Below are 54155 nucleotides of genomic sequence, written 5' to 3'. Positions count from 1 at the left end.
GCGCGGCTGATCGCGGCCGCCTCGGCCGGACCGCCGGACCGGCATCCGGCGGTCCATCTCGTCCGCCCGGAGGGTGGCGGGGCCGTGGACCATCTGGCGGCGACGGCGCCGATCCGTCTCGTCGACGCCATCGTCGGGAATGGGGAACCGGGCCTCCACGCCCTGGTCGTCCGGGGGTTCGGGGCGTCGGCGGCCTGCCTGCTGGTGGAGAAGGCGGTATGAGGGCGCGGTCCATGGACGAACAAAGTCATGGGGAGGCGACGCTGCAACGCGATGGAGCGTCGAGTTCGCTTCGTCTTCCTTATCTGGAACCACCGGAACGTGAGTTCGCCATGTTCCGGGAAGTCGGCGTCTTTCGCGAAGACACGATCGTCGCCGACGACGGCGTGCCTCTCACGGTCCTGGAGGCGGGGGACCCGGGGCGGCCGACCGTGTTGCTGGTGAACGCGCTCGGCGTTTCATGCCTGTTCCTCGCCAGGCTCGCCCGGGTGCTGGCGCGCGAGCATCACGTACTGGCCTGGGAAACGCGCGGCCTGCCGGATTTCGCGGCGTCCGCCGGCGGAGACCTGTCGGTCGAGCGGCACTGCGCGGACGCCGCCTCCATCCTCGCCCGCAAAGCCGGGGATCTCCGTGCCGTCGTCGCCTACTGCTCGGGCGCCAACATCGCCGTGCACGCGCTCGTCGGCCGGGTCTTGGCCGCCGAGCGCCTGTGCATCATCAGCCCGTCGATGGAAATCCCGACCGTCGCGGCGCGCACCGACTACCAGCGCACCATGCTGCCGATCTGGGAGAAGATCGACCAGTCGGGACCGCGTTTCGCCGCGCTGGTCCGCGCGATGATCCGGCAGAACTGGAGACCGCACGACGGCACGCTCGAGTCGGAACTGCACCACCTGAACAACCTGCCGTTCCGCAACAACGAGTCGACCCATCGGTACGCGCTCATGCAGGCGGCTTGCCTGCGTTTCGAGTGGCCGAGCCTACTCGCCCGCGTGACGGTGCCGACGCTCGTCCTGCATGGGGCGGACGACGACATGATCCACGAGGACACGTCCTCGGCGGTCGCCGCCGGCGTAGCGGACGGGACATTCGAAATCGTCCCCGGCTGCGGACATTTCGCAGTCTACACCTCTCGTGAGCTTCACGAACGCGTTCGCTCGTTCGTGGGGACCGGCGAGCACGGTGGCACCCGAACAATCGAGGAGGAGTGACCGATGGAGCTGCAGCCGATGCTCGTCGATACGAAGCAGCGACTCATCGACAGGGTGCGCCAGCATCCTTTCCTGGGGCGCTGCCGCCAGCAGACGGTGACCCTGGACGAGTTGAAGGTCTTCCTCGTCCAGCAGGGAATGTACAGCAGCTACTTCACGCGCTACCTGTGCGCGATGATGGGCAATTTGCCCCGCAATGATTACGTGCTGAAGGTCGCCAGCAACCTGGTCGAGGAACTGGGACTGGCAGAGGACAGCCCGACGCAGCACAGCACGATGTACCGGGAGATGCTGGCCCATTTCGGCTTGTCGCGCGAGGGAGCCAAGCCGCTGCTGGGCACGCGCCGGCTGATCGACACCATGTTCGACCACTGCCGGGATCCCAAGCCGGCTCGCGGCCTCGGCGCGCTGTGCCTGGGCGCGGAGATGCTGGTGCCGGCGGTCTACACCGACGTCATCGCCGGGTTCCAGGGGTGCGGCGTGTCCTCCGGCGCCGTCGCCTTCTTCCAGCAGCACGTCGAATGCGACGACGGGCACGCCGACATCATGTGGGAGATCATGATGGAGCTGGTGAAGGACGATCCGGGGCAGGTCGCGCTGATGGTGAACGCCGGCGAGGCGCTGGTCGATGCCCGTCTCGCCTTCTTCACGTCGATCGAGGCGAGCGTGGGCTTCGCGGCGCTCCGGCATGCGGACGCGCCGGCGACGCTGCTCAGCGCCTGAACGGGATGGGATCGTGAGGACGGCGCATGACTGACACCCTCTCCATGGGCAAGGAAGAACTGGTCGCGCGGGCACGCGAGCAGATGCACAGACATCTCGACGTGCCGCAGTGGACGACGAGGCAGAAGGTGGCCCTGACGTGCCGTATCCTGTTCGCGCAGGGGCACGATTCCGGTCTTGCCGGGCAGATCACCGCCCGGGCTGAAGCGCCCGGCACGTTCTACACGCAGCGTCTCGGCCTCGGCTTCGACGAGGTCACGGAGGCGAACCTGCTGGTCGTCGACGAGGATCTGAACGTGATCGAGGGCGACGGGATGGCGAACCCGGCCAACCGCTTCCACGGCTGGATCTACCGCGCCAGGCCCGATACGCGGTGCATCGTCCACACCCATCCGCCGCATGTCTGCGCTCTGTCGATGACCGGTCGCCCGCTGCGGGTCGCACAGATGGATGCCTGCATGCTGTACGACGACGTCGCGTTCCTGCCGGAATGGCCGGGCGTCCCGGTCGGGAACTCCGAAGGCGAGATCATCTCCCGGGTGCTGGGAGGCAAGCGGGCCGCGCTGCTGGCCCACCACGGCATCGTGGTGGCGGGCAACTCGGTGGAGGAGGCCTGCGTCGTCGCCGCGCAATGTGAACGGGCGGCCCGCCTGCAGCTGCTCGCCGAGTCCGTCGGCGAGGTGGCGGAGCTCGACCCGGAGCTCGCGCGCGAAGCGCATGACTGGATCCTCCAGGAGCGGCGCTCGCAGGCGACCTTTGCCTATTTCGCGCGCCGCGTGCTGGCCCCGGAGCGCAGCCCGGTCCTTTCCGCCTGAAGGAGACCCGTGATGTACACCACCGCCAGGAACGATACGGAGCTCACGCGCGGCGTCATCGAGAGGATCGGGAAGAGCTGGGATACCCGCGTCGCCGTGCGCAAGGAGCGCCTCGACCTCACCCAGTACACGGATCCGACGCTTCCCGACTTTCCGATCTCGATGGTGCCGTTCTGGGGGCACGAGGAGTTCGCACCGCTCGACGACGCCACGAAGATGCGGCTCCTGGCCACCGCCTGGGTCGGCTACAACGAGAAGGCGATCTATCTCGAGGACGAGATCGTCCAGCCCCTGTGCAGCCTGCTGCTGAAGGACCGTCTGCCGGGAGCGGGCGACCCGCGGGTCAAGCAGGTGCTGGCCCAGGTCCAGGTGGACGAGCAGTTCCACATACTGATGTGCCTGGACATCTGCAACAACGCGCGCCAGCGCTACCGGCTCGACGACTACGTCGCGGCGGAACCGCTGCTCGGCACCCGGCTCAAGCGGACCCTGGCGCGTCTGGACGACGAGCGGGAGCGCGCGATCGCGCGGCTGGCCTATGCGGCCGTCGCCGAGATGTCGATCAACGCCTATCTCAACCAGGTCGCGAACGACATGACGATCCAGCCGCTCAACCGGATCAACACGGACATGCATCGCAAGGACGAGTCCGTCCACGGCATCGCGTTCCGGGAGATCACGGCCTCCGTCTACCGGGCGCTGGGCGAGGAGGGGCAGCGCAGCTTCCGCGCCCATGTCCGCGATGCCCTCGAGGACTTCACGGCTCCGGATCTCACGTCGTGGGAATCGATCCTGGACTATATCGGCGTTCCCGGCCGCAAGCGGATCCTGGCGACTTTGCGTGAGCAGGCGAAGGGAAAGCGCCTCGCGCGCGATTACACGGTGCTGGCGAGCCTGTTCGAAGAGCTGGGCGTCACGCAGGAGCTGGGATTTCGCTTCGACCACTGAGGAGGCAGCATGGACGGCGCAGTGGAGAGGCGCGTTCCCGTCCGCGACGTGCAGGCGCTCCTGCGTCATCGGGCTCCGTTCCTGTTCGTCGACAGCGCGGAGGTCGGCGAGGACGGGCGGACGGCGTGGGGCATGCACGCCTTCGCCGCCGACGAGGCTTATTTCATGGGGCATTTCCCGGACGACCCGATCGTGCCGGGGGTCATCCTGCTGGAGTTCGTCGCGCAGACGGCGAACGTCCTGCTGAGCCATCGCGCGGGGCGGCGAGTGAGCGGGTATCTGGTCGGCGTCGATGAAGCACGCTTCAACCGCTCCGTGAGGCCGGGGCAGACGGTCGTCGCCGAGGTCAGGCTCGACGACGTGCGGGCCGAACGCATCGTCGGCTTCAAGGCGTCGATTCTCTTGGGCGGGCGGCGCTGCATGCGGGCTTCGGTCAATATCCATCCTGGTGATTGGAATTTTCAAGGAGATTGAAATGAGCAGTGAGTGGACGCGAGACTCGATCATCCTCTTCATCAAGAAGGATCTGCTTCTCGAGAACCTGGACCTGGCAAGCGATGGGCTGACGCTGGACGGCATCCAGGACGACACGCCCTTGCTGGGTGAAGGACTGTCCATCGATTCGGTCGACGCGATGGATCTGCTTGTCGGGATCGAGAAGAAGTTCGGGTTGGACCTGCCGGATCTCGACGGGCGCTTCATCGAGGCCACCTGCCGCAACGTCGGCACGCTGGCCGACTTCGTCGTCGCCCGCCTCGATACGGCGCAGAGAGCCTGAGACGCGTGCCCCCCATGGGGACGGTGCTGGTCACCGACGCGGATTGCGTGCTGGGCCGGGCGCTCTGCGCGGAACTGGCGGCCTGCGGGTTCGGGGTGCTCGCCCATGCGAGGACTCCCGCCCGCGAACCCTATCCCGCGCCCATCGTCCCGGTGACGGCCGGCCGGATTTCCGAGGCGCTGGCCGGCTGGAACGAGACGGTGGCGCCGATCGGCCACGTGCTGTTCGGCCAGCCATGGGATGCGGCGGATTTCACCGACGAGGACGGGCTGGAGGCCATGGCCGCGTTCCTGGAGGACGACCTGGTGGGGTTCCTGGACGACTTGCAGGCGGCAGCCAGGCTGCTGGCCCGCAGGAACGGCGCGCAGCTCTGGGTCCTCACCCGTGAAGACAGCACCTGCTACTACACCGGGCAGCCGTCCCTGCCGATCCGGGCGCGCGCCCGCCATGCCGCGGTGAAGAGCCTCGCCAAGGAAGTCTTCAGGTTCGGTGTCCGCGCCAACTGCGCCAACATTCAGACACTCGCCGAGCAGGCGAGCCCGGAGGAATGGCAGCATGCGCGCAATGGCCTCAAGGCCTTCGCCATGAAGTTCAAGCCTGTGGAGGCGGTGGCCGTGGCGAGGACCTTGACGGCGTTCCTGCGGCAAGTCGATCTGCCGATATCGGGGATGGTCGTTCCGATCGGTGTCGGATTTGCGGAAGTCAACATCTAGGACGTCGAGCGTCGAAGCCGGAACCTACAGATAATGGTAGTTGCGGTAGTCTCATATATATAGTGAATTGCTTTCTAATGAATCCGAGTTCTGTGGGTCCGTGAATGAAGTTCACGGAATAGGAAGATTTTAGCTTGTGTTGGATGGCGCTTGAATTTTGTTTCCAGAACAGGTGAGGACGCAGCATGAGACATACCCTGATCCAGAGGGCACTGCCCTTTTCCTTGGCATTCGCTTTCGCCTTTCCGCTCCTCCCGGGCACGAGTGAAGCGAACGCCCAAGAGAAGGTGGTGAAGATCGCGGGCGTCGGCGCGAAGTCGGGTGTGCTGCGCCCCTTCGGCGTGAACAGCGAAGCCGCGATGCGGGCCGCTGCCGAGGAGATCAACGAGTCAGGGGGCGTTACGCTTGGCGACGGCACGAAGGCGCGGATCGTCGTGGAGTATTTCGACGACCGCTGCGACCCGCAGGAAGGGATCGCGGTCACCCGCCGCATCGCTGCAGGGGAATGGCTGGCTTCCATCGGGTCCACCTGCTCTTCGGTGGTCGAGCCGGTGTTCGGCGTTCTGCAGAAGAAGGCCGGCGATACCGCCGATTCGGGGCTGCAGGTGCCGATCTTTACCGACGTCGCGATGAAGATCGGGCTCGCCGGGATCTCGGACTGGAGTTTCCGGAACATCCCCGAAGAGATCAAGATGTACGACGCCTTGTTCGCTTGGCTGAAAACCGCGCATCCCGAGGCGAAAACGGTCTATGGCGGCGTCGAGGACAACTTCGTCCATTCCCGCCAGACTTGGTACGACATAATGAAGGAGCGTGCGAAGCTCGCCGGCTTCGACGTGAAGGGCGAGGCCAAGTGGCTGCTCGACGACACCAACTTCACGACCCAGGTCCAGGAGATCAAGGATGCCGGCGCCGACATCGTCATGATCTCGGCGCATCCCTTCACGACCTGCGGCGTGTTGAAGGAGATGAGCCGCCAGGGGGTGAAGCCCGACGTACTCGTGGGCCTGACCAGCGCCTCCAGCCCCGAGACGGTGGATACATGCGGGGCCGAGGCGGAAGGCCTGCTGATCCCGACCAGCTTTGCTCCGATCAACGACCAGGCGAAGGCCGCCGCCGAGGCGACCGCCCGCTACAAGGGCTATGCCGACCTGCACAGCATGGCCGCCTGGGAGAACATGTTCATGATCAAGGAGGCGATGGAAGCGCAGGGCGTCCTCGCCAGGCCGGATACCGTCGCGGCCGACCGGGCCAAGATCCGGGCCGGCTTGGCCGGGATGAAGGAAGCCAAGGGTTTGCTCGGCACCGTGGGACGCCGGCCCGATGGCGAGTCGATCAAGCCCTATGTCTTCGTCGAAGCCAGGGGCGGCGCCTGGGAAGTCGTCCACACCCCGCAGCAGAACTGAACGCGAGCCGCTCTAGCGGAAGGGGCGGGTATGGCCCGTCCCTTCCTCCGGTGGTCGAGCGCGACGAACGGGATGATCGAACTGATCGGCGTTTCAAAACATTTCGGCGGCGTCCGGGCGGTCGAGGAGCTGGATCTGAAGGTCGAGCACGGCCAGGTACTCGGGCTGATCGGACCCAATGGGTCCGGCAAGAGCACGACCCTGGACCTGATTGCCGGGCAGCGGAGGTCGAGCGCCGGCAGGATCGTCCTCGGCGGCCGCGACGTCAGCGGGGCCCCTGTGCACGAACGGGCCCGCGACGGCGTGGCGCGGACGTTCCAGCACAGTCGGCTGTTCAGCCAGTTGACCGTCCGGGACAACTTGCGGGCGGCGCTGGCAGGATGTCCCGGGGCGCCGGGCGATGTCGCCCGGGCGCTGAGGGCGTTCGACCTCCATCATCGCGAGGACGACTTGGCGGCCGAACTGTCCGGCCCCGAGCGGCGCCGGCTCGAGCTGGCCCGCGCGACGGTGAGCCGGCCGCGCCTGATTCTGCTCGACGAACCCGCCGCCGGCATGGACGCTCTCGAGATCCGGCGGCTGCGCGACTGGATCACCGGCTTGCGCCGGGCGGGCACGGCCATCCTGCTGGTCGAGCACGTCCTGGAACTGGTCATGGCCGTGGCCGATCGGATCGCCGTGCTCGATTTCGGCAGGAAGATCGCCGAAGGCGTGCCGTCGGAGATCCGGAACGACGCCGCGGTCCGCAGGGCCTATCTCGGCGGCGGGGCGCGATGAGCGGACCCATCCTGGAAATCACGGGGCTGGCCGGCGGATATGGCGGGGCGGACGTGCTGCGGGGGGTCTCGCTCTCGGTCGAGAGAGGGAGCATCGCCTGCCTGCTCGGACCGAACGGCGCCGGGAAGACGACGTTGATGATGACGCTGGCAGGCCTGATCCGGCCCCGGAGGGGTGCCATGAGGTTCGACGGCAGAGAGGTCGCCGGGCAACCGCCCCATGTCGCCGTCGCTCGGGGCATCGTGCTGGTTCCACAGGACAGGATGGTGTTCCGGACATTGTCGGTCGGCGACAACCTGCGGGTCGGTGCGCTCCGGCAGGCCGGTGGAAGGCGGATCGAGGCGGATCTGGAACGCATCTATGGCCGGTTTCCCCGCCTGCGGGAGCGTCGGGGCCAGATGGCGGGAACGCTGTCCGGCGGCGAGCAGCAGATGCTCGCGATCGCGCGTGCGCTGATGTCGCGCCCGAAGCTGCTGCTGCTCGACGAGCCGTCGCTGGGTTTGGCTCCCCTGGTCGTCGAGGACATCTTCCGCCTCGTCACGGAGATCAACGCCGAGGGCACGAGCATCCTGCTGGTCGACCAGAACGTCCCGATGGCGACCGGGATCGCCCGCCGGGTCCACTTGATGGAACAGGGGAAGATAACGTTCAGCGGCGAACCCGGCCGCCTGCCCGAGGAGGAGCTGGTCGAGCGCGCATGGTTCGGCCGCCTGGCCGGGAACGCGGCGACGGCATCGCGCGAGGAGGTCGGCTGACATGCTCATGACCCTTCCGGCGGGCTTGGCCCTCGGCTCTTCCTACGCCCTGCTGGCGGTCGGCTTCACGCTGGTCTTCGGGGTGTTGCGTCGGGTCAATCTCGCCTATGGGGCGACGGTGATGCTCGGCATCTACGGTGCGCTCTGGGTGCAGGAGAGGACGGGGGGCGGTCCGGTCCTGATGCTGCTGATCGTGCTGATAGTTACGGTCGTGATTGGCATATACGTGGAAAAGTTGTGCTTCGCGCCCCATTCCCGGCGCGCCGCCGTCACGTCCATGGCCGCCAGCTTCGCGGTGTGGATGCAGCTCGAGGAGGTGGCGACGCTGTTGCTGCCCGGGCATGCCCTTCCGTTCCCATCCCCGTTCGGCCAGGCATCGGGACTGGACGTGGCGGGATTCCGTCTCGCGCATCTCCTGGCCCTCGGCTGCGCGCTGTCGGTTTGCGCCGGGTTCTGGGCATTGCTCTACCGGACCGGGTTCGGCCTCGCGGTGCGCGCGCTGATCGAGAGCCGGCAGGCGGCCGCTTGCGCGGGGATCGACGTCCCGCGCATCTCGGCGCTGATCTTTGTGCTGGCCTCGGCGCTCGGCGCCGTCGCCGGGTGGATCATCGTGGGCATCGACGGGCAGGTGACGCCGATGTTCGCGATGTGGGCCACGCTGAAGGGCATCATCGCGGCGATCCTCGGAGGACTGGGTTCCCTGCCGGGAGCGGTCGCGGGCGGGCTGCTGCTGGGCGTCGTTGAGACCGTCGCGCAGCGTTCGTTCGGGCCGCAGGTTCGCGACCTGTGCAGCTATCTCCTGCTCTTCGCGGTCCTGGCGCTGTGCCCGTCGGGCCTGTCGGCGCTCTGGTCCGCCGCGGGCGCGTCGCGGGCGGCGGAGGAGACGTGAATGGACGACTACTGGCTCGGCATCCTCGCCAACATGGGCCTGCTGTCATTTCTCGCCCTGTCGTCCTACGTGCTGCTGATCGGCGGCGCGATGTCGTTCGGCCAGCAGGCCTTCTTCGGGATCGGCGCCTACGCCGCCGGGATGGCGACCGTGCTGGGTGCGGTACCGCTGGGCGTCGCGCTGGCCCTGGCGGCGGTCGTCGGCGGCCTCGCCGCCGGGGCCTTGGGAGCGGCGACGCTTCGGCTGCGCGGTTTCCATTTCTCGGTCGCGAGCCTCGCCGCGGCGGAAGCCGTCCGCATTTCGCTGGAGTTGTTCAGTCTCAGGGTCGTCTCTTCCGAGGGGCGGATGACCGGGCCGAACGGCATCGAAGGCTTTCGCGGTATCCGGTACCTGTACGAGCGCGGCTACGGTCCGGTGGATTTCGTGCTGTTGATCTACGGCGTGCTGGGACTCGTGCTGCTTGCGCTCTGGCTGTCCGAGCGGCGGCGCTTCGGCCTCACCCTCCGGATGGCCGGAGAGGACCCGGTCCTCGCCCGCACGCTCGGTGTCGACGTGCGCAAGGCCAGGATCGCGGCGGCGGCGGCGGCCGGCGCCATCGCGGCTCTCGGCGGTGGGTTGTTCGCCCACTACAACACCTATGTCGAGCCGAGCAACTTCGGAATGATGCTTGGCGTCCATGGTCTCGCCTATGCGCTGATCGGCGGGCTCGGCGCGCCGGTCGGCCCGCTTCTCGGCGTCGGCATCGACATCCTTCTGGTGGAAGCCAGCCGGATATTCCATGGCTACCGGATGGTGGCCTTCGGCGGCATCGTCGCCGTTTTCCTGATTTTCCGGCCGCGCGGCATCCTCGACGAGCGGCTGGTGAACCGTCTGCGCGCATGGGCCGGGCGCGCCGGCAGGCATACGCCGGACCAGCCGGCCGGGGAGGCAAAGGGCGCATCATGAAGATATTCGATCCGTCGATCCTGGACCTGCCGCTCTTCGACGAGGGCCATCGTGCACTCGCGGCCACGCTGGAAGCGTGGGTGGCCGATCACGCGCACCTCGTGCGCGACCTCGCCGGAACCAGCGCGCCGGAGCGCAGCCGCCACTACACCGAACTGCTGGGCAGGGAGGGTTGGCTCGCCCATGCCGTCACCCCGCCGGACGGCCGGGAACGTCCGGACATCCGCTCGCTGTGCCTGATCCGTGAGGCGCTCGCCTATATGGACGACCTCGCCGATTTCGCTTTTGCGATCCAGGGGCTGGCGGCGGCTCCGATCGCCTGGTTCGGGTCGCGGCACCAGAAGGCGGCGTTTCTGCCCGGCTTCGCCGAGGGGCGGATCATCGGTTCGCTCGCCCTGTCGGAGCCGCAGGGCGGGTCCGACCTCGCGGCGATGGCGCTGGAGGCGAAACGGGGGCCGGACGGTTTCGCGATCGACGGCGTCAAGACCTGGGTTTCCAACGGCAACATCGCCGACCTGCACGCGGCCCTGGTCCGGACGGGCGAGGGGCCCGGAGGCCTGGGGCTGAGTTTCCTGCTCGTGCCGAAGGAGACCCCGGGCCTCACGGCGACCGGCATCGAGCTGCTCGCGCCTCGCGCCTTCGCCAGCCTGTCCTTCGAGAACTGCGCCCTGCCGGCCGACGCGGTGATCGGCGAGCCGGGCATGGGATTCAAGTACGCGATGGAAATCCTCAACCTCTACCGCGTCACCGTCGGCTCGGCCGCGATCGGTTTCGCCCGGAAGGCCTTCCATGCGGCGACGGAATGGGCGCGCAACCGTACCGTCGCCGGCTCTAAGCTGATCCAGGCGCAGATGACGAAGGACAAGCTCGCCGACATGGCGGTGTTCCTGGACGCCTCATCCCTGCTCGTCGCACGCGCCGCCTGGGAGTTCGACACCGGCCGCCGGAACGTCGCCGCGCATGCCAGCATGGCCAAGCTGCATGCGACCGACGGCGCCGCGAAGGTCATCGACGACACGGTCCAGCTTTTCGGCGCCGCCGGGCTGGTCGCGGGCTCGGTCCCGGAGACGTTGTACCGGCAGATCCGCTCGTTGCGGATCTATGAGGGGACCTCCGAAATCCAGAAGATCATCATCGCCGGCTCGATCGGCCGGAGCGTGGGCTGACGCATGGGACGGATGCTGATCACCGCGCTCCTCGCCGCGGCTGCCGCCACGGCTGCCGCCGGGGCCGCCGCGGCGGAGCCCCTGGATGCGCGGATCGACTGTACGCCGGCCGGCGGCGGCCCGGTCTACGACTGCGTGATCGCGCTGGTGGAGCCGGGCACGGGCGCGCCCGTGCCCGATGCCCGGTTCACGGTGCGGGCCGACATGCCGTTGATGCCGATGGCCCACAACATCCGGCCGGTGGACGCCGTCCCCGCCGGACCGCCGGGCTCCTATCGTGCCCGCCTCGAGCTCGACATGCATGGCACCTGGGCGGTGATGCTGCGCATCGTCGAGCCCGTCCAGGCGGAGATCGGCCGCAGGATCGATTTCTTCGAGTAGGCCGCGGGCGTCACGGTGCCGTCCCGGCGCGCCTCGCCTCGCCGGTGATCCATTCGATGACGGCGCCGACGTCGGGGCGCGGGATCGGGTCGGCCCGGACCAGCCAGTAGGCGTAGCCGTCGGGCTCGTCCTGCCGCTCGCCGGGCAACACGACGAGCCGGCCGTCAGCCAGCATCGGCTCCACCAGCGGAAGGCGGCCGAGTGCTATGCCCTGTCCGGCGAGGGCTGCGTGGATCACCTGGTCGTACTGGTTGAAGCTCAGGATGGCCTTGGGCTTGACCGGCCCCGCCGCCTTCAGCCAGTCGGCCCATTGCAGCCACGGACGGCCCGGATCGTCGAACTCGAGCAGGACCTGGCCTTCGATGGCCGCCGGCGAGCCGAGGTCCAGCGCCCCCAGCGACGGATGGGCCACCGGCACGACCGCTTCGCCGAACAGGCGCTCCGATCCGGGTGGGGCGTTGCGCGCGGTGCAGTAGCGGATCGCCAGGTCGGCTCCTTCCGCCTGAAGGTCGAGCAGCTTGTTGTTTGCGGCCAGCCGGATGCCGATGGTCGGATGGCGTCGCTGGAAGTCGCCCAGCCGGGGCAGCAGCCAAAGCGCCGTCACCCCGATGCTTGCCGTGACGGTCACCGGCAGCCGCTCCGGCCGGTTGGCCAGAGCCGCGAAGGCATCCTGGATCTGCTGCACGGCGGCATCGGCGACGCGAAACAGCCTCTCCCCTTCCGGAGTGAAGGAGATGGACCGGTAGCCTCGGTTCAGCAGCCGGACGCCCAGCGCCTCTTCCAGCGCGTGGACCTGTCGGCTGACCGCCGACTGGGTCAGGCACAGGTCCCGGGCGGCCAGCGTGATGCTCATGCGCCGGCCGACCGCGACGAAGCAGCGGGCAAGGTCGAGCGAGGCCAAGCGGGTGATCGGTCCACGCATTCATGATCCTCATGCGTTCGATCCAGGAAAACGTGGCTCCTGTGCCGGCCGGTGTCAACCGCGAGGACCGGAGGCGGCGGATGACATTCCGTCTCGACATGCGACCGGGGCGCAATTGTCGATTGAAGCTGCCCCGGACGCGGGCTGTAATCGGTCCGGAAAGCGGGAGTGTCGGGACATGTCCGAGGCGCGAAAGGAAACTGCGACAGAGCGCGGCGCCGTCGAGCCCGAGGCCTTCACCGCGCGGGCAGCGGACGGCTACGCGATCAGGGGCTTCTTCTGGCGCTGTCCCGGCCCTGCCGGGGAGCGGCCTGTCGTAATCGTCAGCGCCGCCACCTCCGTGCGGTGCCGGTACTATATGCGGTTTGCGGCGTTCCTGTTCGCGAACGGCTTCGACGCCATCGTGTACGATTACCGTGGCATCGGCGAGTCGCGCCCCGCGTCGCTGCGCGGCTTCCAGGGCTCCTGGCTCGACTGGGGATACCTGGACTTCGATGCGGTCCTGCGTTTCGCGGACCGGTCGTTTCCCGGCCAGCCGATCTATGTCGTCGCCCACAGCGTCGGGGGCTTCGTGATCGGTCTCGCCCCGTCCAACCACCTCATCCGCCGCATCTTCACCATGGGTGCCCAGTTCGCCCATTGGCGGGACTACCGCAGACGCCTGAGGATGCTGGCCAAGTGGCATGTCGCGATGCCGGCGCTGACGGCGGTGCTCGGCTACTTCCCTGGCAAGCGGCTCGGCTGGCTCGAGGACACGCCGAAGGGAGTGGTGCGCGACTGGGGCTTCAGTTGGGCACGCATCGAGGACATCTGCCGTCGCGGCGCCCTTGCGCTCGGGCCGGCGGACCGGCAGGACCTCGTCAGGCAATTCGCCGCCGTCACCGCCCCGACGCTTGCGGTCGGCGTAAGCGACGACGACTTCGGCACCGTGGCCGCGGTCGAGCGGCTGCTGGCATATTTCCGCAACAGCCCGACGACGCATCTGCGGATTTCGCCCGAGTCGATCGGCGAGCCGGAGATCGGCCATTTCGCCTTCTTCCATAGCCGCTTCGAGAAGGCCTTGTGGCCGATCCCGCTGGCGTGGCTGAGGACCGGGAAAGTTCCCGACGGGGCGCCCGGGACCATTGTCGCGGCCGGCCCGTCTTCGAGCTTCCGGCACCCGCTCGACCGGTCCCTTGCTCTGCAGGGCCGGTGAAGTAACGACGAGGAAACGATATATGACGAGAACGGAACGCATCTGGGCGCGGCGCTGGCTGATCGTACTGGCAGCCGGCGTCATCATGGGCTCCAGCCTGGGGGTGCGGCACGTGCAGGGTCTCTTCCTGCCCCCCATCACGTTCGACCAGGGCTGGTCGCGCGAGTCCTTCGCGTTCACGCTCGCGATGCAGAACCTGATCTGGGGTTTGGCGCAACCCTTCACGGGCATGATCGCCGACCGGTTCGGCTCGCTGAAGGTACTGATTTCCGGGATGCTGCTCTACGCGCTCGGGCTGTTCGTCATGGCCAACTCCGAGACGACGGGTCTGTTCCTGATGGGCAACGGCGTCCTGATCGGCATCGCCCTGTCGGGGACCGCGTTCGGCGCCGTATACGGGACGCTGAGCCGGATCTTCCCGCCTGAGCACCGGAGCTGGGCGTTGGGCGTGGCCGGCGCGATCGGCGGGCTCGGCCAGTTCGCCATGGTGCCCCTGGCCCAGGGCCTGCTCGATGGCATGGGCTGGGTGTCGACGCTGGTGGTGCTGGCCGTGGTGATGGTCGTCCTGACGCCGCTGGTGGTCTGGATGCGTGACGATCCGGAAGGGGAACGTCAGGAAGGCACCCGGAACCAGTCCATGATGCAGGCCATTCGCGAAGCCGGCGGCCACAGGGGGTTCCTGCTGCTCAACCTCGGTTTCGTCGCCTGCGGCTTCCAGCTCGCCTTCATCGCCAGCCACATGCCCGCCTACCTGATCGATGGCGGCCTGGGACCGAGAGAGGCGAGCATCGCGCTGGCGCTCATCACGCTCTCCAACATCGTCGGGACCTATCTCGGCGGCTATCTCGGCGGGTTCCTGCGCCGTAAATACGTCCTTTCGGCGGTCTATGCCACGCGCGCGGTGGCGATGGCCCTCTTCATCGCGTTTCCGCTGACGGCGGCCAGCACCTATATCTTCTCCTTCGTCATGGGGCTGCTCTGGCTGGGTGTCGTGCCCCTGACGACCGGCCTCATCTCGCAGATCTTCGGTGTACGCTACATTACGACCCTGTTCGGTTTCGTCTTCTTCGGTCACCAGGTGGGCTCGTTCTTCGGCGTCTGGCTGGGCGGGTATGTCTTCGATGCGACCCAGTCCTATGACCTTGTCTGGTTCGGCGCGATCGCGCTCGGCGTGTTCGCGGCGGTCATGCACCTGCCGATCAACGATGCAAATGTGACCAGCACCAGGCCGGTGGCGCAGCCGGCGTAAGGGGGAACGATGCTGTTGCGATATGCGCTCCGAGGGTTTGCTGCCGGGACGGCCATCGCCTTCACGGCGCTGATCTTCTCGGCCTATCTCGACCCCGCGGTCTACCTGCCGGCTATGAACCTGCTGGCGATGTGCCGGTAAGAACCGGCGGCGGCCGGTCATCCGGCCGCCGCCTTCGCCGTCCCGCTCCCGTCGACCTGTCCTGGCCGCAGCCCGCTCCACCCGTCGGAGACGATGCTCGCGCGAGCGGTGCCGGGCCGGAAGTCGCGTTATCAAAGGGAAATTTGCCGCATGGCGGCGGCAAGCAATGAAATTTCGTAGGCGGACGCAGGAGGTTGCAGTCAATGGAAGTCATTTGAGTGCCCAAAACTGCAGATCCGGGTGTGGTGTCGGTGAATACTTATGTGTTAATCATTTTTTCAGAAAATTGATTTTCCTGTAACGAAGTCATTTTTTGTGGCTAACAAGGTATCAATGGCTTATTATTCGGGCATGGTTTGAAAAGGAGGGATCTTCCGAGCTGCGTGGTCGGAATTCGTCCGTGGCACGGCAGGAATCGTGAGCAGGCACGGCAATGCGGACTGCCGCGGCACGTCGTTGCAAAATCGTCCGATCACGGCGGGAAGTGACGCGAACGACAGGACAACTGTCCACCTGGAAGGGGAGGTTGCCGCCATGGAAAAAAAATTGACAAACAGGGAAATCGAAGTTCTGAAGTGGTCTTCTTATGGGAAAACTGCTCAAGAGGTTTCGGAAATCATGATAATTTCGGTGAACACCGTTAACTTCCATGTCAAGAATGCCATGATGAAGCTCGATACCCCCAACAAGACGGCGACGGTCGCGCGCGCTTCCATACTCGGCCTCTTGGGGTAGGCGTGCGTCTGGGCTGCGTCTGGAGGGGAGCATGTCGGAATATCGCGCGGAGATCAGCTGGCAGCGCGCGGGCGAACCCTTCGTCGACGGCAAGTTCGGCCGGAAGCACGCGTGGACGTTCGACGGCGGCGTGACGGTACCGGCCTCGTCCTCGCCGGACGTCGTGCCGGAACCGATGTCGGACGGCCGTGCCGTGGATCCCGAGGAGGCCCTCGTCGCCGCACTGTCAAGCTGTCACATGCTCTGGTTCCTCGCCATCGCGGCCTCCAGGGGGCATGTCGTCGACTCCTACCGCGACGAGCCGTTCGGGATCATGGAGGCCATCGGTGGCGGCAAGCGGGCGATCACCCGGATTACCTTGCGCCCGGAGGTCCGTTTCGGCGGTGCGGCCAGTCCCGCGACGGACGAAATAAAGGCGATGCATCGCAAGGCCCACGAGAACTGCTTCATCGCGAATTCGATCAAGTCGGAGGTCGTCCTGTCGCCGGTCGTACCGGAGGCGTGACGAGCGGGCCAGCCTGGAGAGGGCGATGGCGAAGACGATACTGGTGACCGGTGGAGCGCGGGGGATCGGGCTGGCTGTCACCCGAAGGCTGGCTGCGGCGGGCCATCGCGTCGCCGTCAGCTACCGGGCCGATGGTGAGGCGGCGCGGAGCGTCCGGGCCGAGTTGCGTGCGCGAGGCGCCGAGATAGAGATATTCCAGTCGGATCTCGCCGACCCGAAGGACGCCCGCGCCCTGCCGGGCCGGGTCGGTGAACGCTTCGGTGGACTGGACGTCCTGGTGAACAATGCCGGGATGACGGACGACGCCTCGTTCCTCATGATGGAGCGGGCGCGTTATCGCGAGGTCCTGGGGACCAATCTGTTCGGGACGATGCTGCTGACCGGCGCGGCGCTTCCTCTTCTGCTGAAGGCGGACGCCCCTGCCATCGTGATCGTCGCCTCGCTCGGCGGCGTGGTCGGCAAGGAGGGGCAGGTGGCCTATGCGACGAGCAAGGGAGCGCTGATCGGTTTCACGCAGTGGCTTGCCCGCAAGTACAGCAGTGCCGGGATCGCGGTGAATGCGGTGGCTCCGGGCTTCATCCGGACGGGGATGACCGCGGACCTGGAGCCGAAGATGGTCGATCACGTCGTCGGCGGCACGGCGCTTCGGCGGGTCGGCCGGGCCGAGGAGGTGGCCGAGGCCGTCCATTTCCTGCTCGCCCCGGGCTACATGCAGGCCACCACCTTGCGCATCGACGGCGGTTTCAACCGTTGAGGGGCCCCGGGGCGACGCGGGACGGCGTGTCGATCGGCCGGTATGGCCGCACTGCACGCCGCCGCGCGCGAACTGTCCCGTCCCCCCGCGCCCCGACCGGTGCCTTTCGTTCGCCGGCCTAGCCGACCAGCCGCCGTTCCTTCGTCGGCACATGGTCGAAGCAGGTCTTCACCGCCTGGTGGGCGTCGTTGTAGGCGCGGGAAAAGCCACCGGGGGAAGGGACGTAGTGGTTGTAGTAGGTCGCTCCCTCGACCGGCGGGCCGAATACCCAGATGCCGTCGCTGACGGTTCCGTCCGGTGCGATGGCCCGTCCCTCGGGAGTGACCGCGACGCCATCGACATCGGCCTCCGCCAGCATCGAGGAGACGATCCCCTTGCGGGCCAGGTTCCACAGCAGCGGCGCGTCACGACGCGTCGTCCCGCTCATGGGCACATGGGCCCGGATCACGCGGGCCCGGTCGCCATTCGCGTCCGCCTGCGTCCGCCCCATGGCGCCGAACGGATCGGCGACGGCGGCCTGGAGAGCGACCTCGGCCACGCCATCCTCGATCAGGCACTGGAATTCGGCGATTCGCTCCCATTGCGGCCCGGCGACCAGCCGGTTGATCATCGGCGCGTAGGTGCAGAAGAACCGGCGCCGCGATGCCGGCGTCAGCGCACGGCCGTCCACGACGGCCCGCAGCGCGTCCCTGAGATCCCGCCAGACCTCTAGCGCCGCCTTCAGGGGACTTTCGTCGAGTCCCTTCCTGCTGGCGGCGAGGTCGGCCCGCAGCTGGTCCAGGAACCAGCGCCGGTATCCATCGCCGCCGAGGCCGGCGGGCAGGCGCAGGAGAAGGTGATCGTCCGGATCGAAAGCCCCGAAGCGCGAGGCCAGGCGCGCGAGCGCGTCATCCAGCCCGCCCCTGCGCTTCGCATCCCCCAGAAGGGGACCGATGTCGTCCGGGTCCGCTTCGTTTCCGCCCCGCGCGGCGCAGGCCGCATAGTACGCTGCGGTCATCTCGAGCCGCATCAGGGGCAGGATGTCCGCCTCGAAATCCAGCCCTTCGGTGCCGGCGGCGCGGCGCAGGCCGTCGATCGCCTCGGCGGTCAGGAAAGCCGCCTGATGCCTGGGGCGGGAGACGCGGGTCTGCGGGCGGGCCCGGAACGGCATGCCGTTGCGCGAGACGAACACCAGCCGCCCCTCCCGGCCCGAGCGGCGGTAGCGCAGCGAACCCTGCCCGTCGCGCTGGAAGCATCCGCCCCACTCGTGAACGAGCGCCACCATGACGTCCATCGCGGTCAGGCCGAGGCCATGGATCTCGACCGTCTCTCCGGTTCTGATGTCGCGCAGCGTGCCGGGCAGGGGATAGGCCGGTCGCCGTATTCCGCCGGGCGCGTAGCCCGAGGATTCGATCGCGTGCCCGGTCGTGATGAAGATGCTGTCCGCGAGGATGCAGGCCCCGTTCTCCGCGACGAGCGCGAACCGGCCGTCCTGCGCGCGGCGATGGATGTCTTCGGCCATGGTCCGATGCAAGGACAAGGTGAGATTGCTGGGCGCCTGGCGGATCAGATGGCCGAAGAACCAGGACAGGTACTCGCCCAGCACCCGGCGCGGCAGGAAGTCCATCGGCTGCACGGGCCGTGGCGGGACGTCCGGTGCGTGGTCGTCCGGAACCAGATCGCCGCGCGACTGGCACCACTCGTAGAGGTTCGGCCCGAAATGGCTGCCGCCCCGCTCCTCGGACAGGAGCCCCGGGAACATCGTGATCTGGCAGGCGACCGTGTTGAGCTTCAGGTAGTCGGGCTGCGTCGGCGAGTGGATGCCGATGCCCGGTTCGTTGGGCTCGAGGATCGCGACTTCGACGTTCAGCTCGGGGCGGCTGCGCGCGAGGGAGACGATCCGCTCGAAGATCGTCAGCCCGCGCGAGCCGAGGCCGACGATTGCGAGCCGGAGGTCCGTTTCGCAGCGCCTGCCCTTCATGCCACGGACTCCCATCGGCGCAGCTCGGGAAAGAAGTCCGCCACGGTCAGCGTGCCGCTGTACCAGTCGGACTCCGCCAGGACCACCCTGGCGAGAGCCAGGTCGAGCACGCCGAGGCCGAAGGGCGAGAAGATCGACGCCTTGCTACGGTCGGGCTCGATCCTGCCAAGGAGCAGGTCCGCGATCGTTCCGGCGACGAAATCGTGATTGCCGGCTTTCTGGGCGGCAAGGTGCGGCGAGGTGTTGGCCTTGAGGCAGTGCTGTACGTCGTCGACGATGTTCCAGTTGTCGAGGATGATCTCGGGGCTCAGGTCCCGCAGGGAAATGTTCAGGACCACCTGGCCGGGCCTCAGCAGGGAGCGGTCCTCGATGTAGGGCTTGCCCGCCGAGGTCGCGAGCACGACGAGGTCCGCCGCGAATACCTCGGCGATCGTGTCGACCGTGCGGCTCGGCATCTCCAGCGTGTCGCGGACGAAGGCCGACAGCGAGTGCCGGCTCGCCTCGTCCAGGTCATGGACCAGCACTTCGTCCACCGTGCCGGAATGGAGCTTGTAGGTCTCCAGGATGTTGCGCGCGATGATGCCGGCGCCGATCACGCCGATGCTCCGGTACGGCCGGTCGGGAGCGCGCAGCCGGTCGGCTCCCAGCACGGCCGAAGCCGCGGTTCGCAGCGCGCTGATCTGCGACCCTTCGATGCAGGCCGTGGGAAAGCCCGTCCGGGCATCGTTGAGGATGATCACGGCCGAGGCGCGTGGCAGGCCGTCGCGCACGTTGCCGGGATAGCTCGCGATCCATTTGATCCCGCTAACGGGATTCTCGTCCAGAAGCGCCGACGGCAGGGCGATGATCCGGTTCAACTCGTTGTCCGGGAACCGGAGGAAGTAGCTGTCCGGGTTGATCGTCTCCTTGCGGCCGTGGAGCAGGTAGGTATCCGCCACCAGGTCGACGATGCCGGCACCCCTCCGGCGCAGGACGTCGAGGACGACATGGCCGGGGATGATGCGCATATCATGCATGCTGTGCTTCCTTGGTATCGATGATCCGGGGAGTGACGGTGACGCAGCGCGCCAGGGCCGGGTTCTCGGGCCACGCGGCGAGGGCTTCGGGGCCGAGACGCTCGCTCACCCAGGCATCGTCATAGATCGTGCCGAGATAGGGCGTGCCGCCGTCGGGAGCGATGGCGACCACGACGTCGGAAGCCGTGAACCTGTCCCGCCACGCCTGGACGGCGGACAGCACGGTGCCCGTCGAGCCGCCGGCGAGGATTCCGCTCCGGCAGGCGAGATGGCGGCAGGTCGCGACGGCTGCCTCTTCCGGGACCGTGACCAGGGCGTGCAGGCCGTCCGGGCGGAAGATCTTCGGCGGCTGGCTGGAACCCAGGCCGGGGATGTAGCGCTTGCCGGGCGGCAGGCCGAAGGTGACCGACCCCGCGCTGTCGACGGCCACGATCTTCAGGTGCGGGCGGGTCCGGGCGAAGCGCTGGATGCAGCCCATCAGCGTCCCCGCGGTGCCCACCCCGACGAAGAGATAGTCGAGCCGGTCGAAGGCGACGTCGATCGCCTTTGCCGTGGTCTTCGCGTGGATGGCGGCGTTCGCGGGGTTTTCGTACTGGTTCAGCCAGTGATAGCGGGAATCCGAGGCGAGCAGGCCCCGGATGTAGGCGAGGCGGGTTCCCAGGAAGCCTCCGTTTTCGTCCTCCTCGGTAATGCGGACGACGTTGGTCCCGAGCGCCTTCATGCGCTCCACGTTCTGGGCATTGACGTTGGGATCCACGACGCAGGTGAAGGAATAGCCGCGAGCCGCGCAGATCACGCTGAGCGCGACGCCCAGGTTTCCCGAGGAGGATTCGATTAGGATCGTATCGTTTCGGATGATGCCCGCATCTTCGCAGCTTCCGATCAGACCGAGCGCAGTCTTGAACTTGATCGATCCGGATGGGTTGAGATGCTCGAGCTTCAAGTACAGGTTTTCGACGCCCAGTCCGGGAAGGCCGACAAAATTGTGGTCTCCCGTTAATGACGTCAGGTCCGCCATCATTTTTCGCCTCCATGGAGACCGCAGGACTTGGGAGCGGTCTTCTCTGAACTTCTGGTACTAGTGGGTGGATTCGCGCGTCTTCTTGGATGCTGAGAGCAGGATCCGCTCCATGCGGGTCGCGGCCCCTCGCGCGAACGGCGTCTCGTAGGTGCCCGGCGGGCTGACGGAGCAGCCGACGACGAAGATCTCGATCCGTGCGGGCTCCCGCAAACGGACCCTGTCGTCACCGTCGACGGCCATCCCCCCGTCCTCGGTCGTCCGCAGCCAGGGCAGGAATTCCGCGAGCAGGGGCGGTATGCGCGGCTGCTCGTAGCCCGTGGCGAGCAGGACGGCGTCGACGGGCAGGAATCGGGGGCGCCCGTCGGCGTCGTCTCGGAAGACCACGTCGTAGAAGCCGCCGGCTTCGGTGACGCGCTCCACGCCGGCCGCCGTGTCGACCAGCACGTCGGGCCGGTGGTCGCGAAGACGGCCGGCGGCATCGGCAACGGCGGGCATCGATCCCAGGACGAGCCAGCGCACCGGCATCTGCGGCCCGAACGCGCGGATGCGGGAAGCCAACTCCGATTCGTGGAAGACCTTCTGGCCCAGATGCGGGACGAAGGCCTCGGGAATGTGCGGATGCCGGCCCGACGACAGGACCGCGCGGTCCGTCAGGATCCTGCCGCCGGGTCCGGCGACTTCGATGCCGGTGACGGTGCTGCGCTCGATGACGGGGAAGAGCGCCGCCGGTTCCTCGACCCGCACCGCGGTTGCGCCGGCGAGCGCGATCCCGAGTGGATCGCGGCCGATGACGACCGTGTCCGTTTTCCTGGCTCTGCCAGCCTGCATTCAACGTCTCCGACTTGTCGAGCGGTGGGGGGATGGGCTCCCGGCGGTACGCCCGATCACGGGCCGGCGGGTTCGATGACCGAGCGCGACTGCAGCCTGCCGTCCGGACCGGGCGCCCAGAGGGCCAGGGTGGCGGAGACCCGCTCGCCGTCGACGAAGCGCGTGGGGCCGAAGACCGTCAGGAAGGTGCCGCTGGAAAGGCTTTGTGCCAGCGGGCGGCTGCTGCGCCGGGCTTGCGCGACCGCCTCTATCGCCGCCAGGACCTCGAGGAAATAGATCGGCGGCGGGCTGCGGTAGTGTCGCTGGTATCGGGCAGCCATTACCGCGGCGCCGGGGATCTGGTGCGCGGTCGGGAAACCCACCACTTCCAGGTCTCCGGGATCGTCGACGCCGTCCAGCAGGTCGGCAGCCGCGGCGTCGTCCGTCATGATTACCGGGAGCATCATTCCGGACGCGCGCTCGGTCTTCAGCCATTCGTTGGAGGGCTTGAGGCGCCCCGTGTAGATGATGGCGTCCACTCCCGGTTCGCCGCCGTCATCGGCCGCGGTGCTCTCCAGGAGCGCGTGGATACGGTCCCGCAGGCCCCGGTAGTGGATGCTGTCGTCCGAGAGGACCGCCACCCGCTCGAAGCCACGCTCCCGGACCCGACGCGCCACTTCGGCGGCGAGGAGCCTGTCGTTGGGGCAAATCCTGAAAAGATTGGAGTAGCGTCTCGGCAGATCGATCGTCGCCGCCGGTGCTATGACCGGAATCCCTGCCGCTTCGTAGGCTTCGACCGCTCCCATGAGGGCTCCGGAGCCGAAGGGCCCGATCACGGCGTCGACGCCCTCGGCCGTGAACCGGTGGGCGACCTCGGCCGCGGTCGTGGCCGTCGCTTCGTCGTTCCCGTAGACGAACGACAGGTTCGAGACGCCGGGAGACCAGTCGATCGCGACCGTCAGCGTACGCAGTAGGGTTTGGGCATGGACCGTGCAGCCGGGATCGAGCCAGGCGCTCACGCCGACGACGAACTTCTTCATCGCGGCATCTCCGGCACCTGGCGCGCGCCGGCCCGCACCGCATGGAACCGGCTCGGGTCGAAGGGCGCGCACAACTCCGTCTCGCGTTCGGACGGCGTTCCGCCGCGCAATGCGCGCTCGACCTGCCGGGCGAGCAATGTCGCCGCGCCGACCGCCAGCTTGTAGCCGATTCCGGAGAAGCCGACGGCGGCGAAGAGCGGGCCTTCGCCGACGCGGCCGAGCAGCGGGCGTCCGTCCCCGGTGTAGCCGTCGAAGCCACGCACGATGTCGACCGGGTCGCCGAAGGCCGGTTGGCCGGTGATGCGCGCGAGGCGTTCGCATGCGTCCGCCACGATCGCGTCGTCGTCGTAGCCGAGGGCGTCGGGCCCGTCGGCTTCGCTCCTTGCCCGGGAACCGACCTGGACGAAGCCGCGGCCGGCCGGGACCATGTAGGACGCTGCACCGGTGTCGATCACCGGGGTGGGGACGTTCCGGCCGCAGTGCATCCGCACCATCGGGATGCTGCGCGCCACCGTCGGATGCCCGGGCAGCAGCCCGTTCGCCCATGCGCCGGTTGCGACGACCGCGCAACGGGCCGAGATCGAGCCGAGGTCGAAGTGGACGACGACCGAGTCGCCTCGGTCCTCGACCTCGCGCGGCGCGGCGTTCTCCAGGACGGTGCCGGTCCGTCTCAGATGCTGGATCACCGCGCGGGCGCTGGCGCGGACGTCGCCGTAGCCGCCGCCCGGTTCCCAGATGACGGGGCCGTCTCCCCTGGGGTCGACGGCGCCGGTGGCTTCGAAGGCCGCATGCCTGGAGACGATGCGGCCTCGATAGATGTCCGCCTCGTCGTCGCGGCCGAACTCCAGGGCCTCGTCGGCCGGCCGCTCGTCGAGCGCGTAGTAGACGCCGGTGGTCACGATGCTGGACGCGAACGCCCTGCCCACCGGCGTGTCGGTCATCCGTCCGAAGGAATGGACCGCGAGTGCCTGGATGCGGTCGTCCGGGTCGTAAAGCCGGACGATCCCTCCGGAATAGCGGCTGGCTCCCTGGCCGCCGATGCAGCCCCTGTCGACCAGCACGACGTTCAGGTCGAGTTCGGCGAGGGCGGCGGCGACGCACGCCCCCACGACCCCTCCCCCGAGGACGATGGTGTCAAACGAAGCTTTCATCGGCGGTTCCCATCGATGGTCCGGTCGCGGTTGCGCTCAGATCGAGCCGCCGAGTTCGGCCGGTTCGCGGGGCTGGGCCGGTGCGCTGGCAGGGGCCACCGCCTCGGCGATGCGCTCGGACAGGTCCGGATGCAGGGCGCTGCCCAGCGTGCCGATCTGCTCGACGATGTGCGCGACGGGGTTGCCGACGGCCATGCGGTCGCGGCCGATCGCCACGAGATCGAGGACGATCTGGGCCAGGGCGCGCATGGAGAAGGTGTCGACGCCCGCGGCAGTCCGCCAGCGCTCGCGGAAGCCTGCGAGGAGGGCCTCGTCGTCCACGCCGATCGCCGCAGGCGGGAGTGCCGTCCGCTCCCGCCGCGCGCGGTCGATCAGCGCTCCGATCGTCTCGACGAAGACCGACCGGTGCCAGGTGCGGAACGTCTCGACGTCGAAGTTGCTCTCGAACTCCTCGGGCGCAACCAGGGCCAGGTAGAGCCTGGACGCGTCCGCGCCGTACTCGGCGATCAGGTCCTTGGCCCAGATCGCATGGTTGCGGCTGGTCGACAGGTTCTTCCCGTTCAGCTTCATGAACTGGTTGGGATAGAACTGCGGGACCGGCTTGCCGCCCTCCAGGTTCGACAGCAGCGCGGGATACACGACCATGTGGCTGTAGGCGCAGTCGTGGCCGAGGAAATGCACGAGGCGCACGTCGTCGCGCTTCCAGAACTCCTCGTAGATCTCCGGCTTGCCGGCGATCTTCTCCGCATATTCATGGACGGCCGCGATGTAGCCGCAGATCCCCAGGAACCACGTGTGCAGCCGGCGCGAGCCGTCCGGCTCGAGGTCGAGGCCGGCTTCTTCGGGGCGCGTGATCCCCCATTCCTGGGGGCCGCTGCGCAACACCTCGTCCGCCCAGGCGTCCATGGGCCGGCGGATCGGCTTGCGGTGGTAGATGCCGCGCAGGTGTTCCTCGTAGCGCGCCATCTGAAGGAACTCGCGTTCCATCGAGGGCCACTCGAAGTCGCCGCCGCAGACCTTGCACCGGAACGGGTTCATGAGGGACGCTTCGGGCGGGTAGGCGCAGTTCTCGCACTGGCTGGCATCGGAATCGACGCCGCAGTAGTTGCAGTTCCCGCGCCCGAACGCCTCGTAGCCCCAGGTCCGGCATTTCGGACAGAACGGCTCCTGGGAGCTGTGGCGCTGGATCGCCCCCCTGCGCGAGGCGGCTTCGTGGATCTCCTGGGCCGCCTGGAGGAAGTACGGATTGCCGTAGGACGACATCCAGTGGTCGATGTCGATGTCCGCCGCCTGGAGCGTCGCCTTGATGCGTCCCGTGTTCTCGTTCGCGAGCTCGATCGGATCGCGCCCGACTTCCAGCCCCTTGCGCTTCATGTAGGACTGGTAGTCGTCCGAATAGGACACGAACACGCAGTCGTATCCCTGCTGGCGCTGCACCCTCGTGAACACGTCCGCCGAGAGGAACGGGCCGGCGATGTGCCCGATGTGCAGATCGCCGTTCGGGGTCGGAGGCGTGATGGTGACGATCAGCTTAGGGTTTGCCGGCATCAGGGGTCTCTTTCATCGTCGATAGGTATTTCTTGGCGTGATCCTCGTCCCACCACACGACGTAGAAGTGGAAGTCCTCGTCGGTGTCGTTCTCGACATAGTGGTTGAGGTGCTTCGGGATGGCGGCGATGTCGCCGAACGTGAAGGGATGCACGTCGTCGCCGATCACGAGTTTCGCGGTCCCCTTCATGGCGATGAAGACTTCCTGGTCGATCTGGGTGTGCGCCTCGGTCTTGGTGTGAGGCCGCACGACGCACCAGGCGCCGCTGAAGGGCATCGGATAGTTCGGCCAGGGTAGGAGCCGCGAACCGTCGAGGTCGTACTCGTGCACCAGACCGTCCCAGTTCATGGGCCGGAAGACTTGAAAATCAGGCATGTCGAAACTCCACCTCCGTCGTTTGTTTGCCGAATACTCGGCAAATTTTTACCGGTACGGCCACGCGCGGGCATGGTCGTGGAAAAGGAGCGGCGGGGCGGGAGTGCCGGGCATACCGGCTCCTGCCGCGTCCCACTCGTCGAGAAGAAGTTCTGTCGGTTTACGCCTGTGCGTCACTTGCACCCGGGCGCGTTGCGCTTCAGTGCGCGCTCATCCCTCGGTCCTCCCCGTCATTTCTTTTCAAATTTTTTAAATAGTCGTGAGTAGTCGTGCCGGACCCGGAGATTCGATGTTCATTTATGCATGAAGTCGCCGGAAAATAACTATCGTGCAGGAAAGATCGTAATCAACCCGGTACAGATTCCGGGGGAGCAAATTGGTTGAAAGTTGATTGTATTCTGTGGATAAAATTTTCGTACTGAAATCGGCTGCTAATAGGTGATCTACCTGCCATCAGGAAGTCTATTATATTTTGTTCCTGATTGTGGGCAGAAGTCGGAGGTCAAGGTTGGTCCGCTCCAGGTCCTCGAACTGTCTCTGTGCCCAGTAGTGCCATGCGACATTTACAACACCAAGAACTTGAACGTTGGTAGCTGGCCACCGATGGGTTAGGTGCCCTCGGGTGGGTGACGATGCCGAGTAGAAGGCGCCTATATGGTCAGCCGATTCAGCCCTTCCACGGGATCTGTCGCCTGTGACGCTTCGTAGAGTGAACAACATTAGGATACAACGCAAGTATCTTTTGATAATATATTATAGAATATATTTTGATCACGAGGTATGTATTCAAGAATGTGTAAGTCATATTTCGAAATAGCACAACATAGTATTCCACATCATTGTATTCTTTTTGTGCGTTGTCGGTTTTCGCATAAAAAAATTACTTACGGTGCCCCGAGAATAAAACCATCCAACCGTGAACGGTGGACGCGACTGGCCCTGCGGAAGGGGGCGTGCGGTCGCTGGAACATGGGAGCGCGTCGCAAAGAGGAGTAAGGTATGCAGCCGGGCAGCAACCACGGATCGTTCGATCCGACAGCGGATTTTCAAGGTGCTCGCAAGGAAACCCGAGACGCTTATGCTCGTATCAGAAGTATGGTCGCCTGCAACGTATTTCCGCCCGGCATGCAGATCCAGGCGAAGGCGCTGGCGGAGAAGCTTGGAATCAGCTCCACGCCGGCGCGCGAGGCGCTGATCCGGCTTTCGGTCGAAGGATGGATCGTCTCGGTACCGAACAAGGGATTCTTCACGAGGCCGCTGAGGACGGAGGACCTCATGGCGCGCTACGAATTCGCTTTCATGCTTCTCAAGTACTCGATCGAGAACAGCGCGAAGGCGTTTTCGTCCGACAGGCTGCAGCACCCCCCGGAGCTGGAGTACGGTGCCGATGGAAAGGTGGGCCCCGTTGCCGAGGAAGTGAGGATCGCCCAGGCGACGTTTCTGGAGCAGCTCTACGAGCGGATCGCCTCTCTTTCCGGCAACGAGATAGCGGTATCGGCGATCCGGAAATTCATCCTGGAAACACGCTACATCCGCTTGCTCGACCTCGAGGACGAGGCGGTGCTGAGGGAACTCGCGGCAGGAACCGCGGAACTGGCGAGGCTGCTGACGCTCGGCAGGAAGGAGGATGCGATCGCCATCATACGGGACCAGATGGAAAAGATCAGGAACCGCATGGGCGATCTGGTGAAGGAGGCCGTCGCCCGCTCGCTGTCTTCGCTGTGACCGGCGGGCCCGCGACCGGGGGTGCCGATCCCCCGTGCCGGCCGGCTCTGCCCGTCTTCCTGTCCCGGTTACCAGTCTGTAACGTGGATGATCCTCCCTCACGTCACGGCGCGGGTCACCCGGTGCCGGTATCGTTGGTCTGGCCGGGCGCTTCGGCGCGGTCGAGCAGTTCGTCGACCGTCAGGCCGGCGGGAGTGGAGCCCTGGAGGGTGCCGTCGCCGGGCGTGCGGTCCGGATCCAGCTTCTCGGAACCGGCGTCCGGGTTTCCCGTCCGCTCTTCGTCGGTCCGCGGTTGGGCTCTCTTTCTTCGCGGGTTCTTCGGTTCGGCCATGCTCGCCTCCATCGCTACGCGGAGAACAAGCAACAGTGCCACTGCCCCGGCGTCACGGACGGCGATCGTCCCGTCAGCGCACGGTGTCTGGCACGCCCTGGCCGGGATCGTCGGGCGTGCCGCTATTGGGCACCTTCTCGCCCGGAGCCGTGGGAGCGTCCCCGCGGCGCAGCCGGTGCAGCATCTCGTCTCCGGTCTTCGGCTCGTCCGCCGGCTCGCGGTTCCGCTTCGCCATTCCTGCATGTCCTCGTGTCTGCGGCATGTCCGTTCAACACCGGATCACGCGCGACGTCGCGCCGGTCATGCACCGGCCACGGTCGCCAGGGAGAGGACGGGATAGGCATGCGCGCGAGGAGACGGGCCGTTCACCTGCACCGGATCCGCGTCCTCTTCCGTCGGCGCCTCGAGCTTGTAGCCCCGGCCGTAGACGGTCTCAATATACTTTCCGCCGGCGGCCTGCCCCAGCTTCTTGCGGAGCTTGCAAATGTACACGTCGATCACCTTGTCGAGGGGATCGGAGCCGGAAAGGCCATAGACCGCCTCGTAGATCCGCTCCTTCGATACGACGCGACGGTGGTTCAGCGCCAGCACCGTGAATATCGCGTGCTCCCGATGGCTGAGGCGAAGGCGCACGCCGTCGACCTCGGGATCGCGCCCGTCGAGATAGGCGGTGACGCGGCCGATCGTCAGCGCGTTGGTGTTGTGGCCGTGGGCGCGCCGGCGGGCAGCCTCGATCCGCGCGCGAATCTCTCCGCCGTTGATCGGCTTTACCAGCACGTCGTCGGCGCCGTTGCGCAGAAGCTCGATGGTCGAGGCCGTGCACCGGAAGTCGAGCAGGCAGACGATCGCGGAGTTGACGCCGCCTTGGCGCAGGGCGGAGATTTGGTCCGCCTGGTCCGGAATGCCGCCGACCACCACGGCGTCGTAGTCGTCCAGCGTTCCCGATGAACCGGCGCCAAGGCCGTCCGTGTCGGCGCATTCCGTGATTTCCAGGTCGATCCTGGTCTTCTTGAGTTCGCGGGCGACCGCGGCGGCGATGCCGCTATCCTGCTCGATCAGAAGGACGCGCATTGGGTTCTCCAAAGATGCTTCGTCGGGCGTTCGTGCTGGGATGAGTAAAAATTTACAATTGTTGTTGGTTTTTCTATCCTTTCGATAACAACATCTCCGAAATTTCGTGTCAAGCGAACCAGCAGTTTTGTGGTGAGTATATAAAATGCTATGTTTATATCAGCTTTAAAGAGTGTTCACGAAGTTCAGCCGAGTTGGTCCTGTGTTTGTAATTCATTAACCAATACTGACTTCATCACTCCGGCGGTGTTCTTCGTGCAATACGCCCATCAGGTTGCCCAAAATCTCTCTAGAACGAGGTAACTCTCAGGGGTTGTCCCAAAATTGCCACCCATTCCGTGGCCGAAAGCCGGTAAGGATCTGCGGGTCGGGGCGCTTTCCAGGGAAATGCCGATCGCGGTCGAGGTAAACTTTCGCGGTCTTTTAATCATTTGCGTGCTAGGCTGCTTCGTAGGCTGGGATCGTCTCCTGGGGCCATGGGGAGGGAGAGAATGGACGGGCACACGCGGATCGCGACCGAACTGCACGACCTGCTCGAGAAGGCGATGGAGTTCGCCGACCAGGAGGCCCTGTCGCGCCTGCACGACCTGCTCACCTACATGAGCGAAGGGGCGGATCTCGTGGATTACGCCTGCGACGTTCCGGAGGGGCTGGAGCACAAGGCCGTCTTCAAGCGGATGGCCAAGGTGCGCGAGCTGATGGACGTGCCTCCCATGGGTCATGCATGACGGGTTTCCCCTTCCTGCGCAGCCGAACCTAAACCCGCCTTTATTCTTTCCCCGCTAAGCTTCCCGCCATCCAACGGCTGGAGGCTTTCAGGTGATGGACGACATCTTCGCCGTCGTGGCGGGCAGGCCCGAGCGGCAGATGCCGCCGAACGCGACAGGCGACCAGGCCCAGGCCGGGAGCCGGTTCGACGACGCCGTCGACGAGGTCGAGCGGCGGCCCCCCGACTCCGGCCGCCCGCCGCCGGCCCGATCCGCCAAACCGGCCGGACCCCAGCCAGAGCCTCGGCCGGAAGCGCCCCCTGTCCGGATGACGGCCGGTGTGGCCGTCCCGGCAGCACCGGCCCCCACGGCTCCGGCCCCGACGGGGGACCTCGCGCCGCCGCCCCCGGCGGGCGCGGAGACCGCGACGTCGGTCTCCCCCGCCTTTCCGGACGGCGCCGCGGCTGCCGGTATTCTTCAGGTCCCGCTCCACGCGCCGGCACCCATGCCCGTCCCGCTGCCGGGCGCCATGCCCGTTCCGATCGTTACCGCCCAGCCCGGAACCACCACGTCCGCGAGTGCCGGCTTGCAAGCCGTACCTGGAGGGGCCTTGCCGTCGGCCGGGGGAGATGGAGGCGTGGAAGCGCCGGCGCCCCAGGTGCCGACACCGCCGATCAGGAGCGCACGCAACGCCGGCGCCGTCGCCCAGGCCGCGGAGAAACCTGCCGTCGGGGTGCCGCGAACCGTGGCCGACATCCGGCCCGGCACGCCGGCGGCCACGCAGGTACCCGCCTTCGGCGAGGCCGTCGCGCGAAGTGCCGGCATCACCGACCGTGCCGATCCGCCTGCGGTTCCACGGGCTCCCGTGCCCGCCGCGGTCCAGGTCGCGGAGCAGGTCGTCCGGGTCGTGCATGCCGGGCGCAGCCAACTCCGCATCGATCTGAGCCCGGCCGAGCTGGGGCGGGTCAGGGTGGAGGCCGAATTCGGCGACGGGCGCGTCACCCTCGTGATCCAGGCCGACCGTCCCGAGACGCTGGACATGCTGCGGGCGGACGTGCGGGCGCTGGAGCGTGCGTTGGGCGATGCGGGCCTGAAGCTCGATCCGGCGTCGGTGCAGTTCAGCCTGCGCGGCGATGACCAGCAGCGCGGCTTCGCCGCGGCCGGCGGAAATGCCCGGGAGGGGGGCGGCCGGGAAGGGGGAGCGGATGGGGGTGCCGGGGACGGGCAGGCTCCCGATGCTTCCGAGCGGCTCGGCCTGCCGGTGGACGGCGTGGTCGACGTGATGGTTTGACCAGGAGACGGGAGAGACGACATGCTCACGACGACCGCAGCCACCGCCGACGCGAAGGCGACCGTCGACTACCAGTCCTTCCTGAAGCTGCTGACGGCGCAGCTGCGCAACCAGGACCCCCTGGCGCCGATGGATGCGACCCAGTTCATCACCCAGCTCGCGCAGTTCTCGACGGTCGAGCAGGGCATGCAGACCAACCAGACGCTGACCCAGCTCCTCGAGACGCTCAAGGCGAGTTCGGCGCGGTTCGACATGGCTTATCTCGGCCGGACGGTCGATGCCGCGACGGATGTCGCCGGCCTCGTCGATGGCGAGCTGCGCGCGGCCTATGCGGTCGACCCGGCGGCGACCGAGGTGCGGGTCGACATCCTCGGCGCCGACGGCAAGGTCGTGCGCACGCTGCCCGGCAAGACCGGGAGCGGCCGGCACGAACTGCTGTGGGACGGACGCCTCGCCGACGGCACCTCGGCGCCGGACGGAACCTACCGCATCGAGATCGTCGCGAAGAATGCGGCCGGAGACCCGCTCGACGCCGCGACCGTCGTCACCGACCGTGTCCGCGAGATCCGGCAGGTCGACGGGACGTCGCTGTTCGTGCTGGAAGGCGGCGCGACGGTGAACGCCGAGGACATCCTGGGGATACGGGCGTGAGGAGGCGCCTCAGCCCCTGCGGTTGCCCTGCTTGAGCAGCCGGTCGAAGAGGACGGCCTTGACGACGTCGGGGCCGAACTGCCGGTCCGCCGCTTCCGCCAGCCGGCGCGACGCCTCGGCCGGGTCGATGGAGGCTCCCTCGAAGAAGCCCGAGGCCGCGAGGCCGTAGAGCCCCTGCAGCAGCGCGTTGCGGGCGTGCGGCAATTCGCGGCGAAGGCGCTGGGCCGCCGTCTCGCCGGCCGCCTCGATCGTGATCTGCGCCAGCACGAACGACGTCGTCCGTCCATCGGCCAGGACCGGGACGACGAGCTGGCCCACCTCCACGTAATGCGGGCCGATCCCGGCCTGCGATGCCGGCGCCTCGGCCGGCTCGGGACGCGTTGCCGCCAGGCCGCCGCCGTAACCGGTGCCGAACGCGACCGCGCAGGCCAGTCCCAGCTTCAAGATGCGGTTCATCGCGTTCACCACGGCATGATGATGTCGAAGATCTGCTGGCCGTAGCGCGGCTGCTGCACGTCGCTGATATGGCCGCGCCCGCCGTAGGAGACGCGCGCCTCGGCGATCTTGTCGTAGTCGATAGCGTTGGTGTTGGTGATGTCCTCGGGCCGGATCACGCCCGCGACGCGCAGCTCGCGCAGCTCGAAGTTGACCCGGACCTCCTGCCGGCCCGCGATCACGAGGTTGCCGTTCGGCAGCACGTCGGTGACGACGGCCGCGACCCGCATCGTGATGCGCTCGGTCCGGTTGACCGAGCCTGTGCCGGTACTGTCGCTGCCGCTCTCCAGCTCGACCAGGCTGTCCGGGTCGACCTCGTCGGGGAGGACGTCGGAGAGCTGCTGCTCGAAGCCGAAGAAGGCGGGCAGGCCGGCGCTCTCGCTGTTGGCCCGGCGTCGTTGCGTCTGGTTCTGGAGCTGCGCACGGTCCTCGATGTCGATCAGCACGGTCAGGATGTCGCCGACCGTCTTGGCGCGCTGGTCGCGGAAGAAGCTGCGCGCCCCGGTGCGCCACAGGGAACTCGGCTCGCGCTCGAGGATGGTCGGGGCCGGCATCGGCATCGAGATCGTCCGCGCCTCGGTCTGCAGGGCGGGATTGCCGATCGCCGAGATCTGCGGCGCCTGGCCGATCTCGGCCAGCCGTCCGCAGCCCGGCAGCAGGGCCAGCGCAATCGCGGGGATCATCAGTCGGCGCATGCTCTCGGGCCTTTCAACTCCGTCATGGCGACACCGAGACCGTACCGGGAGCGGTCACGGTGCCGCTCACGACGGCATTGCTCGAGGGGTTCATGACCCGCACGCGGTCACCGACGCCGCCGTCCTGCAGCGCGCGTGCCTGGGCGGCGAGGTACAGGCCGCCCTGCTGGAACACGAGCGTCACGGGCTCGTTGCGGTCGACCACGACCGGCGCGCCGATCGAACTCGTGTGGATCAGGCGGCCGGGCGACAGCTGCCGGCGGGCCGCCATGCCGATCAGGCCGTCGAGCGAGGCGACCGCGCTCGCGGGCAGTCGGTCGAGCGGCATTGAGACCGTCGTCAGGTCGCCCTGCGACAGGATCTCGCCCGGCCGGACTCTTCGGGCCGGGACGGGCACGTCGATTTCGACCGTGGCCGTGCCGGCCAGCTCGTGGATGCGCCCGTCGCCGGCGACCAGCGCACGCAGCTGGCCGGACGACGCATCGAAGGTCAGGTGGCGGACGGCTTCGGCCGGGCCGGCGAAGGGAACGGCGAGCCGGACCGAGACGCGCGCCTCCCCGGGCAGCGCCGCGGGGCCGAGCATGGCCTCGACCTCGGCGGCAAGCAGATCCTCCACCGCGGCCGCGAGCGTGGTCCCGGCCGGGGCCGCGAGCAGCGCCGCCAGTAGCGCGGCCCAAGTCATGCGCATGCCGAAAGTCGCCATGGCCGGCGTCCTCAGCGCATGTTGGTGATGGTGGCGGACATCTCGTCCCCGGTCTCGACCACCTTGGAGTTCATCTCGTACGCGCGCTGGGCCGAGATCAGGTCGGTGATCTCCTGCACGACGTTGACGTTCGAGGATTCCAGGTAGCGCTGCCGGATCGAGCCGAACCCGGCCTGCCCGGCGATGCCGTCCTGGGGTTCGCCCGAGGCCGGCGTGTCGCGGAACAGGTTGTCGCCGATGGCTTCGAGCCCCGCCTCGTTGACGAAGACGCTGAGCGTGAGCTGGCCGAGATTCTGGGGATCGGTGTCGCCCTGGACATAGGCGAGGATCTCGCCCGAGCGGTTGATGGCGATCTCGCGCGTGTTCTCCGGCACCGTGATGCCCGGCGCCACGGTGTAGCCGTCGGCGGTCACCAGCGTACCTTCGGGCGACAGCTTCAGGCTGCCGGCGCGGGTGTAGGCGGTGTTGCCGTCGGGCAGCGTCACGTTCAGGTAGCCGCGGCCCTCGACCGCGAGGTCCAGCTCGTTGCCGGTCGACACCAGGTTGCCCTGGGTGTGGATGCGGTTGACCGCCGCGGGCTTGACGCCGAGGCCGATCTCGATGCCGGCCGGGACGATCGTGCCGGTATCGGACGACAGGCTGCCCTGCCGGCGCTCCGACTGGTACATCAGGTCCTGGAACTCGGCCCGCGCGCGCTTGAAGCCGGTCGTGTTGATGTTGGCGATATTGTTGGAGATGACCTCGACGTTGAGCTGCTGGGCCATCATGCCGGTGGCGGCGATGTTGAGGACTCGCATGGATCAGGTTCCTTGTGTGGCTTTGCCCAGGCGGCCGATCGCCGACCGCAGGAGCTCGTGGCCCTCCTCGACCATGCGGGAGACGGCCTGGTAGTCGCGCGACAGGTCCATCATCCGGGCCATCTCGACGATCGGCTGCACGTTGGCGCTTTCCACCTTGCCCTGGGCGAGGCGTGCGTCGGGCGCGGCCTGCGGGGCCTCTTCGGTCGCATGGAGGCCCTGTTCGCCGCGCCGCATCCCCTGCTGGTCCTCGAACCGGACGAGCCCGATGCGCGCCAGCGGGTTCCCGTCCACGGTCACCGTGCCGTCGGGGCCGATCGCGATGGTCTCGGCGTCGGGCGGTACCTGGAGCGGCTGGCCGCCGTCGTCGAGCACCGGATGGCCGCCGACGGTGACGAGGCCGCCGTCCTCGGCTCGGCTGAGCCGGGCGTCACGGGTATAGCGGACACCCTCCGGCGTTTGGACCCCGATCCAGCCATCCCCTTCGATCGCGAGATCGAGGGCCCTGCCTGTCTCCCGGAAGCTGCCCGGGCGCGTGTCGGTGTAGGTGGCACGGTCGATCGTGAAGGCTACCTGCTCCCCCCGCTTGCTGCCGACCCTCTCCATCGCCGTCTCGAACAGCATACGGTCGGCACGAAACCCGACGGTATTCATGTTGGCGATGTTGTTCGCGACGACTTCGAGGTGGCGCCGCAGCGCGACTTGCCTGGAGAGGCCGATGTAAAGGGGGCTTTCCATTACGGATACTCTCGGTCTTGAACGCCGGCTTAACCTAGGCGGCCTAGTTTAAAGCCGGGTTTCATTTCGGCGACCGAGGCCCTTGACTGGGAATTCCGATAAATGCCCGTTAAATTCAGGTGAGATCATGATGTATCGTGCCGCAATGCTCATCGCGCTGTCGGCCCTCGCCGGCCCGGTATCGGCCCTCGCCGTCGAGCCGGCGTTCGAGGTGCCGGCCCCGCCGGAACTGGAGGCGGCCGTTCGCAAAGGCCTGCACGATGCGCTCGACCTGCTCGAAGGAGGTCCGGCCGGGACCCCGGTGCCCTCCACCGTGGTGTCCCGCGGCATCGGCATGCTGGACGTGGCGCGCTGGGGGGCCGGCGACTTCGCGGAGCGGGGGCGGGAGCTGAGGATGGCCGCGGCCGCCGGCGACCCTGCCGGGAGGGTCGCCGCACTGTTGGAACTCGCGCGTTTCCTTTTCGCCCATGCGATGGTCGAAGAGGGGACCGGAGCGATCGAGGCCGCCGGCGACGCAGGCACCGCGGAGCAGCGCCATCAGCTCCGCATCCTGCGCGACGCCTTCTCGATCCTGGACGGGTCGGCCATTCCCGACGAGACGGTCTTCGTCCGCCGCACGCCCGTCGATTCGGCCGATCACCTGCTGTGGCGCAGCGCCGCGCTTGCCGGTGCCGGGCCCGCGGCATGGGCGGAAATCCGGCCGACGCTGCCGGAAGCGCTGCGCCGGCTGCTGACGTATCCCGGGCATTTGCGGGCTCTCCTCCTCGTTCGGCTGGCGGACGGCGCGGCGGCCGGCGACGCCGACGGGTTGGAGCGGATCGTGGTCGAGATGACGACGCTGGACGCGGTGGACCGCAGTCCGGGCGTGATCGACTACTACGAAGGACGCACGGCCGAGTTGCGGGGTCGCCTGGACGCGGCGCTCGGCCACTACGATGCCGCCGCCGCCGCGGGCGGGCGCTTCGGGCGCATGGCGCGGCTGGCGGCGATCGGGCTGCGCCATCGGCAGGATCTGCTGGACGCCGCCGGCGCGCTCGCCGCGCTGGAGAGCCTGCGTTACGCCTGGCGTGGCGACGATGTCGAGGCCGCGACCCTGGCGGAACTCGGCAGTGCCTATCTCGCGGTCGGAAGGACGGATCTGGCGTTGACGGCGCTCGACCTGCTGGGCCGGCGCTTCGGGGCGGACGAGCATGGCCGCGCGGCGACGGCGTCCGCTCTTGCCCTGCTGGGCGAACTGGCCGGCCGCGTCGTGCCGGCGGAACTGGTCTATCTGTCCCGCCGGCACGAGCGGCTCCTCGCGCGTGTCGACGCCGGCGGGGAGTTGCGTCGCCGGCTTGCCGCATCCTTGGCCGGAGCGGGTTTCTCGATCGAGGCGCGCCGTCTGCTGTTCTCGCTGGTCGAGGGCGGGAGCACGCCGGCGGCGGCCGACGCGCGCCTCGACCTCGCCCGGCTGTGGCTCGGGGCCGACCGCCCGGCGGATGCGCTCGCCGTGCTCGGCGGGGGCGGGGGCGGGGGCGGGGGTGGGGGCGGGGGCGAAGCCGGCGCGCTCCTGAAGGCCGAGGCCTCGATGCTGGTCGGTGACCATATTCAAGCGCTCGATGCGCTGCGTGGACTGGAAGGACCGGAAGCCGCCCGGCTGCGTGGGCGTACGCTGGTCGCCGCCGGCGAGTGGCATGCGGCGCCTGCCAGCTTCATCGACGCGGTCGCGGCGGTGTCCGCGCCGGAACCGGACGACGTCGCGCGCCTGGCGCTCGCCGCCTTGCGGACCGGCGATGCGGCGGCGCTGGGCGAGGCGGTGCGGCACCGGCAGGTGCTGGAGGGCACGCGCTGGGACGGACTCCTCGACGCGCTCGCCGCGGCTCCGGACGGAGCCGCCGGCGAGGATGCCCTGCGGCGCGAGCTGGCCTCCGCCGAGGCCCTGATCGCGGTCGGCCGTCGTTGGTCCGGGACCGGCGTGCCGGAGTGACGAGGGGCAGCGGAGCGGAACATATCGTCACAACTGCCGCCTTGTCGGTTCTGATTCGCATCCATAGCCTCGAAGGTGACGAGGGGACGGGTGGGACGATGACTGCCGTGAAGACCGAGGCCGCGGACGACCTTCCGAAGCAGGTCATCTACGGCCGTGACGCCCAGCGAGCCCTCGGCCGGCCGGCGGCCGCCACCGGGCGTCCGGCCGAGCCCGAGATCCGGACCCCGGAATGGAAGCGGTTCGAGCACGGCATGACGACCTGCCGGGCCGGCGGGAGGACCTTCGTCGTCGGCATGGGCCGGGGTGAACGGCCGTTCGGGAGTTGCCGGTACGGCTGGTTCATACAGGAACTCCTCCCGGACGGATCGGTCGGGGAGGTGACGCAGACGGGAGGGATCGACCGTCTCTACTCGACGCTGTGCTCCTACGTCGCGAACGGACGGACATACGTCTTCTGCCATGCCGCCGACGGTAACCACTGGTTCATTCGCGAGCTGAGGGAGAACGGAACCTTCGGTCCGCAAACGCACAGCGGGTCGTTCGGCAGCCACTACCCGGTCGCCTGCGCCGTCAAGGCGGGGCCGGGCGACTACGTGTTCGGGACATGCGGCAGCGGGTTCTGGTTCCTCCGGCACCTCCATGCCGACGGCACGCTCGGGCGCGAGGCGCACACCGGAACGTCGTCGCGCGATGACAGGCTGGCGACCGTCTGCAGCGCCGTCGTGGGTGGCCGGACTTTCCTGATGGGACAGGCCGCGAACCGGGAGTTCTTCGTCTGGGAGATAACGTCCGACGGCCGGCGGTCGGCCAGGCCCGTGTACCACGGCGGCAAATGGCGGCCCTATGCGGCGTTCTCGGCCTTCGAGACGCCGTGCGGCGCCTACCTGATCGGCCAGGGCGAGGAGAAGTGGTTCGTCGCCCCGATCGCAGCGGACGGTTCCATCGGAGGGGAGACGGACTTCGGCGACTGGGCCGGCGTCTACGGCTACCTCGCCGGGCTGTCGGCATCCTGCCGGGTCGAACCGCCGGGCCCGCGGGGCGACGGATCGCGAGGACGGGAAGGCCCCCCGTGAGAAGAAGGGCGCGGGGACCGGGTACCTGCGCTCCGCGTCCGTCCTTAAAAGCCGCTTTAAACGGAGCCGGCTAGCGTCGCCTTCTGAGCCCGGACGCAGCGCCGGGCAGGCGGCGCCGGAGGGCAGCACATGCGTTTCGTGATCGGGATCGTTCTCGTCGGGTTCAGCGTTCTCGGCGGCTTCGCTGCGATGGGTGGCAGCCTGCACGTCCTGTGGCAGCCTTTCGAAGCGCTCATCATCATCGGTTCCGCCGCTGGCGCCTACGTCATCGCGAACTCGATGGCGGTGCTGAAGGACACGGTCGCGACCCTGCGCAACCTGCTGCGCGGGCGGCGCAACGGCCGTTCGGAATACCTGGACCTGATCTCGCTGATCTACACGGTGCTCCGGGTCGCCAAGTCGAAGGGCATGATGAGCCTCGAGAAGGACATCGACAATCCCCGCGAGAGCGCGCTGTTCGTCCAGTTCCCGAGCGTGCTGCGCCACGAGCGCAGCCTGCGCTTCCTGTGCGACTACCTGCGGCTGATCTCGCTCGGCCTGGACAAGGGGCACGAGCTGGAGGCCCTGATGGACGAGGAGATCGCGACGCTCGCGCGCGAGCTGAACCAGGTCCCGAAGGCGCTGGGCGGCTTGGCGGAAGGGCTGCCCGCGCTCGGCATCGTCGCGGCCGTGCTCGGCGTCATCAAGGCGATGGGGTCGATCAGCGAGCCGCCGGAGGTGCTGGGCCGCATGATCGGCGGCGCCCTGATCGGGACCTTCCTCGGGGTGCTGCTGTCCTACGGGCTGGTCGGGCCGCTGGCGAACGCCGCGCGCCAGCGCCGCGAGGCGGAGCTGAACCTGTTCATCTGCATCAAGGCGGGATTGGTGGCTTACCTGAATGCCTGCCCGCCGCAGATCTGCGCCGAATATGCGCGCAAGGTCCTGTTCGCCGACGTGCAGCCCAGTTTCGACGACGTCGAGAACGCGACCTCGGTTGCAGCACTGGGCAAGAGCCGCGACGAGCGGCAGGCCGCCGCCTGAGGTCGGGCCGATGGCACGCGCAAGACAGCAGTCCGGGCCGATCGTCATCCGCCGCAGGAGCTTGGCCGAGGACGACGAGCACGAGGCCGCCGGCACCTGGAAGATCGCCTATGCCGACTTCGTGACGGCGATGATGGCCTTCTTCCTGCTGATGTGGCTGATCAGCGTCACGACGCAGGAGCAGCGCGACGGCATCTCCGACTATTTCAACCCGGTCGCGGTTTCGCAGGAGCGCTCGGGTGCCGACGGCATGCTGGCCGGGCGTACGGTCGACGAGGAGGGTGCGCTGACCTCGCCTGCGGGCGTGGGCGAGGCGACGCTGCCGGTCGCATCGCCGCCGGTCGTCGCCTCCGTCGGCCAGGACGACCGCGAGCCGGCCGGACGCGAGGACCCGATGCCCCATCCCGAGGGCTCGCCCGGCGTGGTGCGCGACCTGCTGTCGGGCACGCTGTTCGGCGTGCCCGAGCGGGTGCGCGATGCCGAGTACGAGGAGTTCCTGCGCAGGCGCGAAGAGGCGCTGCAGGAGCAGCGCACGTTCGAGCGGGTCGAGCGCGAGATCCGTGCCACGCTCGCGTCGGTGCCGGACCTCAGTCCGCTCGCCGACAGCATGGTGATCCAGCAGGTCCCCGAAGGCCTGCGCATCCAGATCACCGACCGCCCGCATTTCGCGATGTTCGCCGTCGGCTCGGCCGGCATGAACGAGCAGGGGCGCCGCCTCGTCCAGGTCGTGGCCGGCGTGCTGGTCGACGTGCCCAACGGGATCGCGATCGCCGGCCACACCGACGCGCTGGCATATTCGGTCGACGGCCGCTACGGCAACTGGGAGCTGTCGAGCGACCGCGCCAATGCGGCGCGCCGCGAGCTGCTCGCCACCGGCCTGGCGCCCGCCAGGATCGTCCGGGTGGAGGGGCGCGCGGACCTCGACCACCTCATCGGCCAGGACCCCCTCGATCCCCGCAACCGCCGGATCAGCATCACCCTGATGCGCCGGGCGCCGATGCCGGCCGCGCCGGACGGCAGGGCTCCTGATTGAGGTCGACGATCATCAACTGGAATTTGCGGTCTTGTTCCGAACCACCTCTTGACTGTCGCCGTCTCATGTTCTCATATTGTTCTCACTACCGGAACGAGGAGGACACCCCATGGCCCCGCGCATCGAGTTGTTCTGCCGCATCGCCGCGCGCGGCGAGCCCCTGGCCGAGGCCGCGCGCCGCGCCGGCTACGCGCCCGGCTCGGCGCCGTGGGCGCATGCGGACGTGCGGGCCCGCCTCGTCGAGCTGTCCGCCGAGGAGGAGGACCGGCACGAGGCCCTCGTCGAGCAGATGCGCCGGCAGCACGACGAGCTGTACGGCAAGCTGATCGAGCAGGGGCATTTCCCCGCCGCCGCCCGCCTGCTGACCCACCGGTGGCGCTTCGAGAAGGAGGTCGGCGCCGTCCGCGCCGTGACCCGGGCCGAGCGCGAGCGCCTGCGCGAGGACCTGCGCGAGGACGTTCGGGACGAGCTGCGCGAGGAACTGCGCGGCAAGGTCCAGGCGGAACTGGTGGAGGAACTGCGCAAGGAGCTGGCGGGACTGCGCCAGGAGCTGCGCGAGGAGATGCGCGCCGGGACCGTGACGAAACATGACATTCCCGCACGTTTCGACGCCCCGCTGCCCTCCAGTCCGCTGGCCGGTCCTCTGGCCGGCCCGCTGGCCGCCGCTCCGCAGAGCGCCGGCAGCCTGAAGGCCCGCCTGCGCGACCAGCCCCTGCCGGTCCCCACCGGCAAGCTCACCCGAACCGCCTGAAATTCCCCTCTCCCGTGCAACGGGAGAGGGAGGGGCCCAACCGAAGGTTGGGAGGGTGAGGGCAGCCCCCGCAGGCCCTCACCTTCCCACCGCTACGCGGCGGGCGGGGCGAGGACTTGGCGGAACTGCCCGAGGAACTGCCCGAGGAACTGCGCGAGGAGACGCGCGCCGGGACCGTGACAAACCATGACGTTCCCGCACGTTTCAGACACCGTCGACCCGAGTTGGGAGCCCTGACCGGATCGCCGCGGGGATTGACGTTCCTTCCCGCAACGACGTAAAGCGTGCGGCGAAGGGCCGGGGGAGGTGGCGATGTCCGGGAAGCAGCCGGATCGGGAGCACTGGTCGGAGGTTGCCGCCGAGTGGATGCGCTGGGCGCGCACGCCGGACCACGATGCCTTCTGGGCCTACCGCGACGGCCTGCGCGCCTTCATCGGCAGCCGCGCCGCGGACGCGCTGGACGTCGGCTGCGGCGAAGGCCGCGTCTCGCGCGAGTTGAGGGCGCTCGGATACGACGTCACCGCGGCGGACGTCGTCGAGGCGCTGGCCGGCGCCGCGAAGGAGGCGGGCTCGGCCCACCGCCACGTCGTCGCGGACGCGGCGGCATTGCCCTTCGCCGACCGCAGCTTCGATCTCGTCGTCGCGTACAACGTCCTCATGGACGTGGCGGACGTCCCGGCCGCGGTCGCGGAGGTTGCCCGGGTGCTGCGCCCGGCGGGGGAACTGATGGTCTCCCTCGTCCATCCGTTCCGCGACCGGGGAAGCTTCGACGGCGAAGGTCCGGACGCGCCCTTCGTCCTGAAGGACACCTATTACGGCAGGAAGCGTTTCGAGGGCGCGGAGGAGCGCGACGGGCTGCGCATGCGGTATGCCGGCTGGTCGATGCCGCTGGAATCCTATGCCGCCGCCCTGGAGCGGGCCGGCCTCGCGATCACGGCGCTGCGCGAGCCTCTTCCCGCGGATGGGGCGCGGCAGCAGCATGCGGAACGCTGGAAGCGGATTCCGCTGTTCCTCTGGCTGAAGGCGCGGCCGGTCGCCTGACGGGACCGGCGCCGCGGCGGAAGTCGCGCGCGTCATACGGGAAGTCCTGGTTTACGTGTCGACGGGTGCGCGTATGCTGGCCGTTCACCGGTCGGGAAAGCCGTGCGCGAAGTTCGAGCCGGTGTGACGATCCGGCACAGGAACGAGTCGATGAGCTTCAAGAAGCACGCGCCGCCGCCCACCCGCTTCGGCACCCCCTTCGGAGCCGGCCAGCAGGCTCGTCCCGCCAGCGTCCAGCCGTCGTTGAACAGGGCTCCGCCCGCCCCCCACCCGGCGACGCGGACCATGGCCCATCAGCCTCCCGCGCCCGCCTCCGCGACGCGGACCGTCGCGATGGGATCAAGCCGCCCCTCGGCCGTCCAGTTGATGGAGGGCGAAGACATTGAAAGCCTGGGTCGGGGAAAGCGGAAGCGGGTGCCGCCCGGGACGAGCGAGCTCCTGCGTGAGAAGGAGGCCGAAAGATGGAGGCAGCAGGATCGCGAGAGGATCGAGAAAAAACGTGAATCCAAGGCAAGGGTAAAAAAGGAAATAGAAGAACTTAAGAAGAAAAAGAAAGCGAAAAATTATCTCATAAATCTCAAGGAACATGAATATTACGGAGAATTAAAAGATCTGTCAATTTACATCGGCAACGGTACTGGAACGGATGTCACCGCGGTCGGTATAACGTCAGGCAAGGAGAAGCATGCCGCGGCACAGCGGCCGCAACATGCGCAGAATCTGAGAGCGACGGAGAGGAACGTCATCTGGCATCAGAACAACCCCGGACGCTGCGTTCACGCGGAAATGTGGCTGCTGTATCTGATCGTGAAAAGCGGAAAGAGCCTGACTCACATCAGCGCGGAAAGGGAACTGTGCGAGAGATGCAGGCAGGTCCTGGATGCGGCAAACGTCAAATACGACAAGGCGTATATCGGTGCGGCGACCGATAACTGGTATGATCCATGGGCGCAACAGGGTGAAGAGAACCCGTACGGCACTTTCGATTCCTACGACAACGGCCGTAAGGTAGTGTTCTGACCTGGCGGGTGTCCGTCATCGGGGGGCCGGAGCCGCGTTCCGCCGGGTCTTTTCCATCCTTACCTCGGAGGTAATCGACCCGCCTCCCCGGATCCTCGACGATGCTCCGACACCTCATCAGGAGAGCACGTCATGCCCGTCACCTACACGATCATCTTCGACGTCGTTCCGGAGAAGAAGGCGCGGTTCATGGAACTCCTCGCCGGCATTCTGGACGTCATGAGACACGAGCCGATGTTCCATCAGGCCGTCCTGCATCGCGACCCGGAGAACGAGAACCGGATGATGCTGTACGAGACCTGGGAGGACCACGGGGACGTCCTGGCCGTCCAGCTCGCGCGGCCCTACCGCGTGGCGTGGCACGAGGCCCTGCCGGGCCTGCTCGCCGCGCCGAGGGGCATCGCGATGTGGGAACCGGTCCGCGCGGACCGCAGGGGCGGTTGAGCGGGCCGTCCCCGCTCCGTTTAAAACCGGCTTTAATGCCGTCCCTGTAGCGTCGGGCCATGCAATGCCGTCCGCCCGCGGAGAATCCCGGAGGCAAACCCGGACGAAATTCGAGCCAGTCGGGAAGGGATTCAAGATGAGCCTGTTCAGCGCCATGCGTTCCGGCGTCAGCGGACTGTTCGCCCAGAGCAGCCGGATGGCCGCGATCTCCGACAACATCAGCAATTCCGGCACCGTCGGCTACAAGCGTTCCGACGTCGACTTCTCCTCCATGGTGACGGGGCAGGGCGGCTCTGGCATGTATTCCGCGGGCGGCGTACGGTCCAACGTCCATTACCAGATCACCGGCGAGGCGCCGGTCCAGGGCACGGGGAACGCGACCGACCTCGCGATCACGGGGCGCGGCTTCTTCGTCGTGTCCGACCAGTCGCGGGCGACGGCGGCGGGCGGGGCGCGGGAGTTCTCCCTCACCCGCGCCGGCCGGTTCGAGCCGGACGACCGCGGCTTCCTGCACAACAGCGCCGGACACTACCTCCAGGGCTGGAAGCTGAACTCCGACGGCACGCTCCCCGCCGTCAGCCGAGAGGATTTCGCCAGCCTGGAGACGGTGAACGTCGGCGGCCTCGGCTACCGCGGCAGCGCCACGACCGAGGTCACCTTCGCGGCCAACCTGCCCGCGCAGGCCACCGCCGGTTCGTTCGATACGCAGATGACCTTCTACGACGGCCTCGGCGGCCCGCGGGAACTGACCTTCACCTGGACGCCCGACGGCGGCGTGCCCAACCGCTGGAACCTCGCCGTCACCGGCCCGGCCGGCTACACCGTGACGCCCGCCACCGTCACCGGCATCGACTTCCACGCGACCGGGCCGCTCGCCGGCACGCCCATCGCGGCGATCCCCGACGTCGCCGTGACGATGGGGGCCGACACGGTCGCGGTCCGCTTCCAGGGCATGACGCAGTACGAGGGCGACTACGTGCCCTCGCGCATGGACAAGAACGGCGCCAAGGCCGGCCAGGTGAGCGCGGTCGAGGTCGACGACGGCGGCAAGCTGTGGGCGATCTTCGACAATGGCGCGCGCCAGGCGATCTACCAGGTTCCCGTCGCCGACGTCGTCAACCCCAACGGGCTCGTTCCACGCGACGGCAACACCTACCTCCTCGGGGCGCGCAGCGGCGCGATGACGCTGCGCGACGCCGGTTCCGGTCCCGTCGGCGAGATCGAGGGCGGCGCCCTCGAGCAGTCGAACGTCGACATCGCCCAGGAACTCGTCTCCCTGATCGAGACCCAGCGCGCCTACTCGTCCAGCGCCAAGATCGTCCAGACCGCGGACGAGATGATGGAAGAGACGACCCGGCTGAAGCGGTGATCCCGGCTGCGGCGAGGAGGCCCAGAGCATGAGCATTCAGATGGCCCTCAACTCCGCGCTGTCGGGCCTGAAGGCGGCCCAGCAGCAGGCGGGGCTTGCGTCCCACAACATCGCGAACGCGACCACTCCCGGCTTCGTGCGCAAGACGCTCGCCGTTTCCGCCGCGGTCACCGGCGGCAGCGGCCAGGGCGTGCGCGCCGACGGCGTGCTGCGCGGCGTCGACGAGCTGCTGCTGCGCGACGCGCGCTTCGAGGTCAGCCGCTACACCGCGCTCGAAGCGCGGGCGGAGGCGCTGTCGACCTATACCCAGGTCCTCGGCCAGCCACAGGAGGAGCGTTCGGTCGCGAGCGCCCTGTCGCGCTTCCAGCAGGCCTACCAGAGCCTGTTCGACATGCCCGAGAGCGACGGTGCGCGCGCCGGCGTCGTCGAGAAGGCGACCCAGCTTGCCGCGCGCATCCGCGACGCCGCCGGGGCCGCGACCGCGATCCAGGCCGATGCCCGCGACCGCCTCCAGGGGTCCGTCGGCGAAGTCAACGCGGCGCTCCACGAGGTGAGCCGCCTGAACGCGGCGATCGCGACCGGCCGGGCGGGCGGTGCCGACGTGTCGGACCTCCAGGACCAGCGCGACGTCCAGCTCGACCGCATCGCCCGGGAGATCGGCATCCGCACCTTCACGCGCGAGGGCGGCGACGTCGTGGTGATGACCCGTCAGGGGCGGATGCTGCTGGAGTCCGGGCTGGCGCCCGGCGCGCAGCCGCTCCAGGTCGTCGGCAACGCGCTCGTGATCGGCGGGGTCGACGTGACGGCCGACCGGGCGAGCGAGGTGCAGAGCGGGCGGCTGATGGGCCTGCTCGACATCGCCGAGGGCGACGTGCCGACGGTGCTGGCGCAACTCGATTCCCTGGCCGCCGGGCTCGTCCGGGGCTTCCAGGACGCCGAGGCCGATCCGACGCAGGCGGGCCTGTTCACCGACGGCGCCGGTGCCTTCGCGGCCGAGGCCGGCCTCGCGTCCCGCATCGCGGTCAACCCCGCGGTGGAGGGCAACGCCTGGCGGGTGCAGAGCGGCGTCCAGGCCGCGGCCCCGCTGCCCAAGGGCGACACGACGCAGGTCGCGCGCTTCCTCGGCGTGTTCCGCACCGACATGACCTTCTCGGCACCCGGCCTGCCGGCGATCTCGCGGCTCGAGGGCTACGCCGTATCGCTCGTCTCCGGCCAGCATTCCGGACGCGCGGCGGTCGAGACGGACATGGCCGCGCGCCGCATCGCCGCCGAGACGCTGAACACCGCGCGCATCAACCGCGACGGCGTCAACGTCGACGAGGAGATGCAGAAGCTGATGCTGATCGAACAGGCCTACGGCGCCAGCGCCCAGGTCATCCAGACCGCGGGCCGGATGATCGAGACCCTCCTCCAGCTCAAGAGCTGAAGCCATGCTGATGAACACCATCTCGACCCTCGGCCTGTCCAAGCGGCTGCGCACGTCGATGGCCGGGCTCCAGATCGGCCTCGCCCGCGTCACCGACGAGCTCGCCTCGGGCAAGCGCCACGATGTGGCGGGCTCGCTCGGCGCGCGCGCCGGGCAGGCGATCAGCTTCCGCCAGATGCACGAGCGCACGGATGAGTACCTGAAGACCTGCACGCTGCTCGATTCGCGCATGACCCTGATGTCCGGCTCCATGTCGGAGATGGACAAGGCCTGCAGCGACGTGCTGGCCCTGGCGCTGACCGGCGCCGAGCAGCCTCCCTCCGTGGGGTGGGGACTGGGGATCGCGGCGCGCGGCGCGCTCGACCAGATGGTCGGCCTGTTGAACGCGACGGTCGGCGGGCGCTCGCTGTTCTCCGGCGTCGACGTCGATGCGGCGGCGATGCGGCCGATCCGCGGCGGAGACGGCCTCGGCCCCTCGCCGATGGACGTCGTGAAGGGGGCGATCTCGACCGTGCTGGGCGGTCCCGCGGCGCCCGCGACCGCCGCCGAGGCGGCGGCCGTCATCGCGGCGCTGGACGACCTGTTCGCCGTCCGCGACCCGGCCACGCCCGCACCGCCGCCGCTGACCCAGACCTACGAGGGCGGCCTCTACACCGGCACCACGGCCCTGGCGCCCGGCGGGGCGCCCAACCCGCGCGTATCCGGGACCCCCGAGGAGGGCGTGGAACTCGCCTATGGGGTCCAGGCCAACGACCCGATGATGCGCAGCCTGATGCAGGGCCTGTTCATGCTGGCCGCGGTCGACACCGGCACGCTGCCCGCGGGTGCCTACCAGCCCTACATGGACGTCGCGATCGACCGCCTCTCGGCCGGGCTCGGCGAGTTGCGGCGGGTGCAGGCGGAAATCGGCATCCAGCACGCCTCGATCCCGGACACGAAGCAGCGCCTCGATGCCCGCATGAAGGTGCTGAACGAGCAGATCATCGCGCTGGAGGACGTCGATCCCTACGAGACCAGCCTGCGGCTCGGCCAGATCGAGGCCCAGCTCGAGGCGACGATGAGCGCCACCGCCCGCGTCTCCCGCCTGCGGCTGACCGACTACCTGTAAGCCGACAGCAGAGGCCCCATGCCCGCACCCCGCCGCTCCCTCGCCGCCCGTATCCTGCGCGGCCTAGCACCCGTCCTGCTGGCCGCTCTCGCCATGACGGCCGCGGCGGACGCGGCGGCGCAGGCGCGCATCAAGGACCTCGTGACCATCGACGGAGTGCGGCGCAACCAGCTCGTCGGCTATGGCCTCGTCGTCGGCCTGAACGGCACCGGCGACCGGCTGACCAACACGCCCTTCACCCAGCAGAGCCTCCAGGGCATGCTGGAGCGGCTCGGCGTCAACATCCGCAACGAGACCCTGCGTACGCGCAACGTCGCGGCCGTCATGGTGACGGCGTCGCTGCCCCCCTTCGCGCGCCAGGGGACCACGATCGACGTCACCGTCTCGACCCTGGGCGATGCGAGCAGCCTGCTCGGCGGGACCCTGCTGGTGACGCCGCTGCTCGGCGCGGACGGCGAGGCCTACGCCGTCGCGCAGGGGCCGCTCGCGGTGACCGGCTTCTCCGTCCAGGGCCAGTCCGGGACCTCGCTGACCAAGGGCGTGCCGACCTCGGCCCGCATCGCCAACGGCGCCATCGTGGAGCGCGAGATCGACTTCGCGCTCGACGACGTGGGCGTCCTGCGCATGGCGCTGCGCAACCCCGATTTCACGACCGCCAACCGCATCGCCGACGCGGTGAACCGGCGGCTCGGGGGCGGCACCGCGCGGGTGGCCGATCTTTCCACCGTCGACGTGCTCATTCCCGGCCCCTACCGCAACGCCGTGGCCAGGCTGGTCGGAGAGCTGGAGCAGCTCGCGGTCGTGCCGGACATGGTCGCCAAGGTCGTCGTCGACGAGAGGTCGGGAACGATCGTGATCGGCGAGGGCGTTCGCGTCAGCCGGGTCGCGGTGACCCAGGGCAACCTGACGCTTCGGGTCACCGAGACCCCGCAGGTCTCCCAGCCCGGCCCCTTCTCGGAAGGCGGCGAGACCGTGGTCGTCCCGCGCACGGACATCCAGGTCGAGGAGGGCAACGGCCGGCAGTTCGTGACGGTCGGCGGCAATGTCGGGCTGCAGCAGCTCATAGACGGGCTCAACGCGCTCGGCGTCGGGCCGCGCGACGTGGTCGCGATCCTGCAGGCGATCAAGGCCGCGGGCGCGCTGCATGCCGACCTCGAAATCATGTGAGGGCGCAGGAGGGGAACGATGGACGTGGCGGCGATAGCGGGGCCCGGGCCGGTTTCGGGCCCGGCCCGGCCGGCGGCGGGACAGGCGGGCGAGGTGGCGAAGGAGTTCGAAGCGCTGCTGGTCGGCCAGCTGTTCGAGCACATGTTCGACGGGCTGGGCGCTTCCGGCCTGTTCGGCGGCGGTCAGGCCGAGCGGACCTGGCGCGGCTTCATGCTGCAGGAATATGCCCGCTCGGTGGCGCAGAGCGGCGACCTCGGCATCGCGCCCCTGGTCGAGGCGGAGGTCGCACGGCTCTACGCCGGTTCCATGGAGAGCGGGGAATGACGCGCAGCCTCAAGGACGTCATCCGCACCTTCGTCCGCGACGCGCCGGCGGCGGCTCCGGCACCCGAACCGCAACCCGAGGCCGGGCCCGCCCCGTTCGTGGACGGGCCTGCGGCGGCGGCCATGGTCGACTGGCTGGACGCGATGGCGGCGCTGGCCGACCTGCTGGACGAGGAGACGGCCGTCGTCGAGCGGGGCGACGCCCTCGGCCTGGACGCGTTCGCACGGCGCAAGCTCGCGGTCGGCGAGCGGTTGGAGGCGCTGATGCCGGCGTCCGGCGGCCTCGGCGCGGCGGTCGCGGCGAACGCGGACCTGCGCGCGATGGCGCTTCGGGCGGTGGAACGCCTGGAACGGTCGGTCCGCCTCAACGCGGCGGCGCTGGCCGCCATGCGCGATGCCGTGACGGCGATCAACCGCCACCTGCTCCGCGCCGCCGAGAAGGCCGCCTCCGACGGCCTCTACGCCCGTTCGGGCCAGGCGCTCCGCCCGGTCGAGCTGTCCGCGTCGGGCGTCGACGCCCAACTCTGAACATCCCGCCTCTTGACTGCCGGCGCCATATGTTCTCTTATTGTTCTATCTGCCGGAACGAGGAGGACACCCCATGACCACTACCGCCGACCGGCCGTTGCCCCCGCACATCGAGTTGTTCTGCCGCGTCGCCGCCGCCGGCGGCGTGTCCCTGGCCGAGGCCGCGCGCCGCGCCGGCTGCGCGCCCGGCTCCGCGCCGTGGGCGCACGCGGACGTCCGGGCCCGCCTCGCCGAGCTGTCGGCGGAGGAGGAGAACCGGCACGAGGCCCTCGTCGAGCGGATGCGCCGGCAGCACGACGAGCTGTACGGCAAGCTGATCGAGCAGGGGCATTTCCCCGCCGCCGCCCGCCTGCTGACCCACCGGTGGCGCTTCGAGAAGGATGTCGACGCCGTCCGCACCATGACCCGGGCCGAGCGCGAGCGCCTGCGCGAGGACCTGCGCGAGGACCTGCGCGAGGAGGTCCGGGCGGAACTGTTGGCGGAGCTGCGCCAGGAGCTGCACGCCGGGACCGTGACGAACCATGACGATCCCGCACGTCCCGACGCCCCGACGTCGTCCGTCTGCTGGCCGGCCCGCTGGCGGCGGCCGCTCCGCACGGGGCCGGCAACCTGAAGGCCCGGCTGACCGCACGAAAATCCCCTCTCCCAGGGGTGCGGGAGAAGAGATGTCCAACTCGGGCCGCATCGATCCCCGGCGATGCGGCCCGCCGTTTTTTTACCCCGGTTTAAACCGGGCCTGCCAAGGTGAAGGCGTCGGCGGCGCACCCCTGGACCCGAAGGTCCGAAGGGGAGGCCGGCGCCGCGGGCCCCGGCGTCAGAAAGGCGTCAAGCATCTCGTGAACAGGAGATGACCCATGGCCTCCATCATGACGAACGCCTCTGCCCTCACCGCCCTGCAGACCCTGTCGACGGTGTCGGGCTCCCTCGTCCAGACGCAGAACCGCATCTCGACCGGCTACAAGGTCGCGAATGCGAAGGACAACGCATCCTACTTCGCGATCGCGACCACGATGCAGTCCGACGTCTCGGCGTTCAAGGCGATCAACGAGAACCTGACCTTCAGCCTCAACGCCGTCACCGTCGGCCGCGTCGCGACCGAAAGCGTGCTCGACGTGCTGAAGGAGGTGAAGTCCCAGCTCTCGCTCGCGACCGCGTCGGCGACCGATCATGCCAAGATCGGCGCCTACCTGACCGAGCTCGGGGAGCAGATCTCGACCGCGATCGGCGCCGCCAGCTTCAACGGCGAGAACGTGATCGACGACACCACGGCCCGCTCGATCGTGTCCGGCTTCAACCGGACCGGCAGCGCCACGATCGCCACCACGACGATCGACTTCACGGGCCAGGACCTGTCCGCGATCGCCACCTATGTCGGCACGCTCGAGGCCTCGATCACGGCGGGTGCCGACGGCGTCGCCAACGCGGCCGCCGCGGCGACGGAGCTCGTCGCCCTCGAGGCGCATATCCAGACCGCCAGCAACGCGGCGGCCGAGCTCGGCACCGTCGGCAAGCGCATCGAGCTGCAGCAGAAGTTCCTCACCAAGCTGAACGACGAGCTGTCGATCGGCATCGGCGGCATCGTGGACGCCGACATGAACGAGGAATCGACCCGCCTGCAGGCGTTGCAGGTCCAGCAGCAGCTGGCCATCCAGGCGCTGTCGATCGCCAACCAGCAGCCGCAGAACATCCTGTCGCTGTTCCGCTGAGCCGGACGGCTCCGGCGCCCGCCCCCGAAAGCTCAACCGGCTCGACTTGGGGGCGGGCGCCGCCCGTCCGTCGCGGCCACGGCCCGGACAGGCGTCCGGGCCGTGCGCGCCCCGCAGGGGAGGGGCGGTTCTTTTCATCGGATTTAAAGCCGGTCTCCTAGTCTGTCCCAGTCCAATTCTGGCCCAGTCCAATCCTGGCAGGTGGGAAAGATGAGCATCGCGGCCTACCAACAGACGATCGCCGAGACCGAGGATCCCCGCCGGATCGAGTACAGGGTCTTCTTGCGGATCACCGTCCAGCTCGAGAAGCATCTCGGCGCCTGCGCGCCGACGGAGGAGCTGAAATCGGTGCTGTGGCGCAACCAGGAGCTCTGGAGCGCGCTGCGTGCCGACCTGATGTCGCCCGACAACGCGCTTCCGGGCGCGCTGAAGGCGGCGCTCGTGTCCCTGTCCTTCTCGGTCGACCGCCACACCGTCCGGGTCCTGGACGGCTCGGCCGACATCCGCCTGCTGGTCGACGTCAACAGGTCCGTGATGCAGGGGCTGCAAGGCATCCTGCCGGCCGGAACGGAGATGGCGCATGGCACTTAAGCTCAGGCTCAAACCGAACGAGCGGGTCGTCATCAACGGCTGCGTCGTCCAGAACGACAACCGCCGCTACACGCTGACCGTCAGCAACTTCGCGCAGATCATCCGCGGCAGCGACATCCTGGACGAGGACGAGGCGGACACGCCGGTGCGGCGCGCCTATTTCGTGATCCAGGGCATGCTGCTCGATCCCGCCCTCGTCAAGGAACGCGCGGAGATCCTCACGACCATGATGGCCAAGCTCTACGCGGCGTTCCAGCGGCCCGACATGCGCGACCGGGTGATGGAGGCGATGCACCAGGTCGGCGCCGCCGACTACTACAAGGCGCTCGCCTGCCTGCGGCCGGTGATGGCCTACGAGGAAACCGTCCTGCCGGGCGTGCGGCCGCTGCGCGGGCGCGATCCGGCCGAACCCTGACCGCCGGCGGACCAGGAGGCGACATGTCCGATCCCGTCAACGGAGTGAACGGGCCTGCCGGCGAGCGGCCGGCGTCCCCGGTGGAGGCGGCCCTCGAGGCGCGCGACCGGCGGCTCGAGCGCAGCCGCCGGGAGGAGCGCGAGGCCGCCGCAACCGCAGACGCCGCAGCAGCCGGAACCGCCGCGAAGCCGGCGCCAGCCGAGCCGGTCCGGCCCTATCGCGTCACCCTCGACCCGGGAACCAGGCACCTCTACACCGAGGTGCTGGACAGGCGGACGGGCGAGGTCGTGCTGCGCATCCCGCCGCGCTACGTCGACCCGGAGAGCCTGCTCGATCCCGAGGCCGAGGACGGCCCGGACGCCGCAAGGGACATCGAGGCATGAGCACGATCCAGAACCTGCGCCTGATCGGCGTCGGCTTCGCCCGCTCCGCCGCAGCCGCCCCGCAGCGCATCGACACCGCCGAGATCGACTATTTCGAGAGCCGCGTCGGCAAGGTCGCGGACGCGGACGACCTGCTGAACGACGCGCGGCTGCTGCGCTTCACGCTCAAGGCGTTCGGGCTGGACCACTACGCCCAGTCGCGCGACTTCCTGCGCCGGGCGCTGAGCGAGGGCGTCGGCGATCCCGCGAGCACGGCGAACCGGTTCGGCGACGCGCGGCTGAAGGAGATGGTGGCGACGCTCGGGCTCGACCAGGCCGGCGCGCCGGCGCTCGACCGGTGGGACACCGTGTCCGGGATCGTGAACCGCTGGGCCGGCGACGACGCGGAGCTGCGCGGCCGGCTCGGCAACCGCGAGCTGGAGCATTTCCGTGCCGAGATCGGCAAGGTGAGGACGAGCGGCGACCTGCTCGCGAACGACCGGCTCTACGTCTTCGTGATGAAGGCGTTCGGCCTGGAGCACGCGATCGGCGAGCGCGACCTCGCGCGCCGCGTCCTCGACGACGGCGTGCAGTCCGACCTCGCGACCGCGAACATGTTGAGCGACCCGCGCTGGAAGGAGATGGCGACCTTCCTGTCCCTGAAGGAAAGCGGCGGCGCCAACCTGCGCAAGGCCGAATACGTCGAAGCGATCGCCGGGCGCTATCTCGCCCGGCATCCCGAGCTGGCGCATCGCGACAACCCGCTGCTGGGCCCGCACTACGAGCGCCGGCTGGACATGTTCCGCGGCCAGGCGCTGAACGCGCGCGAGATCGCCTATTTCAAGGAGAACGCGCACAGGATCCGCACGCCCGACGACCTGTTCGCGGACGACCGGCTTTACCGCTTCGTGCTGAAGGCCTTCGGCCTGGGCGACCAGGCCGACGCCAAGGCGCTGATGCGCAAGGTGGTCGCCGAAGGCGTCTCCGACCCGCGCTCGACCGCGAACCGGATGACCGACCCCCGGTTCAGGGAAATGGTCGCGGCACTCGGCTTCGAGACCGTTCCGGCCAATCTCGGCGACACCGACACCGTCGTGGCGGTGACCAACCGCTACGTCGCGGCCCATCCCGGCACGACCCCGTTCGGGACCGACTTCCATTCGCGCGAGCTCGCCTATTACCGCGGCGCCATCCGCTCCGTGCGCACCGTCGACGACCTCATGAACGACCAGCGGCTGCTGAGCTTCGTGACCGAGGCGTTCGGCCTGACGGGCGCGCTGGCCGACCGTGCGCTGCTGCGCGAGGTGCTGACCGACGGGGTTCCGGCCTCGCCCGGTCCGCTCGACGATCCGCGCCTGTCGGACCCGAAGCTGCGGGAGCTGGCCGGGACCTTCCGCTTCGAGATCGCGCGTTCCAGCCTCCAGCGCGACGAGGCGGCGGACCATTTCATCGGCCGCTTCACGGCCCTCGGCTTCGAGGAGCAGCAGGGCGAGGCCGACACCGGCGTCCGCCTCGCCCTCGACTTCCTGCGCAAGATGCCGGAGATCGTCCATCGCAAGGGCACGGAGAAGAGCCGGCTGCTGGCGGTCCTCGGCGACAAGGCCATGTCCGAGGTCGTGTTCACCGCGCTCGGCCTGCCGCCGGAGATGGCGCGGATGAACCTCGACCGGCTGGTCGTCCA

Annotated in this window: 62 protein-coding genes (1 of these 62 running past the window's edge); 45 read left to right on the top strand and 17 right to left on the bottom strand. The window is 68.4% G+C overall.

Annotated elements, in window-relative coordinates; genetic code table 11:
* The 15 genes from VGO20_RS26965 to VGO20_RS26895 form a co-directional block, all read left to right on the top strand.
* Positions 1-222, top strand: partial view of a beta-ketoacyl synthase N-terminal-like domain-containing protein gene (locus VGO20_RS26965; RefSeq protein ID WP_327505509.1) — the 3' end only. Its footprint begins 657 nt before the window's first position; only the last 222 of its 879 coding nucleotides appear in the window; its start codon lies beyond the left edge, outside the window; the stop codon is at positions 220-222.
* A complete protein-coding gene (locus tag VGO20_RS26960; protein ID WP_327505508.1) occupies positions 219-1211 on the top strand; it encodes an alpha/beta fold hydrolase in 993 nt (330 codons plus the stop codon). The genes VGO20_RS26965 and VGO20_RS26960 overlap by 4 nt, the downstream gene beginning before the upstream one ends.
* Before the next feature lie 3 nt (positions 1212-1214).
* Positions 1215-1934, top strand: coding sequence for an iron-containing redox enzyme family protein (locus VGO20_RS26955; protein WP_327505507.1), 720 nt, complete (start codon positions 1215-1217; stop codon positions 1932-1934).
* A gap of 26 nt (positions 1935-1960) precedes the next feature.
* Positions 1961-2749: an aldolase gene (locus VGO20_RS26950; protein ID WP_327505506.1), complete on the top strand. Its 789-nt coding sequence runs from the start codon at positions 1961-1963 to the stop codon at positions 2747-2749.
* Between the two features lie 12 nt (positions 2750-2761).
* Positions 2762-3697, top strand: a complete 936-nt coding sequence (locus VGO20_RS26945; protein ID WP_327505505.1) for a diiron oxygenase — start codon at positions 2762-2764, stop codon at positions 3695-3697.
* 9 nt (positions 3698-3706) lie between these two features.
* Positions 3707-4171 (top strand): 3-hydroxyacyl-ACP dehydratase FabZ family protein, encoded by a 465-nt coding sequence (locus VGO20_RS26940; protein ID WP_327505504.1) that lies wholly within the window; start codon positions 3707-3709, stop codon positions 4169-4171.
* Position 4172: 1 nt separating this feature from the next.
* On the top strand, positions 4173-4475 hold the full coding sequence (locus tag VGO20_RS26935) for an acyl carrier protein (RefSeq protein WP_327505503.1): 303 nt from the start codon (positions 4173-4175) through the stop codon (positions 4473-4475).
* 14 nt (positions 4476-4489) lie between these two features.
* Complete coding sequence (locus VGO20_RS26930; RefSeq protein ID WP_327505502.1) at positions 4490-5188, top strand: SDR family oxidoreductase; 699 nt, start codon at positions 4490-4492, stop codon at positions 5186-5188.
* A 185-nt stretch (positions 5189-5373) separates the two neighbouring features.
* Positions 5374-6594 carry an ABC transporter substrate-binding protein gene (locus VGO20_RS26925; RefSeq protein ID WP_327505501.1) on the top strand — a complete coding sequence of 407 codons (1221 nt, stop codon included), beginning with the start codon at positions 5374-5376 and terminating at the stop codon, positions 6592-6594.
* Positions 6595-6666: 72 nt separating this feature from the next.
* Complete coding sequence (locus VGO20_RS26920; RefSeq protein WP_327505500.1) at positions 6667-7368, top strand: ABC transporter ATP-binding protein; 702 nt, start codon at positions 6667-6669, stop codon at positions 7366-7368.
* Positions 7365-8123, top strand: coding sequence for an ABC transporter ATP-binding protein (locus VGO20_RS26915; RefSeq protein WP_327505499.1), 759 nt, complete (start codon positions 7365-7367; stop codon positions 8121-8123). The genes VGO20_RS26920 and VGO20_RS26915 overlap by 4 nt, the downstream gene beginning before the upstream one ends.
* A 1-nt stretch (position 8124) precedes the next feature.
* Positions 8125-9012: a branched-chain amino acid ABC transporter permease gene (locus tag VGO20_RS26910; RefSeq protein WP_327505498.1), complete on the top strand. Its 888-nt coding sequence runs from the start codon at positions 8125-8127 to the stop codon at positions 9010-9012.
* Positions 9013-9957 carry a branched-chain amino acid ABC transporter permease gene (locus VGO20_RS26905; protein ID WP_327505497.1) on the top strand — a complete coding sequence of 315 codons (945 nt, stop codon included), beginning with the start codon at positions 9013-9015 and terminating at the stop codon, positions 9955-9957.
* Positions 9954-11123: an acyl-CoA dehydrogenase family protein gene (locus VGO20_RS26900; RefSeq protein ID WP_327505496.1), complete on the top strand. Its 1170-nt coding sequence runs from the start codon at positions 9954-9956 to the stop codon at positions 11121-11123. The genes VGO20_RS26905 and VGO20_RS26900 overlap by 4 nt, the downstream gene beginning before the upstream one ends.
* Before the next feature lie 3 nt (positions 11124-11126).
* Positions 11127-11504, top strand: coding sequence for a FixH family protein (locus VGO20_RS26895; RefSeq protein WP_327505495.1), 378 nt, complete (start codon positions 11127-11129; stop codon positions 11502-11504).
* A 10-nt stretch (positions 11505-11514) separates the two neighbouring features.
* Here the strand turns inward: VGO20_RS26895 and VGO20_RS26890 are convergent, their stop codons facing one another.
* On the bottom strand, positions 11515-12426 hold the full coding sequence (locus VGO20_RS26890; protein ID WP_327505494.1) for a LysR substrate-binding domain-containing protein: 912 nt from the start codon (positions 12424-12426) through the stop codon (positions 11515-11517).
* A 178-nt stretch (positions 12427-12604) separates the two neighbouring features.
* On the opposite strand from VGO20_RS26890, the gene VGO20_RS26885 reads away from it, so the two are divergent.
* The 6 genes from VGO20_RS26885 (at position 12605) to VGO20_RS26860 (ending at position 17005) form a co-directional block, all read left to right on the top strand.
* Entirely contained in the window at positions 12605-13621 is a 1017-nt protein-coding gene (locus VGO20_RS26885) for an alpha/beta hydrolase family protein (RefSeq protein WP_327505493.1), read from the top strand.
* A 22-nt stretch (positions 13622-13643) separates the two neighbouring features.
* Entirely contained in the window at positions 13644-14870 is a 1227-nt protein-coding gene (locus tag VGO20_RS26880) for an MFS transporter (protein WP_327505492.1), read from the top strand.
* A gap of 15 nt (positions 14871-14885) precedes the next feature.
* Positions 14886-15011: a hypothetical protein gene (locus VGO20_RS26875; RefSeq protein WP_327505491.1), complete on the top strand. Its 126-nt coding sequence runs from the start codon at positions 14886-14888 to the stop codon at positions 15009-15011.
* A gap of 417 nt (positions 15012-15428) precedes the next feature.
* Positions 15429-15746 carry a LuxR C-terminal-related transcriptional regulator gene (locus VGO20_RS26870; protein ID WP_327505490.1) on the top strand — a complete coding sequence of 106 codons (318 nt, stop codon included), beginning with the start codon at positions 15429-15431 and terminating at the stop codon, positions 15744-15746.
* Between the two features lie 31 nt (positions 15747-15777).
* A complete protein-coding gene (locus VGO20_RS26865) occupies positions 15778-16251 on the top strand; it encodes an OsmC family protein (RefSeq protein WP_327505489.1) in 474 nt (157 codons plus the stop codon).
* 25 nt (positions 16252-16276) lie between these two features.
* On the top strand, positions 16277-17005 hold the full coding sequence (locus tag VGO20_RS26860; RefSeq protein WP_327505488.1) for an SDR family NAD(P)-dependent oxidoreductase: 729 nt from the start codon (positions 16277-16279) through the stop codon (positions 17003-17005).
* A 118-nt stretch (positions 17006-17123) separates the two neighbouring features.
* Here the strand turns inward: VGO20_RS26860 and VGO20_RS26855 are convergent, their stop codons facing one another.
* From VGO20_RS26855 to VGO20_RS26820, 8 genes are read right to left on the bottom strand one after another with little or no spacing between them, the layout of a single operon-like run.
* Positions 17124-18965 carry an FAD/NAD(P)-binding protein gene (locus tag VGO20_RS26855; protein WP_327505487.1) on the bottom strand — a complete coding sequence of 614 codons (1842 nt, stop codon included), beginning with the start codon at positions 18963-18965 and terminating at the stop codon, positions 17124-17126.
* Complete coding sequence (gene sbnB, locus VGO20_RS26850) at positions 18962-19981, bottom strand: 2,3-diaminopropionate biosynthesis protein SbnB (RefSeq protein WP_327505486.1); 1020 nt, start codon at positions 19979-19981, stop codon at positions 18962-18964. The genes VGO20_RS26855 and sbnB overlap by 4 nt, the downstream gene beginning before the upstream one ends.
* Positions 19974-21002 (bottom strand): 2,3-diaminopropionate biosynthesis protein SbnA, encoded by a 1029-nt coding sequence (sbnA, locus tag VGO20_RS26845; RefSeq protein ID WP_327505485.1) that lies wholly within the window; start codon positions 21000-21002, stop codon positions 19974-19976. Before sbnA ends, sbnB begins: the two co-directional genes overlap by 8 nt.
* Positions 21003-21059: 57 nt before the next feature.
* Positions 21060-21830 (bottom strand): hypothetical protein, encoded by a 771-nt coding sequence (locus VGO20_RS26840; RefSeq protein WP_327505484.1) that lies wholly within the window; start codon positions 21828-21830, stop codon positions 21060-21062.
* 56 nt (positions 21831-21886) lie between these two features.
* The gene (locus VGO20_RS26835) at positions 21887-22849 is read right to left on the bottom strand and encodes an ABC transporter substrate-binding protein (protein WP_327505483.1); all 963 of its coding nucleotides are present in this window, start codon (positions 22847-22849) and stop codon (positions 21887-21889) included.
* On the bottom strand, positions 22846-24000 hold the full coding sequence (locus VGO20_RS26830; protein WP_327505482.1) for an NAD(P)/FAD-dependent oxidoreductase: 1155 nt from the start codon (positions 23998-24000) through the stop codon (positions 22846-22848). Before VGO20_RS26830 ends, VGO20_RS26835 begins: the two co-directional genes overlap by 4 nt.
* Positions 24001-24036: 36 nt before the next feature.
* A complete protein-coding gene (locus VGO20_RS26825; RefSeq protein WP_327505481.1) occupies positions 24037-25548 on the bottom strand; it encodes a methionine--tRNA ligase in 1512 nt (503 codons plus the stop codon).
* The gene (locus VGO20_RS26820) at positions 25532-25924 is read right to left on the bottom strand and encodes a cupin domain-containing protein (protein WP_327505480.1); all 393 of its coding nucleotides are present in this window, start codon (positions 25922-25924) and stop codon (positions 25532-25534) included. Before VGO20_RS26820 ends, VGO20_RS26825 begins: the two co-directional genes overlap by 17 nt.
* Before the next feature lie 999 nt (positions 25925-26923).
* Here VGO20_RS26820 and VGO20_RS26815 point away from each other — a divergent pair.
* Positions 26924-27649 carry a GntR family transcriptional regulator gene (locus tag VGO20_RS26815; protein WP_327505479.1) on the top strand — a complete coding sequence of 242 codons (726 nt, stop codon included), beginning with the start codon at positions 26924-26926 and terminating at the stop codon, positions 27647-27649.
* Between the two features lie 115 nt (positions 27650-27764).
* Here VGO20_RS26815 and VGO20_RS26810 read toward each other — a convergent pair whose 3' ends face one another.
* From VGO20_RS26810 to VGO20_RS26800, 3 genes are all read right to left on the bottom strand, one after another.
* A complete protein-coding gene (locus VGO20_RS26810) occupies positions 27765-27980 on the bottom strand; it encodes a hypothetical protein (RefSeq protein ID WP_327505478.1) in 216 nt (71 codons plus the stop codon).
* A 73-nt stretch (positions 27981-28053) separates the two neighbouring features.
* Entirely contained in the window at positions 28054-28215 is a 162-nt protein-coding gene (locus tag VGO20_RS26805) for a hypothetical protein (protein WP_327505477.1), read from the bottom strand.
* Positions 28216-28280: 65 nt separating this feature from the next.
* Positions 28281-29051 carry a winged helix-turn-helix transcriptional regulator gene (locus tag VGO20_RS26800; RefSeq protein WP_327505476.1) on the bottom strand — a complete coding sequence of 257 codons (771 nt, stop codon included), beginning with the start codon at positions 29049-29051 and terminating at the stop codon, positions 28281-28283.
* Between the two features lie 491 nt (positions 29052-29542).
* Here VGO20_RS26800 and VGO20_RS26795 point away from each other — a divergent pair, with 491 nt between their 5' ends.
* The 3 genes from VGO20_RS26795 to VGO20_RS26785 all read left to right on the top strand — a co-directional run bounded on the left by VGO20_RS26795 (position 29543) and on the right by VGO20_RS26785 (position 31700).
* A complete protein-coding gene (locus tag VGO20_RS26795; RefSeq protein ID WP_327505475.1) occupies positions 29543-29779 on the top strand; it encodes a hypothetical protein in 237 nt (78 codons plus the stop codon).
* A 616-nt stretch (positions 29780-30395) separates the two neighbouring features.
* On the top strand, positions 30396-31049 hold the full coding sequence (locus VGO20_RS26790; protein WP_327505474.1) for a flagellar hook-length control protein FliK: 654 nt from the start codon (positions 30396-30398) through the stop codon (positions 31047-31049).
* Between the two features lie 21 nt (positions 31050-31070).
* Positions 31071-31700 carry a flagellar hook assembly protein FlgD gene (locus VGO20_RS26785; RefSeq protein WP_327505473.1) on the top strand — a complete coding sequence of 210 codons (630 nt, stop codon included), beginning with the start codon at positions 31071-31073 and terminating at the stop codon, positions 31698-31700.
* A gap of 9 nt (positions 31701-31709) precedes the next feature.
* On the opposite strand, the gene VGO20_RS26780 is transcribed toward VGO20_RS26785, so the two are convergent.
* The 5 genes from VGO20_RS26780 to flgF are packed head-to-tail and all read right to left on the bottom strand — an operon-like array spanning position 31710 to position 35128.
* The gene (locus VGO20_RS26780) at positions 31710-32156 is read right to left on the bottom strand and encodes a flagellar basal body-associated FliL family protein (protein ID WP_327505472.1); all 447 of its coding nucleotides are present in this window, start codon (positions 32154-32156) and stop codon (positions 31710-31712) included.
* Between the two features lie 5 nt (positions 32157-32161).
* Positions 32162-32878, bottom strand: a complete 717-nt coding sequence (flgH, locus tag VGO20_RS26775; protein ID WP_327505471.1) for a flagellar basal body L-ring protein FlgH — start codon at positions 32876-32878, stop codon at positions 32162-32164.
* Between the two features lie 34 nt (positions 32879-32912).
* A complete protein-coding gene (gene flgA, locus VGO20_RS26770) occupies positions 32913-33593 on the bottom strand; it encodes a flagellar basal body P-ring formation chaperone FlgA (RefSeq protein ID WP_327505470.1) in 681 nt (226 codons plus the stop codon).
* 11 nt (positions 33594-33604) lie between these two features.
* On the bottom strand, positions 33605-34390 hold the full coding sequence (gene flgG / locus VGO20_RS26765) for a flagellar basal-body rod protein FlgG (RefSeq protein ID WP_327505469.1): 786 nt from the start codon (positions 34388-34390) through the stop codon (positions 33605-33607).
* Positions 34391-34393: 3 nt separating this feature from the next.
* On the bottom strand, positions 34394-35128 hold the full coding sequence (gene flgF, locus VGO20_RS26760; RefSeq protein ID WP_327505468.1) for a flagellar basal-body rod protein FlgF: 735 nt from the start codon (positions 35126-35128) through the stop codon (positions 34394-34396).
* Between the two features lie 127 nt (positions 35129-35255).
* On the opposite strand from flgF, the gene VGO20_RS26755 reads away from it, so the two are divergent.
* The 20 genes from VGO20_RS26755 to VGO20_RS26660 form a co-directional block, all read left to right on the top strand.
* The gene (locus VGO20_RS26755) at positions 35256-37094 is read left to right on the top strand and encodes a hypothetical protein (RefSeq protein WP_327505467.1); all 1839 of its coding nucleotides are present in this window, start codon (positions 35256-35258) and stop codon (positions 37092-37094) included.
* Between the two features lie 98 nt (positions 37095-37192).
* Positions 37193-38170, top strand: coding sequence for a hypothetical protein (locus tag VGO20_RS26750; RefSeq protein ID WP_327505466.1), 978 nt, complete (start codon positions 37193-37195; stop codon positions 38168-38170).
* Positions 38171-38299: 129 nt separating this feature from the next.
* Positions 38300-39190, top strand: coding sequence for a flagellar motor stator protein MotA (gene motA, locus VGO20_RS26745; protein ID WP_327505465.1), 891 nt, complete (start codon positions 38300-38302; stop codon positions 39188-39190).
* Positions 39191-39200: 10 nt separating this feature from the next.
* On the top strand, positions 39201-40223 hold the full coding sequence (locus VGO20_RS26740; RefSeq protein ID WP_327505464.1) for a flagellar motor protein MotB: 1023 nt from the start codon (positions 39201-39203) through the stop codon (positions 40221-40223).
* 109 nt (positions 40224-40332) lie between these two features.
* Complete coding sequence (locus tag VGO20_RS26735) at positions 40333-40974, top strand: hypothetical protein (protein ID WP_327505463.1); 642 nt, start codon at positions 40333-40335, stop codon at positions 40972-40974.
* Between the two features lie 312 nt (positions 40975-41286).
* Positions 41287-42015, top strand: a complete 729-nt coding sequence (locus VGO20_RS26730; protein WP_327505462.1) for a class I SAM-dependent methyltransferase — start codon at positions 41287-41289, stop codon at positions 42013-42015.
* A 150-nt stretch (positions 42016-42165) separates the two neighbouring features.
* A complete protein-coding gene (locus tag VGO20_RS26725) occupies positions 42166-43035 on the top strand; it encodes a hypothetical protein (RefSeq protein WP_327505461.1) in 870 nt (289 codons plus the stop codon).
* A 132-nt stretch (positions 43036-43167) separates the two neighbouring features.
* Positions 43168-43479 carry a putative quinol monooxygenase gene (locus VGO20_RS26720; protein ID WP_327505460.1) on the top strand — a complete coding sequence of 104 codons (312 nt, stop codon included), beginning with the start codon at positions 43168-43170 and terminating at the stop codon, positions 43477-43479.
* 136 nt (positions 43480-43615) lie between these two features.
* Positions 43616-44848 carry a flagellar hook protein FlgE gene (locus tag VGO20_RS26715; RefSeq protein WP_327505459.1) on the top strand — a complete coding sequence of 411 codons (1233 nt, stop codon included), beginning with the start codon at positions 43616-43618 and terminating at the stop codon, positions 44846-44848.
* Positions 44849-44876: 28 nt separating this feature from the next.
* Positions 44877-46274, top strand: coding sequence for a flagellar hook-associated protein FlgK (flgK, locus tag VGO20_RS26710; protein WP_327505458.1), 1398 nt, complete (start codon positions 44877-44879; stop codon positions 46272-46274).
* A 4-nt stretch (positions 46275-46278) separates the two neighbouring features.
* Positions 46279-47382: a flagellin gene (locus tag VGO20_RS26705; protein WP_327505457.1), complete on the top strand. Its 1104-nt coding sequence runs from the start codon at positions 46279-46281 to the stop codon at positions 47380-47382.
* 18 nt (positions 47383-47400) lie between these two features.
* The gene (locus VGO20_RS26700) at positions 47401-48549 is read left to right on the top strand and encodes a flagellar basal body P-ring protein FlgI (RefSeq protein ID WP_327505456.1); all 1149 of its coding nucleotides are present in this window, start codon (positions 47401-47403) and stop codon (positions 48547-48549) included.
* A gap of 18 nt (positions 48550-48567) precedes the next feature.
* On the top strand, positions 48568-48873 hold the full coding sequence (locus VGO20_RS26695) for a rod-binding protein (RefSeq protein ID WP_327505455.1): 306 nt from the start codon (positions 48568-48570) through the stop codon (positions 48871-48873).
* Positions 48870-49400, top strand: a complete 531-nt coding sequence (locus VGO20_RS26690) for a flagellar protein FlgN (protein ID WP_327505454.1) — start codon at positions 48870-48872, stop codon at positions 49398-49400. Before VGO20_RS26695 ends, VGO20_RS26690 begins: the two co-directional genes overlap by 4 nt.
* 73 nt (positions 49401-49473) lie before the next feature.
* Positions 49474-50013 (top strand): hypothetical protein, encoded by a 540-nt coding sequence (locus VGO20_RS26685; protein WP_327505453.1) that lies wholly within the window; start codon positions 49474-49476, stop codon positions 50011-50013.
* Between the two features lie 241 nt (positions 50014-50254).
* Positions 50255-51106, top strand: a complete 852-nt coding sequence (locus VGO20_RS26680; RefSeq protein ID WP_327505452.1) for a flagellin — start codon at positions 50255-50257, stop codon at positions 51104-51106.
* A gap of 210 nt (positions 51107-51316) precedes the next feature.
* On the top strand, positions 51317-51697 hold the full coding sequence (gene flaF, locus VGO20_RS26675; RefSeq protein ID WP_327505451.1) for a flagellar biosynthesis regulator FlaF: 381 nt from the start codon (positions 51317-51319) through the stop codon (positions 51695-51697).
* On the top strand, positions 51687-52112 hold the full coding sequence (locus VGO20_RS26670) for a flagellar biosynthesis repressor FlbT (RefSeq protein WP_327505450.1): 426 nt from the start codon (positions 51687-51689) through the stop codon (positions 52110-52112). The genes flaF and VGO20_RS26670 overlap by 11 nt, the downstream gene beginning before the upstream one ends.
* 23 nt (positions 52113-52135) lie before the next feature.
* Positions 52136-52495, top strand: coding sequence for a hypothetical protein (locus tag VGO20_RS26665; protein WP_327505449.1), 360 nt, complete (start codon positions 52136-52138; stop codon positions 52493-52495).
* Positions 52492-54155, top strand: a 1664-nt coding sequence (locus VGO20_RS26660; RefSeq protein WP_327505448.1) for a DUF1217 domain-containing protein, incomplete at its 3' end; no start/stop codon positions are given. The genes VGO20_RS26665 and VGO20_RS26660, both read left to right, overlap by 4 nt.

It is taken from the genome of Arenibaculum sp. (assembly GCF_035998295.1).
In the GTDB taxonomy this organism is placed as follows: Bacteria; Pseudomonadota; Alphaproteobacteria; order Azospirillales; family Azospirillaceae; genus DASYHS01.
Note: the sequence above shows the minus strand (reverse complement) of the source record. Positions and strands in the feature narration are given on the sequence as shown.

Excerpts from the sequence above, each read along its gene's own strand:
- VGO20_RS26960 (WP_327505508.1), top strand. The coding sequence starts at position 219 with ATGAGGGCGCGGTCCATGGACGAACAAAGTCATGGGGAGGCGACGCTG.
- VGO20_RS26955 (WP_327505507.1), top strand. The coding sequence starts at position 1,215 with ATGGAGCTGCAGCCGATGCTCGTCGATACGAAGCAGCGACTCATCGAC.
- VGO20_RS26950 (WP_327505506.1), top strand. The coding sequence starts at position 1,961 with ATGACTGACACCCTCTCCATGGGCAAGGAAGAACTGGTCGCGCGGGCA.
- VGO20_RS26945 (WP_327505505.1), top strand. The coding sequence starts at position 2,762 with ATGTACACCACCGCCAGGAACGATACGGAGCTCACGCGCGGCGTCATC.
- VGO20_RS26940 (WP_327505504.1), top strand. The coding sequence starts at position 3,707 with ATGGACGGCGCAGTGGAGAGGCGCGTTCCCGTCCGCGACGTGCAGGCG.
- VGO20_RS26935 (WP_327505503.1), top strand. The coding sequence starts at position 4,173 with ATGAGCAGTGAGTGGACGCGAGACTCGATCATCCTCTTCATCAAGAAG.
- VGO20_RS26930 (WP_327505502.1), top strand. The coding sequence starts at position 4,490 with ATGGGGACGGTGCTGGTCACCGACGCGGATTGCGTGCTGGGCCGGGCG.
- VGO20_RS26925 (WP_327505501.1), top strand. The coding sequence starts at position 5,374 with ATGAGACATACCCTGATCCAGAGGGCACTGCCCTTTTCCTTGGCATTC.
- VGO20_RS26920 (WP_327505500.1), top strand. The coding sequence starts at position 6,667 with ATGATCGAACTGATCGGCGTTTCAAAACATTTCGGCGGCGTCCGGGCG.
- VGO20_RS26915 (WP_327505499.1), top strand. The coding sequence starts at position 7,365 with ATGAGCGGACCCATCCTGGAAATCACGGGGCTGGCCGGCGGATATGGC.
- VGO20_RS26910 (WP_327505498.1), top strand. The coding sequence starts at position 8,125 with ATGCTCATGACCCTTCCGGCGGGCTTGGCCCTCGGCTCTTCCTACGCC.
- VGO20_RS26905 (WP_327505497.1), top strand. The coding sequence starts at position 9,013 with ATGGACGACTACTGGCTCGGCATCCTCGCCAACATGGGCCTGCTGTCA.
- VGO20_RS26900 (WP_327505496.1), top strand. The coding sequence starts at position 9,954 with ATGAAGATATTCGATCCGTCGATCCTGGACCTGCCGCTCTTCGACGAG.
- VGO20_RS26895 (WP_327505495.1), top strand. The coding sequence starts at position 11,127 with ATGGGACGGATGCTGATCACCGCGCTCCTCGCCGCGGCTGCCGCCACG.
- VGO20_RS26890 (WP_327505494.1), bottom strand. The coding sequence starts at position 12,426 with ATGCGTGGACCGATCACCCGCTTGGCCTCGCTCGACCTTGCCCGCTGC.
- VGO20_RS26885 (WP_327505493.1), top strand. The coding sequence starts at position 12,605 with ATGTCCGAGGCGCGAAAGGAAACTGCGACAGAGCGCGGCGCCGTCGAG.
- VGO20_RS26880 (WP_327505492.1), top strand. The coding sequence starts at position 13,644 with ATGACGAGAACGGAACGCATCTGGGCGCGGCGCTGGCTGATCGTACTG.
- VGO20_RS26865 (WP_327505489.1), top strand. The coding sequence starts at position 15,778 with ATGTCGGAATATCGCGCGGAGATCAGCTGGCAGCGCGCGGGCGAACCC.
- VGO20_RS26860 (WP_327505488.1), top strand. The coding sequence starts at position 16,277 with ATGGCGAAGACGATACTGGTGACCGGTGGAGCGCGGGGGATCGGGCTG.
- VGO20_RS26855 (WP_327505487.1), bottom strand. The coding sequence starts at position 18,965 with ATGAAGGGCAGGCGCTGCGAAACGGACCTCCGGCTCGCAATCGTCGGC.
- sbnB (WP_327505486.1), bottom strand. The coding sequence starts at position 19,981 with ATGCATGATATGCGCATCATCCCCGGCCATGTCGTCCTCGACGTCCTG.
- sbnA (WP_327505485.1), bottom strand. The coding sequence starts at position 21,002 with ATGATGGCGGACCTGACGTCATTAACGGGAGACCACAATTTTGTCGGC.
- VGO20_RS26840 (WP_327505484.1), bottom strand. The coding sequence starts at position 21,830 with ATGCAGGCTGGCAGAGCCAGGAAAACGGACACGGTCGTCATCGGCCGC.
- VGO20_RS26835 (WP_327505483.1), bottom strand. The coding sequence starts at position 22,849 with ATGAAGAAGTTCGTCGTCGGCGTGAGCGCCTGGCTCGATCCCGGCTGC.
- VGO20_RS26830 (WP_327505482.1), bottom strand. The coding sequence starts at position 24,000 with ATGAAAGCTTCGTTTGACACCATCGTCCTCGGGGGAGGGGTCGTGGGG.
- VGO20_RS26825 (WP_327505481.1), bottom strand. The coding sequence starts at position 25,548 with ATGCCGGCAAACCCTAAGCTGATCGTCACCATCACGCCTCCGACCCCG.
- VGO20_RS26820 (WP_327505480.1), bottom strand. The coding sequence starts at position 25,924 with ATGCCTGATTTTCAAGTCTTCCGGCCCATGAACTGGGACGGTCTGGTG.
- VGO20_RS26815 (WP_327505479.1), top strand. The coding sequence starts at position 26,924 with ATGCAGCCGGGCAGCAACCACGGATCGTTCGATCCGACAGCGGATTTT.
- VGO20_RS26810 (WP_327505478.1), bottom strand. The coding sequence starts at position 27,980 with ATGGCCGAACCGAAGAACCCGCGAAGAAAGAGAGCCCAACCGCGGACC.
- VGO20_RS26805 (WP_327505477.1), bottom strand. The coding sequence starts at position 28,215 with ATGGCGAAGCGGAACCGCGAGCCGGCGGACGAGCCGAAGACCGGAGAC.
- VGO20_RS26800 (WP_327505476.1), bottom strand. The coding sequence starts at position 29,051 with ATGCGCGTCCTTCTGATCGAGCAGGATAGCGGCATCGCCGCCGCGGTC.
- VGO20_RS26795 (WP_327505475.1), top strand. The coding sequence starts at position 29,543 with ATGGACGGGCACACGCGGATCGCGACCGAACTGCACGACCTGCTCGAG.
- VGO20_RS26785 (WP_327505473.1), top strand. The coding sequence starts at position 31,071 with ATGCTCACGACGACCGCAGCCACCGCCGACGCGAAGGCGACCGTCGAC.
- VGO20_RS26780 (WP_327505472.1), bottom strand. The coding sequence starts at position 32,156 with ATGAACCGCATCTTGAAGCTGGGACTGGCCTGCGCGGTCGCGTTCGGC.
- flgH (WP_327505471.1), bottom strand. The coding sequence starts at position 32,878 with ATGATCCCCGCGATTGCGCTGGCCCTGCTGCCGGGCTGCGGACGGCTG.
- flgA (WP_327505470.1), bottom strand. The coding sequence starts at position 33,593 with ATGGCGACTTTCGGCATGCGCATGACTTGGGCCGCGCTACTGGCGGCG.
- flgG (WP_327505469.1), bottom strand. The coding sequence starts at position 34,390 with ATGCGAGTCCTCAACATCGCCGCCACCGGCATGATGGCCCAGCAGCTC.
- flgF (WP_327505468.1), bottom strand. The coding sequence starts at position 35,128 with ATGGAAAGCCCCCTTTACATCGGCCTCTCCAGGCAAGTCGCGCTGCGG.
- VGO20_RS26755 (WP_327505467.1), top strand. The coding sequence starts at position 35,256 with ATGATGTATCGTGCCGCAATGCTCATCGCGCTGTCGGCCCTCGCCGGC.
- VGO20_RS26750 (WP_327505466.1), top strand. The coding sequence starts at position 37,193 with ATGACTGCCGTGAAGACCGAGGCCGCGGACGACCTTCCGAAGCAGGTC.
- motA (WP_327505465.1), top strand. The coding sequence starts at position 38,300 with ATGCGTTTCGTGATCGGGATCGTTCTCGTCGGGTTCAGCGTTCTCGGC.
- VGO20_RS26740 (WP_327505464.1), top strand. The coding sequence starts at position 39,201 with ATGGCACGCGCAAGACAGCAGTCCGGGCCGATCGTCATCCGCCGCAGG.
- VGO20_RS26735 (WP_327505463.1), top strand. The coding sequence starts at position 40,333 with ATGGCCCCGCGCATCGAGTTGTTCTGCCGCATCGCCGCGCGCGGCGAG.
- VGO20_RS26730 (WP_327505462.1), top strand. The coding sequence starts at position 41,287 with ATGTCCGGGAAGCAGCCGGATCGGGAGCACTGGTCGGAGGTTGCCGCC.
- VGO20_RS26725 (WP_327505461.1), top strand. The coding sequence starts at position 42,166 with ATGAGCTTCAAGAAGCACGCGCCGCCGCCCACCCGCTTCGGCACCCCC.
- VGO20_RS26720 (WP_327505460.1), top strand. The coding sequence starts at position 43,168 with ATGCCCGTCACCTACACGATCATCTTCGACGTCGTTCCGGAGAAGAAG.
- VGO20_RS26715 (WP_327505459.1), top strand. The coding sequence starts at position 43,616 with ATGAGCCTGTTCAGCGCCATGCGTTCCGGCGTCAGCGGACTGTTCGCC.
- flgK (WP_327505458.1), top strand. The coding sequence starts at position 44,877 with ATGAGCATTCAGATGGCCCTCAACTCCGCGCTGTCGGGCCTGAAGGCG.
- VGO20_RS26705 (WP_327505457.1), top strand. The coding sequence starts at position 46,279 with ATGCTGATGAACACCATCTCGACCCTCGGCCTGTCCAAGCGGCTGCGC.
- VGO20_RS26700 (WP_327505456.1), top strand. The coding sequence starts at position 47,401 with ATGCCCGCACCCCGCCGCTCCCTCGCCGCCCGTATCCTGCGCGGCCTA.
- VGO20_RS26695 (WP_327505455.1), top strand. The coding sequence starts at position 48,568 with ATGGACGTGGCGGCGATAGCGGGGCCCGGGCCGGTTTCGGGCCCGGCC.
- VGO20_RS26690 (WP_327505454.1), top strand. The coding sequence starts at position 48,870 with ATGACGCGCAGCCTCAAGGACGTCATCCGCACCTTCGTCCGCGACGCG.
- VGO20_RS26685 (WP_327505453.1), top strand. The coding sequence starts at position 49,474 with ATGACCACTACCGCCGACCGGCCGTTGCCCCCGCACATCGAGTTGTTC.
- VGO20_RS26680 (WP_327505452.1), top strand. The coding sequence starts at position 50,255 with ATGGCCTCCATCATGACGAACGCCTCTGCCCTCACCGCCCTGCAGACC.
- flaF (WP_327505451.1), top strand. The coding sequence starts at position 51,317 with ATGAGCATCGCGGCCTACCAACAGACGATCGCCGAGACCGAGGATCCC.
- VGO20_RS26670 (WP_327505450.1), top strand. The coding sequence starts at position 51,687 with ATGGCACTTAAGCTCAGGCTCAAACCGAACGAGCGGGTCGTCATCAAC.
- VGO20_RS26665 (WP_327505449.1), top strand. The coding sequence starts at position 52,136 with ATGTCCGATCCCGTCAACGGAGTGAACGGGCCTGCCGGCGAGCGGCCG.